Here is a 56,035-nt window from a genome sequence, read left to right as displayed (position 1 = left end):
GTGCTCAATGGCCCCGCCGATGGCAGCCTGCTCTACATGGGCGGCACCGACACGGTGGTCGTGCCCATGGTCAACGCCAAGGTCAAGCTCGACTGGGACAACGACCTGGTGCCCGTGGGCCGCATGAGCACCGTGCCTATGGTCTTCGCCGTGCCCAAGGCCGCGCCGTATGCCAGCCTGGCCGACCTGGTGGCCGCATTGCGCAAGGGCGGCAAGGACAGCATCAACTTCGCCACGCCGGGCATCGGCACCATGCAGCACCTGTACGGCGCGCTCATCAACAAGCAGGCCAAGGTCGCCATGCTGCACGTGCCCTACCGCGGCGGCACGCACATCACCAACGACCTGGTGGGCGGCCAGGTGGACAGCGCCATGCTGGTGCTCTCCACCGCCATGCCCTTCCTCAAGGACGGCAAGATCAAGGCCCTGTCGGTCTCCGACACGGTGCGCGTGCCGCAGTTGCCTGACGTGAAGCGCATCGGCGAAGAAGACGGCTTCACCGGCATGGCCCTGCCCCTGTGGCAAGGCCTGTTCCTCAAGGCCGGCACGCCCGCCGCCACCGTGGCCGCGTACGACAAGGCCCTGAAGGAAACGCTGGCCCAGCCCGAGCTGCGCCAGAAGCTGGCGGACGCGGGCATCACCGTGGCGCCCATGGCCGGGCCCGAGTTCAAGGCCTTCATCAAGCCGCAGGCCGCGCTGTACCGGGACATCGTGACCAGCTCCAAGATCACAATGGAGTGACGGCACCAAGGTTTGCGCAAGGCACCGCCCTCTCCTGGTGGCTTTGGCGGTGACTTGGTCGCGATGGCGGGCTGTGCCAGGTTCCGATGGGGCCCCTGCACCATGCCCGCCAGTTTTTTCCCAGCGACTGGCCACAGCAGCCGGGCTTTGCAGGGCCAGTGCTTACTGGCAAAGCCGCGCGTTGTTTTGTTCAGGCCACCAGGCCAACCTGAGTCGGCGGCGCAATCAACTTGCACCGGCGCGGCCAATCCCGTACGCTGGCTCCACATCCACACGCAACGCGTGAGCCCCCTTCAGGCCGCCGGGTCGGTCTTGCGGGCGCGCAAAGGAGTCCAGCCATGCCAAACCGCTCGAACGGCCTCGCGGCCGAAATGCAATCCGTGCGAACGCTGGCGCTCGTGGGCGCTGCGGCCGCGGGCAAGAGCTCGCTCGCCGAGGCCCTGCTGTACCAGGCGGGGGCCATCGGAGCGTGCGGCAGCATCGAGCGTGGCAGCACCGTGAGCGACCACGACCCGCTGGAGCGCCGCATGCAGCACTCGCTCAATGCTTCGGTGATGCACCTCACGCATGCCAACACGCGCATCCACCTGATCGACACGCCCGGCGGCCCCGACTTCCTCGGCCAGAGCATGCCGGCGCTGGAGGCGGTCGAGACGGCAGCGGTGGTCATCAATGCCGCCACCGGCATCGAACCGATGGCGGTGCGCATGATGGCATACGCCGCCTCGCGCCGCCTCGCCCGCATGGTCATCGTCACCAAGACCGACGCGCAGGGCGTCTCGCTGGCGGGCCTGTTGGCCGACATCCAGGCGACCTTTGGCCGCGAATGCCTGCCGCTGAACCTGCCCGACAGGGTCGGCAGGCGGGTCGTGGACTGCTTCTTCAACCGTTTCGGGCAGTCTGACTTCGGCCCCGTCGAAGCGGCGCACCGCGCGCTGGTGGAGCAGGTCGTCGAGGTCGACGCGGCCTTCGTCGACCGCTACCTCGAAGACGGCGACATGGATCCGGCCGAACTGCACGCGCCGCTCGAGCAGGCACTGCGCGAAGGTCACCTGATCCCGGTGTGCTTTGTCTCGTCGCGCAGCGGCGCCGGCGTGGCCGAGCTGCTGGATGTGATCGTCAAGCTCCTGCCCGATCCCACCGAAGCCAACCCGCCGAGCTTCATCGCTGGCGAGGGCGCAGAGGCCATGCCCATGGAGGCCAAGCCTGACCCGACGCTGCACGTGCTGGCGCATGTGTTCAAGGTCACCATCGACCCCTTTGTCGGCAAGATGGGCATCTTCCGCGTGCACCAGGGCACGGTCACGCGCGACAGCCAGCTCTACATCGGCGACGGCCGCAAGCCCTTCAAGGTGGGGCATTTGTTCATGCTCCAGGGCAAGGACCATGTCGAGGTGTCGCATGCGGTGCCGGGCGACATCGTGGCGGTGGCCAAGGTCGACGAGATCCATTTCGATGCCGTGCTGCACGATGCGCAGGAAGACAGCCATGTGCATCTCGCGCCGCTGGCGTTTCCGGTACCGGTGTACGGCCTGGCCGTGGAGCCCAAGCGCCATGGCGACGAGCAGCGCGCCTGGGAGATCCTCGGCAAGCTCGCGGCCGAAGACCCGTGCCTGCGCATCGAGCACGTGGCCGCGACCAATGAGACGGTTCTTTACGGGCTTGGCGAGCTGCACCTGCGCATCGTGCTCGAACGCCTGCGCGAGGTGTACCGCTTCGAGGTCCAGACGCGGCCACCGCGCATCGCCTACCGCGAGACCGTGACCGCACCGGCCGAGGGCCACCACCGCCACAAGAAGCAGAGCGGCGGCGCCGGCCAGTTCGCCGAAGTCTTCCTGCGCATCGAGCCGCTCGCGCGCGGCGCGGGCTTCGAGTTCGCCGACGAAGTCAGGGGCGGCACGATCCCGGGCCAGTTCATCCCCGCCGTCGAGAAAGGCGTGCGCGAGGTGCTGGCGAGCGGCGCGATCGCCGGCTACCCCGTGGTCGATGTGCGCGTTGTGGTGTACGACGGCAAGCACCACAGCGTGGACAGCAAGGACATCGCCTTTGCGACCGCCGGCCGCAAGGCCTTCATGGCGGCGATCCGCGAAGCCCGGCCGGCCGTGCTCGAGCCCATCGTCCAGGTCGAGATCTCCGTGCCCGAGCATTCCGTTGGCGACGTCACCAGTGACCTGTCGTTGCGGCGCGGGCTGGTCACCGGCACATCGGGCCGGGAGGCCGGCACGGTGGCCATCGGCGGGCAGGTGCCCGAGGCTGAGATGGCCAACTACCAGTCGCGGCTCAATGCGATGACCAGCGGCCAGGGCCGCTACACCACCGCGTTGTCGCACTACGAGGCCGTGCCGCCGGCCGTCCAGCAGACACTGACGGGGCAGTACCGGGTGCGCGAAGAGGACTAGGGCCATTCAGAGCGGGAAGCGCAGAATGCATCGGCGCAGCCGCCCCGGGGATCACCAACCAGTTCCCTGCACGCCACGCCCGCGCACTGCACAATCCCCCGCATGCCACCGTCGCCTTCCTCTCCCACGATCCCCCCCTCACCACGCACCCAACCCCTCTGGCTCATGCTCCTGGCCCTGCTGTCAGGCTTCGCACTCAGCCAGGCCTACCGCACCACCGCCTCCATCGTGGCCCAGGGGCTGCAGGCGGACTTTGGCCTGGGTGCCTCGTCGCTGGGTGCCTTTGCCGGGCTGTTCGGCCTGTCGTTCGGCATCGCGCAGCTGCTCATGGGCATTGGCCTTGACCGCTATGGCCTGCGCCGCACGGTGCTGGCGGCGGCGCCGCTGGGCATTGCCGGCGCGGCCCTGTCGGCGCTGGCGCCCAGCCATGGCTGGCTGATGGCCGGGCAGGTGCTGATCGGGGTCGGCTACTCGCCGGCGTTCGTGGCGTGCACGCTGTTCATTGCACGGTATTTCTCGGTCGAACGCTTTGCCTTCTACTCGGGCATGAGCATGGGCGTGGGCAGCCTGGGCCTGATCTTCACCGGCACGCCGCTGGCCTGGGTGGTGCAGCACTGGGGCTGGCGCACGGGCTTCGGCCTGCTGGCGGTGCTGAGCGTGCTGTCGTGGGTGCTGATCTTCGCGCTGGTGCATGAACCCGCGGCTCCTGATGCAGCGCCCACCCCGCAGGAAAGCTGGGGGCAGTCGCTCGCGCGCTTTGCCGAGCTGCTCACCGTGCCCCACACCTGGGGCATCGTGGTGCTGGGCATGTCGTGCTATGCCGCCTTCCTCACGCTGCGCGGCCTGTGGCTGGGGCCCTTGCTGACCAACCGGTTTGGCTTTTCACTGCTGGACAGCGGCAATGTGGCGCTGGCGCTGTCATTGATCGCGGTCTTCACCCCGGCTGCCTTTGGGCGCATGGACCCGGGCACCCGCCGGCGCCGCGCCTGGATCGGCAACGCCTCACTGCTGATGGCCAGCCTGTTTGCGCTGCTGGCCTTTTTGCACCACGGCGCGGCCACCGTGGCATTGATCTTTCTCATGGGGCTGCTGTCGGGCTATGGCGTGCTGCAGTACAGCGATGCGCGCGCCTCCTACCCGGCCGAGATGACCGGGCGCGCCCTGTCGCTGTACACCATGTCCATGTTCCTGGGCGTGGCGCTGATGCAATCGGTGACCGGCCTGGTGGCGGCCTGGGCCGGGGCGTGGGGCATCGAGCCCTACCGGATGGTGTGCCTGGCCATAGCGGCCTGGCTGGCGCTGGCCTCGTTGGCGTTCAGGCTCCTGCCAGTATCCCCACTGATCACCCAGCCGCGCTGACCACGCCCGCCAGCTTTTTCACCAGCGGCTCCATGGCTTCCACCGGCACCTGCGCATAGCCCAGCAGAAAGCCGCGCCAGGGCTGGGCGCGCAGGCCCACGGCGTGCAGGCTCAGGGCTGGGGCCATGATGCCGTGCTGCGCCATGAGGCGCGCGCTCAGCGCCACGTCGTCGGCCGCGCCGTCGTGCAGGCGCAGCGCCAGGTGCATGCCGGCCGTGCCGCCGTGCACGCTGGCCACATCGCCCAGGTGCTGTGCCAGCGCGGCCACCAGCGCATCGCGGCGCTGGCGGTACAGGCGGCGCATGCGCCGCAGGTGCAAGGCGAACTGGCCGCTCACGATGAACTCGGCCAGCGCGCGCTGCTCGGCCGTGCGCCCGCGCGGCGCGGCGCGGTCCAGCAGCAGGGCCAGCGCGGGCGCCAGGGCCGTGGGCACCACCATGAAGCCGATGCGCAGGCCCGGGAAAAACGTCTTGCTGAAGGTGCCCAGGTAGACCACGGGCGCATCGGGCGCCAGGCCCTGCATGCAGGCCATGGGCGGGCCGTCGTGGCGGAACTCGCTGTCGTAGTCGTCCTCGATCACCAGCGCGCCGGCCTGGCGCGCGCCGTCGATCAGTGCCAGACGCCGCGCCAGGCTCAGCACGCTGCCCACGGGGTACTGGTGCGAGGGCGTGGTGTAGATGAGCCGCGGGCGCTGGCGCAGCCAGTCGCTGGCGGTGGGGGCCATGCCCTCGGCATCGACCACGATGCCCACGGTCTTGAGCTGCGCCGCGCGAAAGGCCGCCACCGCGCCCTGGTAGCCGGGGTTCTCCATCCACACCTTGTCGCCCGCGTCGGCAAACGCGCGGGCGGCCAGGTCCAGGCTGCCTTGCGTGCCGTCGGTGATGAAGACCTGCGCGGCCTCGACCAGCGCGCCGCGCGCCACGCGCAGATGGCCGGCAATGGCCTCGCGCAGCGCGGGCTCGCCCGCCGGGTCGGCATAGTTGAGCTCGGCAGGCCGGAGCGAGGCCCAGGCCTTGTCCAGCGTGCGCCGCCAGCGCAGCACCGGGAACTCGCCCAGCGCCGGCACACCCGGGGCGAACGCGGCCGCGGTTTCGGAGCCCGGCAGCGCCGGCATGTTCTGCGCGCGCCGCGACAGGCTGGCACGCGGTGCAGGTGCATCCTGCCGGGGCTGCTCGGCGGCCGCCAGCCGCCCGGCCAGGGGCGCCACCACGCTGCCGCGCCGGTTGGCGAGGATGAAGCCCTCGCTCGCCAGTTGCTCGTAGGCATAGAGCACGCTGTTGCGCGCCACGCCCAGCTCGGCCGCCAGCGCTCGGCTGGCGGGCAGGCGTGCGCCGCTGGCCAGGGTACCACTGCGTATGCCCTGGCGCAGGCATTCGTGCAGCTGGCGCTGCTGGGGCCAGCGCGCGTGCGCCGCTTGCGCCTGGAAGGCGCTGAACATCAGCTGGAATTCCATCGCCGTTTTCTGTGGCCCTAAAAAATAGTCGTATCGTGGGTCTTATTCTGGCACCACGCAGGTCCTACATTCCGCTCCCTCAGCAACTTCTCTACCGGAACCACGACCCGTGAACGACACCCCTGCCACCGCCCTGCCCCCGACCGACCGCACGCGCGTGCGCCGCGTGGCCGAAAACGCCCGCTACGACCGCGCCACGCTGCACGCCATCATCGACGCGGCCTACCTGTGCCATGTGGCCTTTGCCGACGACAAGGGCACGCACTGCATCCCCACGGCCTGCTGGCGCGAGGGCGAGCACCTGTACATCCACGGCTCCAACGGCGGGCGCCTGATCAAGTGGCTGGGCAAGGGCATCGACGCCTGCGTGACCATCACCCACCTCGACGGCCTGGTGCTGGCGCGCTCGGCCTTCAACCACTCGATGAACTACCGCTCGGCCATGGTGTACGGCCGCTTCGAGCCCGTGGCCGACAAGCACGCCTCGCTGGCGGCTCTCATGGACCACCTGGCCGTGGGCCGCCAGGCCGAGATCCGCGCGGGCAACGACAAGGAATTCGCGGCCACCACGGTGATGCGCATCGCGCTCGATGAAGCCGCCTGCAAGGTGCGCAGCGGCCCGCCGGTGGACGATGAAGAAGACATGCAGCACCCGGTGTGGGCCGGCGTGCTGCCGCTGGTGCAGGTGCGCGGCGCGCCCGTGGTGGACCCGCTGAACACCGCGGCCACGCCGGGCTACGTGCAGGCCTGGGCCGACACCGCACGCGCCGCTTGACGGCAGGGCCGGTGCATCCCCCGATCGGGGGATGGCGTCCCCGTGGGCCCATGGCAAACTGCGCGCCCGCACCGGCGTTGCCGAGACCCACCACCACCTACCCGCAGCCCTGCCACCATATGCAACGGATTCAATCCCCCACCCTCGCCTGCGCCCTTCTTGGATGCGTGCTGTACCTTGCCCCCTTCGCGCTGCAGGCCCAGCCCGGATACAGCCTCAAGGCAGTCGAGGCGAATCCGATTCCCAAGCAGCAGCACTTCGACCTGTGGCGTGAGGTGGCGCTGCAGCAGTGCGACGACGCGCCTTCACGCCACAACATCACGCGCGCGCAATGCGCGAGCCTGGTGAAAGAACGCTCAGACACCTGCGCGGCCCAGCAGTCCGGTTCGGCCCCCCAACTCATCCGCACCACGGCAGTGGCCAAGGACGTGGGCCGCAAGTACCTGCAGTGCGTAACGCCCCACTACTTCTGCAAGGGCATCGAAGTGCGCACCGAGGCCGAAGCCCGCGCACAGTGCAAGTGATGGGTGTTCAGGCCTTGTAGATCAGCGCGGCCGCCCGCGCCTCCATCGCCAGGCCCTGGCCCACGGGCCCCAGGCGCTCGGCCGTCTTGGCCTTCACGTTGACCTGGTCGGGCTCCACCTGCAACGCCTTGGCGATGCATTCGCGCATGCCCGGGATGTGTGCGGCCAGGCGCGGGGCCTGGGCCACCACGGTGCTGTCGACATTGCCGATGGCGTAACCCGCGGCGCGCACGCGACGCGCGGCCTCGGCCAGCAGCACGGCCGAATCGGCCCCGCGGAACTGGGCGTCGGTGTCCGGAAAATGCCGGCCGATGTCGCCCAGGCCCGCCGCACCCAGGATGGCGTCGGTGATGGCGTGCAGCAGCACGTCGGCATCGGAGTGGCCGAGCAGTCCCATGGTGTGGGGAATGGTCACGCCGCCAATCACCAGTGCGCGCCCGGGCACCAAAGCGTGCGTGTCCCAGCCTTCACCAATCCTGAAATTCATGTGTTCCTTTGGTCTCGCCCCTGCGGGGCGGATTAAAAAATGGTCTTGCGCCCGGTCTCGCTGGCGCCCAGCCCGCGCTCGCCGCCAAAGCGCGCCAGCGTGGTGCCATAGCCGCGCTGGGCCAGCACGGCCTCGGCCAGTGCGAAGTCGTCGGGGTAGGTCACCTTGAAGTTCTGCGCGCCGCCGGGCACCAGGCGCGGGTGCAGGCCCATGGCCTCCATGGCGCTGGCCTCATCGGTCACATTGGTGCCCACGCGGGCCAGCGCATCGAGCAGCGGGCCGATGCGGAACATCTGCGGCGTCTGCGCCAGCCACTTGTTGCTGCGGTCCACGGTGGAGGCCACACGCACGCCGCCCGGCCCGTCGAGCGATGTCTTGAGCGTGTCGGCCAGTTGGTGCGCGAGCAGGCCGCCCACCGAATCGTTGGCACAGGCGTCGATGAGCCGGTCGATCTGCTCGGCCGTGACCAGGCAGCGCGCCGCGTCGTGCACCAGCACCCAGTCATCGCGCTGGGCGCCGCGCGCCTGCAGAGCCTGGAGGCCGCCCTGCACCGTGGCGGCGCGTGTGGGGCCACCACAGTCCACCACGAAGTAAGAGGGGTGCGGGTGCTGGTCCAGGTAGCGGTCACCCGGCGCCACGGCCACCAGCGTGCCCGCCAGCCGGGCCACACCCGCAAAGGCGGCCAGCGTGTGCATGACCATGGGGTGGCCTGCCACCAGGTGGTACTGCTTGGGCAGCTGCGGCGTTGATGGCAGCGGCTCGCCCGCCGCCCCGGCCAACGCACCGAAGGCCGAGATGGTGGAGCCCGCCGGTGCCGCCGCAGGTGGCGGCGCCACCGCGCGCGACCCCGTGCCCGCGCACGGCACCAGCGCCCAGAAGCGCCCTGCAGTGGGGGCATGCGGGGCGGCGAGCGAGGGTTGCAGCAGCGGGTCGATGGTCATGAGGCTGACATTTTAGGAGGCTTTGCCCCTCGCTACCGCCAATCCTCAAGGCCGCTCGTGCAGGAACCAGGTTCCATGGCCCACCAACCCCAACGCATGGTGGCGCAGCGCAATGCCAGGCAGGGACAGGGTGCATGGCGCCGCCAGGTCCTGTTCGCGCGCCAACACCAGGGCCGTATCGAAATCCCCGGGCGGGCGGCGCACCGCGAATTCGAGCATGGTGCCGTAGTGCGCCCACAGCTCGGCGCCATGCTGCTCGCGCCAGCGGCGCAACAGCGCGATGAAGCCGTCGGCGGGGCCGCGCTCCATGCCGTACCAGTGCAGGTAGGCCAGCGCTTCTTCGCTGTGGGGCGTGGGCAGCAGCACCAGCCAGGCGTTGTCGGGGTCGAAGCGCTCCTGCCGGCCGCGCCCGGGGTCGGCCACGCCCTGGGCGGCTTCGAGCGCGGCCAGCCAGCGCTCAAAGCGCAGGCGGTCGCCTGCGCACTCGGCCCAGGCGGCTTCGAAACCGGCGTCATCGGCGGAGATACCGGCTGCCTCCAGCTCGCTGCGCCAGGCGTCCAACTGGTCCTCTTCATCCAGGGGATACGAGCCTTCCACCAACTCGGCCAGCAGGTCTTCGGGGTCAAAGGCGCGCGCGGTCGAGACAAAGGAGCGCGGCGACACGTCATCGCGCGCCGCCCCCTGCTCGTAGGGGAAGCGCATGAACAGGTCTTCGGCCAGCGCCTGCGCATCCGGAGCCTCGGTGCTCCCGGTCCACAGCGTGGTCACCACAGGCCAGCGGCCACTGCCCTGGTCGACCAACGCGCGCGCCGCCTGCCACAGGGCCTGGCGTTCCGGCACCGGCACCTGGGCCGCCCAGGCGATCTCGCCGCTGTCCGTGCCGGCGTGGCCGGGCACGGGCAGCACCAGCCAGTCCAGCCCCGCCAGGGGCGTGCCCTGCAGGCGGGCCAGCCAGGCTTCGCGCGACTCGGTAGGGGTGCCTGCGACCTCTGCGGGGGGTGCGGGCTCCACAGGCCCGGGCACGGTGCGCGTGCCCAGGGCGGCCAGCCAGTCGGCCGCGGCCATTTCATCCACGCCCACAGCCTGTGCCAGGCGGCCCGCGCGCAGCAGGCGCGTGGCGGCAGGCACCACCGCCAGGTCGAGCAGCCCGCTGGCGGCAGCCGGCGCATCGTGGGCCAACCAGGCGGCGGCCACTTCGGTGGCATCGCCGTCACGCCCCTCGTGCGCCAGCAGCAGCCAGGCGGCCTGCCAGATGTTGTGCACCAGGTAACCACCGGCGAAGCCAGTAGCCTGCAGGTAGGCGGCCATGGCACGCGCAATGTCCAGGGTGTCCGTGGCCTCGGCCGCAGGCGCCACCTCGATCTGGCCAGCCGACTGCAGCTGCGCCAGCATGGCGGCCACCTCCCCCTCGGGCAGGCCCAGAGCGATCAGGTCCTCGGCCGTGGGCACCTCCTCGCCCAGGGCCTGGGAGGCACCCCGCTGCCGGGCAATGCGCGCCTTGAGCACCAGTTCCGCATCCATGCAGAAGGCCCCAAAGGCCACATGCGGCCGCGGGTCCCCGGACGCGCCCTGGCGCTCCACCAGGGTGGCGAGGAAGCCGGGCGACCAGCCCTCGCCCGCAGGCGCCAGTTGCAAGCGGCCCGGCAGGGCCAGGGACTGCAGCAATTGCCCGGTCTGCTCCCCGGCCCAGTCGGACAGTGGCGCGGCATCCATCGCCTGCTGCTCGCCCACCGCAGGGCAGCCCTGCCCGGCGAGCAGGGCCACCAGGGACAGCAGGCGCTGCACCTGCGTGACCAGCGCACCGTGCGCCGGCAGGCGCCATGCCCCTTGCGGCTGCAGCAACAGGCGCAGCGCGGCCAGGGCCTCGCCCGCGTGGCCCGCCACGGCAGCCAGCCGCGCGTTGGCCAGCAGTTCGTCCAGGGCGCTGTCCAGGCGCGGGGCGTGCACATGTCGGGTGGTCAGCGGGGTCAAGGCGATTCCTCCTGTTGGCGCGCGAGTGTACGGCGGCAACTTGTCACAGCCTGTACGCCCCAGCAGACTTGGCCTGCACGACCTAAAATGCCCTGTTGCCCCCATCCAGCCCGTGCGCGCCTCGCGCCCCTGGGGATGCGGTGGCCCCGACGACCGACTCCGTCCGCATGGAACTGCCCAAACTCTCCCCTGGAAAACGCTTCACCCTGCCCCGCCCCGTGGGCAGCGCCGATTCGCTGCTGCTGGCCCGCCTGGCCGAGCGTGACAAGGCGGCAGGCCGCACCACCGCCATCGTCACGGCCGACGCCACCGATGCGCAGCGCCTCATCGAGGAGATGGCGTTCTTTGCGCCCAACCTGCGCTGCGCGCTGTTCCCCGACTGGGAGACGCTGCCCTACGACACCTTCTCCCCACACCAGGACCTGATCAGCGAGCGCCTGGCCACGCTGTGGCGCATCAGCCAGAAGGACAAGGACACCGGCGCCGACGTGGTGCTGGTGCCCGCCACCACGGCGCTGTACCGGCTGGCGCCGCCATCGTTTCTGGCAGGCTATACCTTCCACTTCAAGGTCAAGCAAAAGCTTGACGAGGCGAAGTTCAAGGCCCAGCTCACGCTGGCTGGCTACAGCCATGTCTCGCAGGTGGTGAGCCCGGGCGAGTACGCGGTGCGCGGCGGGCTGATCGACCTGTTCCCCATGGGCTCGCTGGTGCCCTACCGCGTGGACCTGTTCGACAACGAGATCGACAGCATCCGCACTTTCGACCCCGACAGCCAGCGCAGCCTGTACCCCGTGCCCGAGGTGCGCCTCTTGCCCGGCCGCGAGTTCCCCATGGACGACGAGGCGCGCGCCAAGTTCCGCAGCCGCTGGCGCGAGATGCTCGAGGGCGACCCCACCAAGAGCCGCATCTACAAGGACATGGGCAACGGCGTGGCCACCGCCGGCATCGAGTACTACCTGCCGCTGTTCTTCGACGACACGGCCACCGTGTTCGACTACCTGGGCGGCGAGGCCACCGTGGTGCTGCACGGCGACCTGGAGCCCGCCTTCCAGCGCTTCTGGCAGGACACGAAGGACCGTTTCCGCCTGGTGCAGGGCGACCCCGAACGCCCGGCCCTGCCGCCCGAGTCGCTGTTCCTCTCGGCCGACCAGTTCTACACGCGCGCCAAGGAGCATGCCCAGCTGTCCATCCGCCCCGGCGTGGAGGACGTGGACGACAACCCCCATTTCCACAAGCTCGGCGACCTGTCGGTGGTGCGCGGTGCCGAGGACCCGCTGGCCCGCCTGCACGCCCACATCCGCAACACCCAGCACCGCGTGCTGCTGCTGGCTGAGAGCGATGGCCGGCGCGAGAGCCTGCTCGACTTTCTGCGCGCCAGCGGGGTGAACCCGCCGGCCTTCGACTCGCTGGCCGAGTTCCAGGGCACGGCCGACGAAAAGGTGGGCATTGCCACCGCCGGCCTCACCGTGGGCTTCAGCTGGATCGAGGACGGCATTGACTTCGTCACCGAGACCGAGCTGTTTGCCGCCGGCCCCACCACGCGCCGGCGCAAGAAGCAGGAGCAGGTGAGCGATGTCGAGGCGCTGATCAAGGACCTGGCCGAACTCAACGTGGGCGACCCGGTGGTGCACAGCGCGCATGGCATCGGCCGCTACCGCGGCCTGGTCAACATGGACGTGGGCAACAAGAACCCCGACGGCACGCCCGCCATGCAGGAGTTCTTGCACCTGGAATACGCCGACAAGGCCGTGCTGTATGTGCCCGTGAGCCAGCTGCAGCTGATCAGCCGCTACACCGGCGTGAGCGCCGACGAGGCGCCGCTGCACAAGCTCGGCAGCGGCCAGTGGGAAAAGGCCAAGCGCAAGGCCGCCGAGCAGGTGCGCGACAGCGCGGCCGAGCTGCTCAACATCTACGCCCGCCGCGCCGCGCGCGAAGGCCATGCCTTCCGCTACAGCCCGCAGGACTACGAGACCTTTGCCAACGACTTCGGCTTTGACGAAACGGCCGACCAGAACGCCGCCATCCACGCGGTGATCCAGGACATGATCAGCCCCCGCCCCATGGACCGCCTGGTCTGCGGCGACGTGGGCTTCGGCAAGACCGAGGTCGCCCTGCGCGCGGCCTTCGTGGCCGTCACGGGCGGCAAGCAGGTCGCCTTTCTCGCGCCCACCACGCTGCTGGCCGAGCAGCACTACCAGACCCTGGTGGACCGCTTCAGCAAATGGCCCGTGAAGGTGGCCGAGGTCTCGCGCTTTCGCTCGGGCAAGGAGATCACCGCGGCCATCAAGGGCATCGGCGACGGCACGGTGGACATCGTGGTGGGCACGCACAAGCTGCTTTCCGAATCCACCAAGTTCCACAACCTGGGCCTGCTCATCATCGACGAGGAGCACCGCTTCGGCGTGCGCCACAAGGAGCAGATGAAGGCCCTGCGCGCCGAGGTGGACGTGCTCACCCTCACAGCCACGCCCATCCCGCGCACGCTGGGCATGGCGCTCGAAGGCCTGCGCGACCTGTCGGTCATCGCCACCGCACCGCAGCGGCGCCTGGCGATCAAGACCTTTGTGCGCAACGAGGGCACGGGCGTGATCCGCGAAGCGGTGCTGCGTGAACTCAAGCGCGGCGGGCAGGTCTACTTCCTGCACAACGAGGTGGAGACCATCGAGAACCGCCGCCAGAAGCTCGAAGAGATCCTGCCCGAGGCGCGCATCGCCGTGGCCCACGGCCAGATGCCCGAGCGCGAGCTCGAACGCGTGATGCGCGACTTCGTGGCCCAGCGCTTCAACATCCTCTTGTGCTCGACCATCATCGAGACCGGCATCGACGTGCCCACGGCCAACACCATCATCATGAGCCGCGCCGACAAGTTCGGCCTGGCGCAGCTGCACCAGTTGCGCGGCCGCGTGGGCCGCAGCCACCACCAGGCGTATGCCTACCTCATGGTGCCCGATACCGAGGGCCTGACCAAGCAGGCCGCCCAGCGCCTGGACGCCATCCAGCAGATGGAAGAACTGGGCAGCGGCTTCTACCTGGCCATGCACGACCTGGAGATCCGCGGCGCCGGCGAGGTGCTGGGCGAGAACCAGAGCGGCAACATGCTGGAGGTGGGCTTCCAGCTCTACAACGAAATGCTGAGCGAGGCCGTCAAGGCGCTCAAGGCCGGCAAGGAGCCGGACCTGCTCTCGCCCCTGTCGGTCACCACCGACATCAACCTGCACGCCCCCGCCCTGCTGCCCGACGACTACTGCGGCGACGTGCACCTGCGCCTGTCGTTCTACAAGAAGCTGGCCACGGCCAAGAACCCCGACCAGATCGACGGCCTGCTCGAAGAGATCGTGGACCGCTTCGGCAAGCTGCCGCCCCAGGCCCAGACCCTGATCGACGTGCACCGCCTGCGCGTGCTGAGCCAGCCTTATGGCGTGGTGAAGGTCGATGCCGCCCCGGGCGTCATCAACATCACCTTCAAGCCCCAGCCGCCCATCGACCCGATGCGCATCATCGAGCTGATCCAGAAGAACAAGCACATCAAGCTGGCAGGCAACGAAAAGCTGCGCATCGAGCGCGAGCTCAAGGACCCCAAAGACCGCGCCCAGATGGTGAGGGACATCCTCAGGTCGCTGGGGCAGCCGCAGACGGTCAGCGCCTGAGATTGCGCGCGGCTGGCGCATCTGGCACGATCCCTGCAAAGGTTTTGCCAACATGACCAGCCCCGCCGCCCCGCACCCGCCCCAGCTCTCGCCCAAGCTGCCCCAGCTGGCGGCCCAGGGCTTTGCGCTGCGCCACAGCCGGCAGCCGCACTACGAGTTCGACTGGCATGTGCACGACTGCGCCATGCTGCTGTGGCCGCGCAAGGGGGCGCTGCACAGCGCCTGGCGGCCCGAGGGCGTGGGGGTGGTACCAGGCGAGCAGATGCGCCTGGCACGCAGCCAGGCCATCCTGCTGCCCGTGGCCACCGCCCACCGCACCCAGTCGGCCACGCAGCAGCAGGAGCATGGCGAGCTGTACCTGGCACCCGAGATCGCGCGCGCCCTCACCGGGCACGGCGCCATCCGGCTCGATGCGGCGGCGCTGTCCATGCTGGATGCGCTGCTGGCCCCGGCCCTCGACCCACGCGCTGCCGAGCCCCTGGTGCTGGCCGTGGTGCGCCAGATCGCACGCGCCCAGCCGCTGCAGCCGGCGCGCCCCCCATCACCCGCGCGGCAGATGGCGGCGCGCTTCGCCCAGGCACTGGACTGGAACGAGCCCCTGCCCAGCATCGATGCCATCGCCTGCGAGCTGGGCACCTCCACCCGCCAATTGCAGCGCGCCTGCCAGGAGGAATGGGGCCAAAGCCCCGTGGCCCTGCGCCGGCACATGCTGGCCGCCCACGCACGCCAGCTGCTGGCCACGGGCCTGCCGCTGGCGCAGGTGAGCCTGCAGCTGGGGTTTGCGACCAGCGGGCACCTCACGCGGCTGTTGAAGTCGGTAGCGCACTGATTTTTCTGCGGCGCATGTCGCCAGTGTCGTGTTTGGGATCGCGGCCTGTCGCATCCTGGTTGTCCGGATTCCTTGCCGATTCCTAGCATGGAAGCTCCTTCGTGATGGAGTTCCCCATGCCCGCCTCGCCCCCTGTTTCCCACCTTCGCAGGGCTGCCCTGCTCGCCCTGGCCAGCGCCTGCACCTCGGTGCTCGCGCAGGCGCCGGCTTGGCCCGCCAAGCCCATCACCCTGGTCGTGCCCTTCCCGGCCGGCGGCGGCACCGACCTGGTGGCCCGCGCCCTGCAACCCCGGCTGCAAAAGGAGCTGGGCCAACCCCTGGTGATCGACAACCGCGCCGGTGCCGGCGGCACCGTGGGCTCGGCCGCCGTGGCGCGCGCCGCGGCCGACGGCTACACCGCCGGCGTGGCCACCACCAGCACCCACGCGGTCAGCGTGAGCGTGTACCCCAAGCTGCCGTTCGACCCCGCCAAGGACTTCAGCTACGCCGGCTTCATCGGCACCTCGCCGTATGTGCTGGCCACCACGGGCACCCTGGGCAAGCCCGACACCCGGGCCTTGCTGGCCGCGCTCAAGGCCAGGCCCGAGGGCTTCAGTTTTGCCTCGGTGGGTGCGGGCACGGTCTCGCACCTGCTGGGCGAGCAGTTCAAAGGCGTGGCAGGCACGGCGCTGGTGCACGTGCCCTACCGCGGCGCCGCACCGGCGTACACCGACCTGATCGCAGGCCAGGTGCAGCTGATGTTCGACAACCCTGCCGGCCTGGCGCCCTACATCCGTGCCGGGCGCGTCCACGCGGTGGCCACCACCGCGCCCAACGCGCTGCTCACGGGCGTTCCCACCTTCCAGCAACAGGGCTTGCCGGGGTTCGACCAATCGCTGTGGTACGGCATCGTCTTCCCCGCGCAAACGCCCAAGGCCGTGGTGGAGCGCTTCAACCACGCGCTCAACACCGTGCTGGCCGACCGCGCCGTGTCCGCCGAGCTGGCCGCCCTGGGCGTGAATGCAGCGCCCGGCACGCCCGGTGCGCTGCAAGCCGCCGTGGTGCGCGATACCGCCTACTGGGGACGCATCGCCAAAGCCGTAGGAGCGCGCGTTGACTGATTTCGCCCCCTTCCCCAAAACGCGGCCCGCCGCCGGCCAGGTGGTCTTGATCAATGTGTTCGTCAACGGGCCCGGCGGCGGCAACCCCGTGCCGCTGGTGGCCGATGCGCGCGGAATGGATGCTGCGCAGATGCAGGAGGTGGCGCGCACCCACGGGCATGAATCGGCCTTTGTGCTGCCGGCCGAAGTGCCCGGTGCCGACTGGCGCCTGCGCTTTTTCGTGCCCCACCACGAGATGGAGATGTGCGGCCACGCCACCGTGGGCACGCTGTGGGCGCTGCGCCGCTGGGGCGTGTGGACCACGCCCACGGCCTGCGTGCAGACCCTGAGCGGCCTGGTGGACGTGGAGTGGGACGCAGCGCACCAGCGCGTATGGATCTCCCAGCCCGCCGTGCGCGAAGAGATGCTGTCCCCCACGGACGCCAGCCTGGTGGCCCGCACCCTGGGGCTGGCCGACAGCGCCCCCATGACCAATGCCGCCACCAGCCGTGTGAAGACCCTGGTGCCCCTGCCCGATGCGGCCGCACTGCATGCCCTGGCACCCGACTTCGCGGCCATGGAAGCCACCTGCGAGGCCATTGGCTCCACCGGCCTGTACCCCTATGCATTGCAGCAAGGTGCAGCAGGCGCAGAACCCACCGTGTTTGCGCGCCAGTTCCCGCGCAAATCCGGCTACCCCGAGGATGCCGCCACCGGCATCGCCGCCGCCGCCCTGTGGGGGCACCTGGCTGCGGCCGGCACCATTGCCACGGGCAGCGCAGCAGCCCCCGTGGTGTGCACCGTGCGCCAGGGTGACGCCATGGGCAGCCCCTCGGCCATCGCCGTGCGCCCGCGCTTCGATGCCAAGGGCTCGGTCGTGGGCTGCTGGCTCAGCGGCGAGGTGGTGGAGGGCATGGCATGAGCCCCGGCGCCTCGACCTCACCCGAGCAGCGCCTGGCCGCCGCCGGCCTGCCGCTGCCACCCGCGCCCCAGCCGCGCGGCAGCTACGCGCCCTGCCATGTGCACGATGCGGCGCCGGGCCAGCGCTGGGTGGCCGTGAGCGGCCAGACCAGCCGCATCGACGGCAAACCGCTTGCGGGCCTCTGCGAGGCCGACGCCGACCTGGAGCCCGCGCGCCACGCCGCGCGCGTGGCCATGCTCAACGCCCTGGCGGCGCTGCGCACGGCCTGTGGTGGCGGCGGGCTGGCCCAGGTGCAGCACGTGGTGCGCCTGCGTGGCTTTGTGCGCTCAGGCGCCGGCTTTGGCGCGCACCCGCGCGTGCTCGATGCGGCCTCCGAGGTGCTGGCCATCGCCTTTCCGCAGCATGCGCTGCCGGCACGCAGCGCCGTGGGCGTGGCCAGCCTGCCCGACGGGGTGTGGGTGGAACTGGAGATCGACGCCGTGCTGAAGCAGCCCTGAGCGCCTTTCTCTTTCTACGTAGCGAGCACGGCACGGTCCTTGCCTTGCTGCTTGGCCTGGCGCATGGCCCGCTCGGCGCTTTGCAGCAGCCCGTCCACCGTGGCCGAGCCATCGCCCAGCAAGGCGATGCCGATGGAAGCATGCACGATGCAGGCCCCGCCCTGCAGCATGCAGGGCTCGCGCAGCGCGGCCAGTGCGGCCTCGGCCACCACCTGGGCGCGTTCGCGGCCCGTGGCGGGCGAGGGGTCCAGCTCTTCGGTCAGCAGCAGGAACTTGTCGCCACCGGCGCGGGCCACCACGGCGCCCATGCCCTCCAGGCGGCGCAGCCGCGCCGCCTGGAGGATGAGGACCTGGTCCCCCGCCTCCTGCCCCCGGTCCTGGTTGAGCTGGCCGAAGTTGTCCAGATCGACCAGCAGCAGCGCGGCGCCGGCACTGCCGGTCTGTGCCCGCGCAAGGGCCTGCTGCAGGTGCACCAGCAGCTTGCCCCGGTTCGGCAAGCCCGTGAGCCGGTCGGTCTGGGCCATGCGGTCCAGTTCAGCACCGGACCATGCCGGAGCCATCGGTGCGGCGCCCACCAAAGCGCGTGGCGATGCCGCACGGCCCACCACCCACCAGGCCAGCAGCGCCACCAGGCCTGCCAGCAGCGCGGCAAAGACCAGCAGCAGCCGGCGCATCTGGTGCAACGGGGCATGGGCCTGGGCATGGGGCTCGCGCACCACGACCGTCCAGCCCAGGTTGTCGGCTGGCGGGGCCGTGGCCAGCTTCTGCACGGCCACCACGTAGCCGGACTCGGCACGCAGCGCCTGCAAGGGCACCGTGGGCAGCTTTTGCGGGCTGTCCAGGTCCAGCAGCCAGTCGCCCTTGCGGTTGGCGACAAAGACCTCCACCGGCCGGTCGCCCCGGTGCCGGGTCACCGTCTCGGTGATGATGCGGTGCACCCAGTCCCAGTGCAGGTGCCCGGCCATCACCCCGGTAACGGCGCCCTTGTCATCGCGCAGCGGGGCCGCCACGTCCAGAAAGCGCAGGGGCTCGCCATTGGGCCGGGGTGCCAGGTAGCGCGCCAGCAGCACCGCATCGTGCGGATCGCCCACGAAGCCGCCGCGCAGGCCGGCCGCGAACCAAGGGCGCTTGGAGACATCGGCGCCCTCCAGCAAGCCGTCGAGCGCCGCCACCACGCGGCCCTGGGCATCGGTCAGGCCGATCCAGGCGTACTCGGCCTGCTGGCCGCGCAGGCCGTCCATGGCCTTGCGCAGCACCCGCCCGTCGGGGGCTGCGTGCGAGCACACCATCTCCGACATCAGCACCATCTCGCGCTGGCGGCTGGTCAGGTCCTCGACCAGCTGGCGTGCCACATCGTCGGCCAGCACATTGACGGACTGCTGGGCCGACGCACGCAGCCCTTGCTCCAGCCGCAGGTACAGCGGCGCCAGCCATGCCATGCCCAGCACGATGCACAGGCCCGCAAGCCCGGCGGCGATGCGCGCCCGGGCCCCTTGCAGCAACGGCACGCGCTCATGCATGTGCTTGGTGGTCATGGTGGCAGATCCTCCCCCTGGGCCATTCTGTAGCCCAGGCACCGGATCGGGGAAGCCCTTTTTTGCAACAACCCTTGCCTGCCGCTCTCTGCATGCACCCAAGAAAATGATCCACCGAACCCGTCGTAAAGTCTCAACGCCTCGGCAAGACAGGTTCGGCGCTACCTCAGCGCGGGTTAAGACAAAAATCCCAAATCTGTCGCCGTATAGGATCGGATGCTGGGAAACACGGTGCCCATGTCGCTGCTCGAAACCCCCATCCACTTCGCCAACGTGGCACCGTATTGGTCGACACTCACGTTGGGAAGAAGCCGCCCCTGGCCTACGTCGTGCTGGCCTCCCACGGTCACGTCCGGCAACTGCCCGACCCAGGTCCTTGGCTTGACGGCACCGCCGACAACGAAGTGGTGGCCGCCCCAGCCATGGTCCGATCCGTCGCCATTGCTGGAGAGTGTGCGACCGAAATCCGATGCGGTGAAGGTGGTGACGCTCTCAGCCACGCCCATGGCCACCGTCGCGTCGTAGAAGGCCTTGAGCGCATCCGCCAGCGTCTTGTGCAGGCCGGGTTGCTTGTCGTTGGTCATGGCGTGCAGGTCGAAGGTCCCGAACGACACAAAGAACACCTGGCGCTTCACCCCGAGCGCTCCGCGGGCGGCAATCATGCGCGCCACCAGGTTGAGCTGCGCGGACAGGCTGTTGCCCGCCACAAGGGCCTTGTCGCCCACCCCGCTCAGCGCCTGGGTCACCACCCCCTCGGTTGCGATGGAGCGCCTGGCGATGGCCGCATGACTCTCCTCCAGCGCATGCCCACTTGGGCGGACCAGCATGCCATTGACGGCCGCGATGACCTGGGCATCCAGGCCCGCTCCCGCACCATTGGACGGCAAGACCTTCACGGCGCCACCCGCAGTCGGGCTGATCTGGTACTGCGAGACGGACTTGCCCGACATGAAGACGGCATTCCCCGTCGCCGAGATGCTGGTCAGCATCGCGCCATTGGCGCCGTTCCCCGCCAGGAGCAGATCGGCCATGCGGCCGCCCCAGCCGGTCGTCACGCCTTCCGTGCCCCCCGCTTGCCATGTCGACTGCTGGTCGTTGTGCGAGAACAGCTTGGGCGGCACCCCGATGCCTTGCCTGTACTGCGCCAGGGTCAGTGGCCCCACCAGCGGTCCCACGTTCATGACCAGAGCCATCTTGCCGCTGTCGAACAAGCCTTTCATCGGCGCCAGGCTGGGACTCAGCGACATCCGACGCCCGTTGGTCCAGGGATTGTTCGGCGTGAGTTCCGTCGCCGTGATGCTGGATTGGGGAATGGCCAGGCCGCTGCGCAGCTTCGCGTAGCTTGCGTAGTTCGCGCCGTCCAGCGGAATCACGGTGTTGTGGCAATCATTGCCGCCGGCAAGAAAGACGCACACGAGCGCCTTGTAGTCGTCCGCTGCAGCATTGGCGGACGCGCTCGCCGCCAGGCCTCCCAGGGTCATGGCCCAGGGCGCCGCGGTGATGCCGGAGCTGCCCAGCACGCTGCTGCGCAGCAGGAACTCGCGTCGAGAAACAGTAGCAGTCATGTTGCGCTCTTACTTTTGGATCAGGTATTCAGGGGCCGAGGTCACCATCAGCATGGCGGCGCGAACGCGTGCTCTCTGTGCGGACGCGCCATTCGCAGAGGATCCGCCCAGCGCGGCGGCAATCGCGGCCTGCGTGGTGCCCGACAGCGCCCCGTTGGCCAGCTTCAGGTTGAGATCCGATACCAGCTCGGCCGCGTCCGCCTTCGCGGCAAGGCCGAGCCAGGGGGTGAAATCGATGGCGACGGAGCCCGACGTCTTGGGAGCCCCACCCGCCATGAAGGCCTGCAGGTAGTTGAGCGCACCAGGCACCGAGGTCTCCGTCGCGATCTGCAGCTCGGGTGCCACCAGCCCCAGCTCCGCCGCCTTGGAGTTCGGTGCCACGTACCCGGGGCGGTAGCAGTTGAAGACCGACGGTGAGCGCAAGGGACTCTGGCCCAGCTGGGTGGCAGGGTCGCTCATGTTCATCGTCCTGGTGGCGTTCCAGGCCAGGGCCTCCTGGTTCAACCCCAGCAGGCGTGCCAGTCCGGTCATGCGGAGCACGGGCTCACGCACCTTGCCCGCGGTGGCCGACGGGGCGGTGATGTTCAGCGGCGAGCGCGCCTCGGGGTCGCGCAGCACCTGGTCGATGACCGCCTTCATGTCGCCGCGCACACCAGCGCCGTTGTTGTTGAAGCGCTGTGCCACCCGCGCCACGTAGGCGGGGCTGGGGTTGCTGGTCACCAAACGCTGGATCAACTGGCGGCCGATGAAGGGCCCCACGTTCGGGTGGTTGAACAGCACGTCGATGGCCGCCTCCAGCGACGCCTCGCCCTTGGTGCCCGCGGCCAGGGTCGTGCCCAGGAACGTCTTGGCCTCTGGCGAGTGGTCTGCATCGACCATCACCATCGCATTGCGGTAGCACTCGCAAAACACCGAGTTGATGCCGCGCGATGCGCCGTCCACCGACGTAGCGCCAGGATTGCCGGCCTGCCTGCCCGAACCGTCCCGGGTATCGAACTGCCAGTTCCAGCCCGTGAAGACGCGGGCCAGGCCCATCACGTCGTCGGTCGAATAGGTTTCGATCTCCTTGCCGTTGGGTCCCAGTTTTCGGGTGCCGTCCACGTTGAGCTGCACCAGGCCGATGGAAAACAGCTGCATGACCTCCCGCGCGAAGTTCTCGTCGGGTTGGCGCAGTACCGTCACGCCGTCTGCGTCGTACTGCGCCTTCTGATTGCCACGGTGCGACAGGTACATGCCCATTGCCGGGCTGAGCGCGATGTCCTTGAGCAGGCTGCGGAAGTTGCCGAACGCGTTCCGTTCCAGCACATCGAAGTACGCTGCCGCAAGCAAGGGGTTCTGGTAGCCGTTGCCGGCAAGGCCCTCCATCGACACCACCATAAGCTGCGACAGCACGTAAGCCACACGCTTGCGCAACTGGTCGGGGCTGGCGATGAAGGACTGCCACAACGCGGCGTCGAGCAACTCGTAGGGCAGACCGATCGGAGAGACCGACGCGGGATTGGGCTGCGCGTTGAACCAGGCGGTTTGCAGCGCACGCACACGGTCCCAGTTGGTCTGCGTGATCGGCATGACCATCTGCTCCTGAATCCAGCCATCTCTCCAGCGGCTGCTCACACTGGCAATGTCTGACGGCGTTGCGCCGAATGTGGCCTGATTCAGAAAGCGGACCGCAGATCGCTCGGGCATCGAGACGGGGAGACCGTTTGCGTCAACCGCCGTGCCGGCAGGCAGCGCGACCAGCTTTTCGTCCTGCCTCTCCGCAGCGACCGTCATGGTGGGGTCCACCGGCGCGCCTGCAACGCTGTAGGCGCTGACGGTGGCCCTGGAGCCCGTGCCGCCTGAATTGACCGACACGTTTTGCGAGTCGGTGCTTCCCGAGCCTCCGCAACCTGCCAGCAAGGCGCACGCTACCGCCAGCGCCTTGCAGCGCAGTCCATTGTGTGTACTCATCCCGATCCCCTTGCAGTTGCACCAGCGTGTAGCCTGGTTTGTTATGGTTTCTTGTTCGACAACAACCACTGAAAGGCGTTCATGCCCGGCGTGATCAGGGTGTTGACGTTGTAGGTGGTCGTCCAGCCCTCGTGGGTGTTGCCCTGGTAGATGGTCAGGCGGGCCGCCGGGTTGCCTGGCTGGGCGCAGGTGTATCCGTCGGCGGACGTCGCCAGGTTCACCTTGTCCACCCAGCCACGCTCGTTGGCCAGGGCCGCAATCGGGTCGCCACTGTTGTGGAACGCCCATACCGGGGTGCTGTTGCCGACGATGCCCGCGCAGATGCCCGTGTTGTACGTGCTGGACTTCGCACCCGTGGCGATGGGCATGGCCGCGGCGATCTTGCTGGCCCAGCGAACGGATTGGCCGTTCTCGGTGTAGGAGCTTGCAAGCAGCGTCCAGGTGCCGCCGCCGCCCATCGACACGCCGGTGACATAGATCCGTGAAGGGTCGACACGGTAAGACTTTTGCGCCCGCAGCAGCATGCCCCCTGCATCGTTCAGGTTCCACACGCCGGTCGTGCGGGGGCTTTGCGGCGACACCACGATGAAGCACTGCGAGACGCCTGCCTGGTCGGCAAAACACATCTCGTTGTTGGCCGCGATCATGGCCGGAATGGGGTAACCCAGCAGCTTGGAGATCTCGGAACCGTTGCTCTTGCCCGCGCCGCTTCCGCCGTGCAGGAACATCAGCAGAGGGTAGGTCTTGGTACCGCTGGTGGCATAGTCCGACGGCAGGTACTCCAGGTAGGGAACCTGCGTGCCGTCGCTGGACGCGAAGGACTTGGCGACCTGGCGCTCAGCCGGCGTCAATGCCTGCAACTGCGCTGCGGAGCGGCTTTGAAATTGGCCGGATGGTGTGGCGGAGTCCGTGTCCGATCCGCCGCCACAGGCCACGAGGGCCGTGGCTGCCGCAGCCGCGGCAAGGGTTGTCTTCATGGGGAGCCTTGTCGTTGTACGAGCGCACTGAGCGAGCGGACGACCTGCTCGTTGAATGGTCGTCCGTCGATCCGGAATTTAGGCCGGCTCCCGCCAGCCACCAAACGACATTTGCTAAATCACTTTTCAGGTTTCCTGAAGGATCGGGGGCCGTCCGCAGGGCCGGTGGCGCCACGCACGTCGCGAACGCATCGCAGAGCGCTGCGCCGTGGATGCCATGGATGTTGGAACATCGCAACGCGCTACCGGCCAAGGGCCATCGGAGCGTGCCGACCTGGCCGCTCTGTGCCAGGCATGGGCATCGCATGCGCTTACCGCGCAGGCCCTGACAAGGCTGCGATGACGTGCGCACCAAAGCCGGCGGCAGCGGGCGACAGGGTGCGGTCCGCGGGCCTGAACAAGGACATCTCGCGTTGCACCGTCGGGTCGGTGATCTCCCGCATCACCAGACCCAGCGGCAATGCCAATGCCTGGACGTAGGCGGGAGTGATCGTGTAGCACAGGCCCGCGGCGGCCAGGCCCAAGGCACTGGAAACGTTGTCCACCACCTGCGAAGGCGCAACGCGCAGCGGCGACGGCAGTTGGCGAAAAATGGTGCTCAGATGGATCTCATGGTCCCGCCCCGCCGCCACCAGGCGCGCGGAAGCCAGATCGTTCCACGTGAGCGATTTCTTGCGCGCAAACGGGTGCTGGGGAGCACACCAGACCACCCAGGGGCTGGGATACAGCACGACGCGCTCCACCTCCGGCCCCACCGGGCGGTCCGGGCCGATGGCCAGATCGACATCGCGCGTCGCGACGCGATCGACCAGCGCTTCGACAGGGCAGTCGATGAGGCGCATGACCACCTTGGGCCGCTTCTTCGCATAGTCCGCCATCAGCCTGGGCAGCATCACGCTCGCCACGACCAATGGTGCTGCGACCCGCACCACCCCCGCCGCCTGATCGCGGATGTCGAGCGCTGCGGTCTTGGTGAGTGCGAACTGCCGGCTCAGCGCTTCCACTGCCGGAATCAGGGCCCGGCCTGCTGCAGACAGCACGACCTTGCGCGTATTGCGATCGAGCACCGTGTACCCGAGCGCCCCCTCCAGCTCCGTCACCAGCTGGCTCACGGCGGACGGGGAAAGGTGCAGCAATTCTGCTGCGCGCGTGAAGCTGCCGGTGTCGGCAACCGCCAGAAATGCCTCGGCTTGTCGGAAGGTGAAGTGCATGCCTTGGGTTTTAAGGTGACCTGAAAAGTGGTTCAGAAAATGTGGCGATTCTCTTCGCCAATCTCTCTCAGAATCCGCTGCCGCTGTGACTCGTTCAAGCCGGTTTTTCGAAAACTACCACGGAGACAATGATGTCGATATCCAATGCAGGGAGCGTACGCTCCTTGATGCCACGCCGCAACTTCCTCAAGACCGCGGGTGCTGCCGCAGCAGCTGCGTTGCCCGCCACCAGGCTCTTCGCCCAAGGCCCGCAACTGGACATGGCCCGCCTCATCACCGGCTTCGCCGCGGGGGGTACCTCGGACACCCTGTGCCGCCGCCTGGCATCGCGCATGACCGGCGGCTACGCGCGCTCGGTGATCGTCGAGAACCGCACCGGTGCGGGCGGCCAGATTGCCATCCAGGCGATGAAGAGCCTGGCCGCTGACGGCACCTCGATTCTGCAAACGCCGATGTCCATGCTGGGCATCTACCCCCACATCTACAAGAAGCTGCCCTACGAGCCGCTCAAGGACCTCACGCCCGTCTCCATCGGCTGTGTGTTCGATTTCGGCTTTGCGGTGGGGCCGGCCGTGCCGGCTTCCGTGACCACCGTGCCCCAGTACCTGGCCTGGGCCAAGTCGAGCAACAACGTCGCGTTCGGCTCGCCTGCGGCCGGCTCGGTTCCGCATTTCATCGGGGTACTGCTGGGCAGGCAAGGCGGTATCGAACTCACGCACATCCCCTACCGTGGCACGCAACCTGCCATCCTGGACATGATCGGCGGCCAACTGCCTGCGGTGTCCGGCCCCATCGGTGACTTCCTGCCCCACCTGGCCGGCGGCAAGTGCCGCATCCTCGCAACCAGCGGCGCCGCCCGCAACCAGTTCGTGGGCAACGTCCCGACCTTCACCGAGCAAGGTCTCAAGGACATGGCGTTTTCCGAATGGTTCGGTCTCTTCATGCCAGCGGGCGCGTCCGCCGAGGTGGTCCAGCGCGCCAGTGCGGCACTGCGCCCAGCGCTCGCCAGCCCCGAGATCGTGGAAGGCCTGGCCGCCATGGGCCTGAAAGCCGAGTCCTCCACCCCGGCAGAGCTTGCGGCGCGCTTGAAGGCGGACCACGACCGCTGGGGTCCCATCGTCAAATCCATTGGCTTCACCGCTGAATCATGAACCCACAAGGCCTCATTGACCGCCTGACCGAGGCACTCGGTCCATCCTCCGTGCTCACGGGCGAGCGCCTGCAACTGCGGCAGACCCAGGACTGGAGCGGCGCTCAGGCGGCACAGCCGCAGGCACTGCTTCTTCCGCGGGACACCGCGGAAGTGGCTGTTGCACTGCGCATCTGCCACGAGCACGGTTGCCCGGTGGCGGTGCAAGGAGGCCTGACCGGCCTGGCCGGCGGGGCGAACCCCATGGAGGGCGAAATCGCCCTCTCGCTCGCGCGCCTGGACCGCATCGAGGATGTGGATGCCGTGGCGGGAACGGCCATCGTCCAGGCCGGTGTCACGCTGGAGCGGCTGCAGCAGCATTGCGTGGAGCTGGGATGGGCGTTCCCGCTCGATCTGGGCGCCCGCGGCTCGTGCCAGCTGGGCGGCAATGCCGCCACCAATGCCGGCGGCAGCCGCGTGCTGCGCTACGGCATGATGCGCAACCTCGTCCTCGGCCTGGAGGTGGTGATGCCCGACGGCAATGTGCTCACCATGCTCGACCGCGTGATCAAGAACAACGCCGGGTTCGATCTCAAGCACCTGTTCATCGGCAGCGAAGGCACCCTGGGCGTGATCACACGCCTGTCCCTGGCTTTGGTGCCGCGGCAGAACCAGCAGTGCACGGCGCTGTGCGGTGTGCCCGACTTCGACGCTGCGCTGGGTCTGCTGCGCCATGCCAAGGCATCGCTGCAGGGGCTGAGTGCGTTCGAGGTGATGTGGAACAGCTACTTTGACGCGAGCCTCCGTGCCCATGGCAAGAGCGCTCCTCTTGCAGACCCCTACCCCGTGTACGTTCTCGTGGAGTCGGTTTCGGGCGACGGTGCCAATGCAGACCAGGCGATGGAAGCCTTCCTCGAAAAAGCCATCGAAGAAGCATTCGTGGCCGACGCCGTGCTCGCCCAGACTGGCGCGCAACAGGAAGAACTCTGGAGCATCCGCGAAGGTGTGAGCGAGCTGCTGGCCCTGGCCAAGCCCTGCGCGGCTTTTGACGTGAGCGTTGCCATCACGCGGATGGACGAGATGGTCCAGCGCCTGGAGGAAACGCTGCGCAGCGCCTACCCGCAGCAGCAGCACCTGTTCTTCGGGCACCTGGGCGATGGCAACCTGCACCTCATCAGCGGCCCCTACCCCGATCCCGCCGACCTGGAGCACGCCGAGGAACTGGTCTACAGCTGCGTCGGTGCGTTCGAGGGCAGCATTTCTGCAGAGCACGGCATCGGCGTCGTGAAACGCGACTTCATGCACCACAGCAGGGGCGCGGCGGAGATCGAACTCATGCGCAAGCTCAAGTCCCTGCTGGACCCCAAGGGCATTCTCAACCCGGGCCGCGTCTTCAACACCCCGCACGAGCAGCTGCCCGCCCTGTGACCCAACCGCGACCCAACCAACCACTCCCGCCAGAAGCCATGTCCGCTCACGATCCCCACCAAGACCACTCTTTCAACCCCATGGGCCTGTGCGGCTTCGAGTTCGTGGAATTCGCCTCGCCCAAGCCCGGCGTGCTGGAGCCGATGTTCGAGAAGATGGGTTTCACCCTGGTGGCCAAGCACCGCTCCAAGAACGTGCTGCTGTACCGCCAGGGCGGCATCAACTTCATCGTGAACAACGAGCCGGGCAATGCGGCCTACTTCGCGGGCGAGCATGGTGCCTCGGCCTGCGGCCTGGCGTTCCGTGTGCGCGATGCGCACAAGGCCTACAAGCGCGCCCTGGAGCTGGGCGCCCAGCCCATCGAGATCCCGACCGGCCCGATGGAGCTGCGCCTGCCCGCGATCAAGGGCATCGGCGGTGCGCCGCTGTACCTGATCGACCGTTTCGAAGACGGCAAGTCCATCTACGACATCGATTTCGAGTTCCTGCCCGGCGTGGACCTGCACCCCAAGGGCCATGGCTTCCAAGTGGTGGACCATCTCACGCACAACGTGTACCGCGGCCGCATGGCCTACTGGGCCGACTTCTATACCAAGCTGTTCAACTTCCGCGAGATCCGCTACTTCGACATCTCGGGTGAGTACACGGGCCTGACCTCCAAGGCCATGACGGCACCCGACGGCCTGATCCGCATCCCGCTGAACGAGGAATCGCGCCAGGGCGGCGGCCAGATCGAAGAATTTTTGATGCAGTTCAACGGCGAAGGCATCCAGCACATCGCCCTGCTGACCGACAACCTGCTCGAATCGATCGACCAGCTGCAGATGGCCGGCATTCCCCTGTTGACCGCGCCCAACGAGATCTATTACGAGAACCTGGCCAAGCGCCTGCCCGGCCACGGCCAGCCCGTGGGCGAGCTGCAGGCCCGCGGCATTCTGCTGGACGGCACGACCGAAGGCGGCCAGCCGCGCCTCTTGCTGCAGATCTTCTCGCAGCCCATGCTGGGCCCGGTGTTCTTCGAGTTCATCGAGCGCAAGGGCAACTACCGCGAAGGCTTTGGCGAAGGCAACTTCAAGGCGCTGTTCGAGTCGCTGGAGAAGGACCAGATCCGCCGCGGCGTGCTGGACGTTGCACAGTCGCCTGCCTGACGATCTTGGCCCTTGTGCGCCATCTACAGCCACCTGCATCCGACGCGATCCAGCCATGCACCCTGGAGCCCGCAAGCGCGACACGGCCGGTGAAGACACGGTGGGTGGCGGTCAACGGATGCGAGGTGCTTTCCGCGTTGGAAGGCGCGCCATCGGGCCCATCCTCCACCATGGAGCAGCTTCAGCAAATGGCGCGCAACAGCCTGGCGCGGGGCCATTGGCGCGTCGCATTGCGACGCATCCTGATGGCCAGAGCGACGGGAGGCGCGCTGGCCACCGACATGGATGAGGCACTGGAACACTATCTTCCGATGGTTTCTGTCGAAGAGATGTGGAGGATGCAGGATTCGGCAAGCCAATGGATGCTGATGACCCGGGGAATTTCGATCGGGTTCAACTGCTGAACACAGGCGGACAGCCGTTTGCCCGTACCATTGATTGGCACAGGACTTGCATGGAATCCACCAAGGAGACCCGCACCATGATGCTACGCCGACACCTGCTTCCAACCCTCGCCTGCGCACTGCTCGCACCGGCCGCCACCACCACCGCCTGGGCCCAGGCCACGACACCCTACCCCGACCGCCCCGTCAAGGTCATCGTGGCCCTGCCCGCGGGCGGCAGCGCCGACATGATTGCACGCGTGGTCACGCAGAAGATGGCGGCCGAGCTGGGCCAGCCCTTCGTGGTGGACAACAAGGCCGGCGCCTCCGGGCAGATCGGCACGCCCCTGGTCTCGCGCGCCGCACCCGACGGCTACACGCTCATGGTCTCGCCGGCCTCGTTCCTGACCACCAACAAGAGCATCTTCAAGACCCTGCCCTACGACCCTGAAGCCGACTTCGTGCCTGTCACCAAGTTCGTCAACCAGCCCATGGTGCGAGTCCAGTGAACCATGGAAATAGCACCCCCCGTGAGCGCCACACAGGCCGCAGGCAAGGCGCCAACCACAGCCAGGTTGCACACCTGGCGAGGATTGGCAACGCCGCCTGCGGCCTGTGTGGCGCTCACCCGAAGGGCCGGGGCGAGAAGGGGGGTGCTATTTCCATGGTTCACTGGACCAGGTCAAGGACAAGCAGAAATTCCCCACTGTCGCCGCCGTGATGGCCGCGGCCAAGGCCGCGCCCGGCAAGCTGACCTATGCCTCCTCAGGCGACGGCAGCCCGCAGCACCTGGCGGGGCTGATGTTCACCACCCGCACAAAAACCGATCTGCTGCATGTGCCCTACAAGGGCGGCGCCCCGGCCATCAACGACGCCCTGGCCGGCACAGTGGACATGCTATTCGCCGTGCTGCCCGAGGCGCTGCCGCACATCCAGTCGGGCAAGCTGCACGCCCTGGGCCTGATGGCATCGCAGCGCACCACCACGCTGCCGCAGACCCCGACCATGGCCGAAGCCGGCGCACCCGAGATGAATCTTTCTGCCTGGGTCGGCCTGCTGGCCCCGGCCAAGACGCCCCAGCCCGTCATCGACCGCCTGCAGCGCGCCGCACACGCCGCCCTGGCCGACCCCGACACCAAGGCCAAGCTGGCCGCCAGCGGCATGGAGGTGGCGCCCGGCACCAGCCAGCAGCTCAAGGATGCGATCACGCAGGAGATCAAGGTGCATGCGGAGCTGGTGAAGGCGGCCGGGCTGGTGCCGCAATAGGTCAGAGCGGCCAGGGCCTGCTAACTCTAATTTCGGGGTCGCGAATTTGGCGTTCGCAGGCCCTAAAACAGCTCCTGCTGCGACGAGGTCAAGGCTGCAAAGCTGTCGCCCAGCGGCTGCAAGATGGCGTCGGCAATCGGCTGCAGCTGCTTGTCGAGGTAGTGCGCGTAGTCGATGGGCGACTGGCGGCTTTCCAGCGGCTCGGGGCCGTTCAGGGCCATCACGTAGCGGATCCAGCCGCCCGTCTGGTACTGCGGGGGGCGGCCCATGCGCAGGTTGTAGTCGTCGGCCATGCGCGCCGCGCGCACCTGGGGTGGCACATTGGCCACGTAGGCGTCCAGGCGGTGGCGCAGGCGCTTGCGGTAGATGAGCAGCTCGTCCTTCTCGCCAGCCAGCGTGGCGCTTGCGTATCCGGCCACGAAGTCGCGGTACGGCGTGCCCTGGAACACGCGCGACAGCAGCCCTTCCTGGAACTGCCGCGCCAGCGGCGTCCAGTCGCTGCGGGCCATCTCCAGGCCGCGGTAGACCATGGCCTCGCGGCCCTCTGCGTCTACGCTCAGGCCGGCGTAGCGCTTCTTGCTGCCCACGTCCGAGCCGCGGATGGTGGGCATGAAGAACTTCTTGTAGTGCGTGTCGAACTCGATCTCGAGGTGGTTCTCCAGGTCCTGCTCCTCGCGCAGGGTGCGCGTCCACCAGGCGTTGATGTCGTGCACCAGGGCGGCCGCCACGGCGTGGGCCTCTTCGTTGGTATGGGTGCGCTTGAGCCAGATGAAGATCGAGTCCGTGTCGCCATAGATGGCCTGGTAGCCGCGCTGCTCCACGAAGTCGCGCGTCGCCTTCACCATGGCGTGGCCGCGCAGGGTGATGGCCGAGATCACCTGGGGATTGAAGAAACGGCATTCCGACGCCCCCAGCACCCCGGCAAAGGAGTTCATCACCAGCTTGAGCGCCTGCGACAGCGGTTCGTTCTTCGCGCGCTTGGCCTCGTCGCGCGCGCGCCAGAGGGTGGTGACGATCTCGGGCAGGCAGTGCCGCTCGCGCGAGAAGCGCGTGCCCAGCGGGCCCAGGATGGGCGCCGCGGCACCGATGCCATGCTGGCCCTCGGCAAAGCCCACCGGGTCCACCAGAAAGGTGCGGATGATCGAGGGGTACAGGCTCTTGTAGTCGAGCACCACCACCGAGTCGTAGAAGCCGGGCTTCGAATCCATCACATAGCCGCCGGGCGATGACTTGCCCTCCACATCGCCCACATTGGGCGCCACATAGCCCTGGCGGTGCATGCGCGGCAGGTAGTGGTGGCTGAAGGCCGCGATGGAGCCGCCGAAATGGTCCATCTGCAGGCCGGTGGTGTGGGCGCGCTCCATCGCGAACTGCAGCAGCCGGGCCTTGTCGAAGATGCGCAGCACCAGCTCGCAGTCGCGGATGTTGTACAGCGCCAGGGCGGGCTTGTCGTGCTGGTAGCGCCGCTCGATCTCGGCCATCTTGTCGTACTCGTCGCCGATGTCCTTGCCCTCGCCCAGGAGCTCCTGCGACACGTTCTCCAGGCTGAAGGACGGAAAGCTCCACACCGCCGCCCTGAGCGCCTCGATGCCATCGATGACCACCCGGCCCGGCATGGGCGCAAACAGGTAGCCCTGCTTGCCCGGGTGCGTGCGCCAGGCAATGGGCTTGGCGCCGCGCCCCAGCAGCAGGGGCGTGGCGCAGTCGTCTGCCGTCTTCTGCAGCACGTGCAGGTCGAACTGGATGACGTTCCAGCCGATGATGGCGTCGGGGTCGTTGCGCACGAACCAGCCGTTGAGCTGCTCGATCATGGCCTTGCGCGTGTGGCAATAGATGAGCGCAAAGCCGGGGGTCTCGGCAGGCACATCGGGCGCCTCGCCGAGCATGAACACCACGCGCTCGGGAAGGCCGTCGAGCGCGATCGAATACAGGTCCTGGTGCTGGCTGGTCTCGATGTCCAGCGACACCACCTTGAGCGCCGGGCGGTAATCGGGCGCGGGCAGCAGCTTGCAGTCCAGGCGCACGCCGTCCTCCAGCCGCCCGCCCTCCACCACCACCCCGGCGGTGATGAAGCGCTCCATCAGGTAGCGCTCGTGCGGGCGCACATCGGCCTCCAGCAGCGGGATGCCCAGCTGCTGCAGCGAGCGCGCCAGCCGCCCCAGCTGCTTGAACTGTCTGGCATAGACGCCCAGCACGGGCTGCTGCTGGAAGGTCTTGAGCCCCAGCTCGCGCAGTTGCACATCGGGCAGGGCCAGCAGCTGTGCATCCACCGTGCCCCGGTGCCGGGCCTCGACAAAGGCCACCGAGGTCTGCGCCGTCAGCAACACCTTGAGCGGGCCGCCATCGGTCGCCAGCCAGTACTCGATCTCGGTACCTGTCGGGGTGTCGCGCCAGTGGCGGGTGAGGATGAACCCCTGGGTGGAAATGGGCGCCACAAAAGCTTGGGAAAAGAGAGGTGCAGTCGGACCGATTTTCGCCGATCTGCGCGGCGGCGAGACCCTACCCGCGCTGCAGCAGTTGCGAATAGCGCCACAGCCCCCAGGCCACGCCCACTGCGATGCCGATGGCCACGCTCCAGCCCACGGGCACGCCAAAGACAAAGGCCAGCACCAGCATGAGCCCCGCGCTCACAGCGGATATGAGCACCAGCGTGACGAAGTCGAAGTGCGCCACGTCGGCGGCGTCCTCGGCCAAGCTGCGCTCCCTGCGGCCGTGGTGGCGGCGCTGCCGGCGAAACAGAACGACGTCCATCACGAATTCGAAGAAGCCAACGACGATGTCGGTCAGAAAGCTGAGCATGGGAACACTCCGTTCACGGTGGCGGCCATCGTAGTGCACAGGCCCGGGCTGCATAGCCCCACTGCTTGCAGGACATGCAAGCCGTCCATCAATGCCCGCCAAACCGCCCCACCTGCCGCAGCCCACCGCCCGCAAGGCTCCACAGCGAGATGCACCAGCCGTCGCAGCCCTCGCTGACCACCAGCCCCGGAAGGTCCGCGCCATCGATATCGACAAAGCTGGCCGGTTGGGCCGGCACCTCGCCCCGGTAGGCATAGCGGCCACCGCTGCGGTCCTGCGTGAACACATGGTGCCTGCGCGCGTGGTAGTGCGCATCGCGGTCCTCGACCCATTGGCCCGGGACCAGAATGGCCAGGCCCTGGCCGCCCGGCCGCTGCACCACGGTCGCGGCGGCCAGCTGCGCGGGCTTTTTCGCGGGGCCTCCCTGGCGCGCACCCGAGCGCAGCAGACCCTCGAGGGCCTGCACCTCGGTGGCCGCAATGCGGCGCGTGGTCCAGCGGGCGGTGTGCGGGGCTTGCGTGGAGAACAGCCGGTACTGCCGGGTCTCGGTGTCCGACCGGGCGGCCCCGCCCTGCACCGTGGCGCTGACGGCATCCCACTGCTCGGCGCCCGAGGAGCTCTTGGACACCTCGATCCGGCACCGGTACTTCGCCCCGCCCTGCAGGGCAAAAACCTCGCGGCCGGCATTGCAGTGCCGGGCCAGGTCGCGCAGCTGGGCCGCGTCGTCGGAGCGGACGACGACAGCGCCATCATCGGGCGCCAGCCAGGCGAAGAACAGACCCGCGCGGCCGACGTGGGACTCGCTGTCCTCCCCGGCCAGCGAAGGCAGGGCCAGCGCCAGGCCGAGCACCATCGCGGCAATGCGTCCATCCAGCAGTTTCATGGTGCAACAACCTCCTTCGGCCCAGCCAGCCGCCCGCGCCAATGCCACTCGCAGGCGGCCAGCCCGCCCACAAAAACAGCCTCGCCCACCAGATGCACCAGCCCGAACCCCGTGGCACTTCCGGCAAACCGCAGCGCCATGGCCAGGCAGGCCACGGCCCAGGCCCCGTTGGCCGCCACCAGCAGCGCAATCAGTGCCAGTGGCCGGCGCCTGCGCAGCGCCAGCGAGAAAGAATAAGCGCCATACAGCAGATTCACGGCGCCAATGCCTTGCAGCACCCCCTGCGGCAGCCCGTACAGCCCCGCCAGCCAGGGCGTGAACAGCAAGACCAGCACCCCCGCCAGCGCGGCGGCGCCGCAGTCGATCCACAGCAGCTGCGGGGCCAGGCGGTCCATGCGCGGCCGCTCCGTCACCGGGGCACACCCGCCCCGGCCGCGGGCTTCCACGCTGCGTGAAAGCCGAACGGCACCACCTGCGGCAGGTGCAGCGTGGCCAGGCACTGCATGCGCGCCGGGTCGATCACGCCGACCACCGTGCCCGCGTCGCCCTCGGCCAGCGTGGGCACCAGCAGCACGCCATCGTCCTCGGCGGTCGAGCCCGGGCGCTCCACGAACAGCGGCTCCATCTGCACGGCGGCCTCGCGCTGCCAGGTGCCGGCAATGCAGCCTGCGTCGAGGTCGAGCTTCACCGTGCGGTCGAACATGGGGGCCCGGCCATCGGGGTCGAAGCCTGCGAACCAGGCATGGCGCGAACGCTGCTTGCCCCAGTAGGCGCCATGCACCGAGGGCAGTTCCACGCTGGCGCCCTGCACCAGCGTCTGGGGCTGCGTCTCGCTGCGGCCGGGCTCCAGCCGGTAGCGCTGCACGCGGTGCGGCACGCCCACCGGCTGGCCGGCGCGCAGGCGCTCCATCTGCAGCGCGGCAAAGATCTCGGGGCCGTCGTTGGTGCACAGGTCCAGCACCAGGGTGCCGCCCTCGCCCTCATCAAACGCCTGCACCGCATGAAAGCCGGTCATCGCCGGCACGGCCCAGCTGCGCACACTGCCGTCGGCGAGCGAGACCGCATCGATCTGCGAGCCCAGGGCCGCATTCCAGGCAAAGCTGTCGATGAAACCCTTGCCCGACAGTGCCAGCTTGATCGCGTTGAGCCGCATCGCCGGCTGCCACACGATGGCGTGCGTGGGCGTCATGGCGAACGCATGCAGGTAACCCGCCTGGCGCACGGACCAGCGTGCCAGCACCTCGCGCGTGCGGCGGCCCGGGGCGATGCGGAACAGCTTGTAGGTGCACCTGGGCCCGATCTCCAGGCCCACGTTCCAGTAGCAGCCCTGCGCATCGGTCATGCCGTGGGCCGAGGCCACGTGGATTACCTCGTCATCGTCGTACACGATGCGCCCCGTGGTGGTCAGCGTGTCGGGGTCGAAGCTGGTGAGCAGCGGCGTCTCGGTCTGCGCCACCCACTGCGAGCCGATGCGCGCCATCACCACGGCCCCGTTGTCCGTCACCTTGGGGTGGCGCAGCTGGCGCAGCCGCGTGAAGAAGCCCGCCGGGTCCGGCGTGCCAAAGGCCGCGCGCGCCGGCTTGCGCGCCGCCAGGCTCTCGCGCAAATCCTCGGTCTGCAGGTAGCGGCTGCGGTAGCTGGCACTGGCCCCGCCCGCACCGCCTTGCCCGCCGCCCATCAGCCGCACCCGGTGCAGCATGGCCAGGCCATCGAACCAGTGCCCATAGCTGCCATGCGGCAGGTCCCACAGCGCCGGGCCATTGAGCAGCAGGCTGCCGCCCAGCAGCCACGGGGGAAGCTGGCCCCGGATTTCGACCGGGGTGTCGGGGAGTTCGCGGGCGGTGGATTGGAGGCCGCGCAGGCGGTCCATGGGGTGCGCTGGCGCGGGTGCTGCGAAGGGGGCGGCGAGGGTCATGGGTTTCTGGTTGAACGGGTTGTGCAGGCTGCTCGGCACGCATGTGCCTCCATCATGTGCCAAGCCAGGCACAGGCAGCAGCGGAAATGTGCCCGGGCGGGCTGCGATGGGCCACCGCTACTCCGCCACCTTTCCCCGCACCTGCCCCCGGAACCCCCAGTTGTTCTCCACCCCCACATTCACCGCCGTGCCCCCGCCCTCAAACTTCAGCGTGAGCACATTCACCTCGCCATCGGCCACGGAGCGCGAGATGAACTGGAAGGTCTGCGCATCAAGCCAATGGCCCTTGACGGCGACAACCGCGTTGGGGCCCTGGGGGGCGGTGCGGTACTTGCCGTCCAGGCCCAGGGGGCCGGCCACCGGCTCGCGCGGCAGGTCGGGGCGGCCGGGGTCGAAGCGCACCTCGTAGCGCGGGTTGGCCGGCGTGAGGTCCAGCACCAGGCGCTGCAGGCCCAGGGGGTTGCGCTCCAGCAGCCAGGCCTTGCGCGAGACGGTGGCAGCCAGCTCGGGCGTGGCGCCCAAGGGCTGGGGGCCGGGCTTTTCCACCCCGGCGTCGCGGATGCGGGCGGCCAGCAGGTCTTGCTCACCCGTGTCGGCCGGCAGGGGCTCGCGCGAGCGCACGGCGGCGGTGATGTGGTCGATGAACAGGGGCAGCGGGTAATGGCGCCGGCCGGTGACGGCGACCACCACGTCGATATCGGGCAGCACCACGATGAGCTGGCGGTTGAAGCCGGCCGTGAAGAATGCGCGTTTCGCAGGGATGCTCCACCAGCCATTGGCGTACTTGAAAGCGGGCGCATTGGCGCCAAAGCCCATGTCCACGGTGGGATGGAACACCTGCTCCACCCAGGCCGCGGGCAGCAGCTGGCGGCCGTTCCACTGGCCCTTGCGCAAATAGAGGTAGCCGATGCGCGCCATGTCGCGCGGGTGCAGGTACAGGCCCCAGCCGCCGATCTCCAGGCCCTGCGGGTCCTTCTTCCAACGCACATCGGTGATGCCCAGGGGGCCGAACAGGCGCTTTTGCGCATACGCCAGGGTGCTGCCGCCGGTCTTGTGCGCGAGGATGGCCGAGAGCAGGTGCGTGTTGCCGCTGTTGTAGTTGAAGCCCGCGCCGGGCGCCTGGGCCATGGGCCGGTCGAGCACAAAGCCCTGCCAGTCGCGCGCGCGGCCCAGCTGCAGCATGGTCTCGGGCACGGCGTCGCTGAGCGGTTCGATCCAGTCCAGGCCCGAGGTCATGTCCAGCAGGTGCCCCAAGGTCATGGCCTTCTTGGCGGCATCGACGTTGGCGATCTTGCGGCCATCTTCCCCAAAGAAGTCGATCACGGGCGCATCGCGCGAGGCGATCAGCCCGTCCTGGATGGCCATGCCGGTGAGCGTGGCGACCACGCCCTTGGTGGTGGAGTTGACGGCGTGCTTGAGCCCCTCGCGGTAAGGCGCGTAGAAGGCCTCGGCCACCAGGCTGCCGTGGCGGGTGACGAGCAGGCTGTCCATGCCCTGCGCGGCACCAAAGTCGATGAGCTTGGCCAGGGCGGCGGAGTCCATGCCCTGGGCCTCGGGCGTGCTCTCGGCCCAGTCGTCACCGGGCCACAGGGGCGCGGCGGAGGGGGTCGATGCAGCCGCCGCGGGCGCATCGGTCTGCGCCCCGGCCATGAGGGGCGCCGCGGCACCGGCCAGCAGCACGGCCGTGGCCTGCCTGCGGTTGATCGGCATGGCTGCGGCCGCCGCCTCTCCTACCCCATGGTGCGCTTGCATGGCCATCCCCGGACTCCCTGTGTGCATGTTATGCAGGGATGATATGCGGGTGGCTATGCAGTCCCTGGCCCCCTTTTGGGGGACTGTTGCCGTTTGCCCACGGCGGGCGGCAGGGGTGGTGGCGCCAGGTCTGCGCAGGCCGCACGCAGCCAGGCCAGCACGGTGTGGAAAGCATCACCGCCTTCCCCCGGCACGCCCGCGCGCGGCGCCATGAGCTGGTAGCAGCTGCCATCGGCCACAAAGCCGCGCGGTGCCACAAGCACACCGCTGGCCAGGTCGTCGGCCACCAGGGCCAGCGGGCCGATGGCCACGCCCGCGCCGGCCACCGCGGCCTGCAGGCTCTGGTAGAAGTGCTCGAAACGAATGGCGCGCGTGGACTGCTGGGCGGTGTGGGACAAGCGCGCCCAGTCGTCCCACGCGCCCGGCCGGGTGGCGGTGTGCAGCAGCACGCCCTGCAGATCGGCCGCCAGGCCGGGGCGGCACACGGGGCCGATGTGCTCCTGCACGAAGGGCTCGGCCAGCACACCATCGGCCAGCGCAAAGTCGTTGCGGCGGATCGCCAGGTCGATGCCGTCGCGCTCGAAATGCACCACGCCACCGGCCGAAACCAGGCGCAGCTCGCGCTCGCTGCCGATGGCGGCCTGCAACTGCGCCAGGCGCGGGATGAGCCAGCGGATCAGCAAGGTGGGCTCGCACGACAGCACCAGCGGCCGGCCCGGCCCCGCCGTGCGGCGCGCACGCGCCAGCGCCGCGCGCAGACGGTCGAGCGCAGCGGCCACATCCTCGGCCAGCACCTGGGCCGTGGGCGTGGGCAGCACGGCGCGGCTGCTGCGCTGGAACAGGTCAAAGCCCAGCTCGCCCTCCAACTCGCGCACGGCGCGGCTCACAGCCCCATCGGTCAGGTGCAGCTCGCGCGCGGCGCGCGACACGCTGCCATGGCGCACCGTGGCCTCGAAGGCGCGCAGCGCGGACAACGGGGGCAGGCGGGTGTCTGATGGCATGTCTTTTTTGATTGAGTTTGGCTCAATCATGCATGAGATCAAATCGGTTTTCTTCAGCCCTCCGAAAGAGCACAGTCACGGCTTCTGATTGACTGACATGCAAACGACGATGAGAACTGCAGCGAACGGCGCCCTGCCCCTGGCCATCACCATGGGCGACCCGGCCGGCATAGGCCCCGAGATCATTGCCCAATGGGCGATGGCAGCCAGCGTGAACAAGCCGCCCCATGTGGTGGTGGGCGATGAAGGCGCCTTGCAGCGTGCCATTGCCCTGGTGGGTGCACCGCTGCAGGTGCGCCGCGTGGGCGACCAGCTGGAGGGCCTGCACGAGGCCCTTGCCCAAGGCGCCCTGCCCCTGCTGCAGGCCTGCGCACCGCTGCCGGCCGACCTGCCCCTGGGCCGTATCGACGCGCGCGCCGGGGCCGCCGCCCACGCCTGTGTGCAGCGCGCCATCGACCTCGCGCTGGCGGGCCGGGTGGCCGGTATCGTGACCGCGCCGCTGCACAAGGAGGCGCTGCGCGCCGCGGGCGTGCAGCACCCCGGCCACACCGAGATGCTGGCCGAGCGCGCGGGCACAAGCGACTTCGCGATGGTGCTGGCCAATGGCGAGCTGCGCGTGCTGCTGGTGTCCATCCACCTGGCGCTGCGCGATGCCCTTGCCGCCGTGACGATGGAGAACGAACTGCGCGCCATCCGCCTGGCGCACCGCGCCTGCCTGGGCTTTGGCATGGCGCAGCCGCGCGTGGCCGTGGCCGGGCTCAACCCGCATGCGGGCGAGGGCGGGCTGTTTGGCCATGAAGACCGGGACATCATTGCCCCGGCCATTGCCGCAGCGCGGGCCGAGGGCATTGACGCCACGGGCCCCTGGCCCGGGGACACGGTGTTCATGCGCGCGCGCCAGGGCGCCTTCGACATCGTGGTGGCGCAGTACCACGACCAGGGCCTGATCCCCGTGAAGTACCTGGGCGTGGACCAGGGCGTGAACATCACCGTGGGCCTGCCCTTTGTGCGCACCTCGGTGGACCATGGCACGGCCTTCGACATCGCGGGCACGGGCCGGGCCGATGCGGCCAGCCTGGGCCATGCGGTGCAGCAGGCCGCGGCCCTGGTGGCGGCGCAGCCGGCCTTGCCCGACTTCATCTTCATGCTCACACGGCACGACCGGACCATTGCCGACGCGCTGGAGCAATTGCCCGCCGTGCTGGCCGCCGGGGTGCGGCACATCGGCTTCAAGGACATCGGCCTGCCCTGGCCCGATCTGCGGCGCCTGGCCGATGCCATCCATGCAGGCGGCGCACAGAGCTACCTGGAGGTGGTGAGCCAGGACGAAGCCAGCGAGCTTGCATCGGCCCGCGCCGCGCTGGCGCTGGGGGTGGGCGTGCTGATGGGCGGCACCCGGCCCGAGGCAGTGCTGCCACTGCTGCGCGGCAGCCCCCTGCGCTACTACCCGTTTGCCGGCGCCGTGGTGGGCCACCCCAGCGTGCTGCAGGGCACGGTGCAGGACATCGTGGCCAGCGCGCGCCGCATCGCCGCGCTGGACGGCGTGCATGGGCTGGACCTGCTGGCCTACCGCTTTGCGGGCGACGCAGGCGAGGTGCCCGCGCTCATTGCTGCCGTGTGCGCGGCGGTGGACAAGCCCGTCGTGGTGGCCGGCTCCATCGACCGGGCCGAGCGCATCGCAGCCGTGGCGGCGGGTGGGGCCGCCGGGTTCACGGTGGGCACGGCGGCGCTCGATGGCGCCTTTGCGGCCGGTGCGCCGGGGCTGGAGGGGCTGCAGGGACAATTGCGCGCCATCCAGGCGCTGCGGGCAACGGCAGGTCGGCTCGCAGGGCCGCTCACTGCTGCAGTTGCCCCAGCAGCCGCGCCAGCCCGCCCTTGATCGCATCGAGTTCGCCCGCACCCACCAGGGCGGCCCATTGGGCCTCGGTGCGGCTGCCCGCGGCCATGGCGAGTGGGCGGATCTGCTGGCCGCGCGCGGTCAGGAAGACCAGGCGCGAACGCTTGTCGGTGGGGCTGGGGCGGCGCTCCACATAGCCGAGCTTTTCGAGCTCGTCCACCGTCTGCGCCATGGACTGCTTGCGCACGCGCGCTAGCCGCGTGAGCTCGCTCACGGGCATGCCCTCGGGTGGCACAAAGGTGAACACGCTGGCATGGGCCGCGCGCACGTCGCCAAAGCCGGCCTCGGCGAGGGCCTCGTCCACCGCGCCCGCGAACTGCTGGTGCAGCAGGCGCAGCAGCACGCCCAGCGAGCCGGGGGTGGTGGAAGTGATCGATGGGTCCATGGCGGTATTTGACAGGCACCTGTCTATTTCAATAAACTAGACAGGTACCTTACCACTTTCAAAGGACTGCCCCATGCCCACCATTTCCGTTCTCGGCTCGCACATGCACCACCTGGACACCGCAGACACCGGCACCCCGGGCGCCGGCCCGACTTGGGTGTTTCTGCATGGCAACCCCGTCTCGTCGCACCTGTGGCGCAAGGTGCTGCCGGGCGTGCAAGGGCTGGGCCGTTGCCTCGCGCCCGACCTGATCGGCATGGGGCAATCGGGCAAGCCCGAGATCGCCTACGGCTACGACGACCACGCGCGCTACCTGGCCGCCTGGTTCGACGCGATGGACCTGCAGGACGTGGTGCTCGTGGGCATCGACTGGGGCGCATCGCTGGGCTTCGACTGGGCGCGCCGGCAGGCGCACCGGGTGCGCGGTATCGCCTTCATGGAGACCATCGTCAAGCCGATGGGCTGGGCCGACTTTCCCGCCGCGGCGCGGCCGCGCTTCGAGGCGTTTCGCACGCCGGGCCTGGGCGAACAACTGGCGCTGGAACAGAACCAGTTCCTGGCGGGATCTCTCGCGGCCACGGTGCTCACACCCCTGGCTGCCGCCGACCGCGCGGTGTACGAGGCGCCCTACCCCACGCCCGCAAGCCGGCGCCCGCTGCTGGCCTGGCCACGCGCCATGCCCATCGAAGGATCGCCCGCCGACGTGGTGGCACGGGTCGAGGCTTATGGCGACTGGCTGGGCAACTCCGGCCACATTCCCAAGCTGCTGCTCACCTTCACCGGCTCGCCCACGCTGATGATCGGCCCGGCCATGGAGGCCTGGTGCCGCAGCCACGTCGCCAGTCTCACGGTGCAGGCCTGCGGCGAGGCCGGCCACCTGGCGCCCGAGGACCAGCCCGGGCGCATTGCCGATGCGCTGCTCGCCTGGGCCGGCACCGCCCTCGTGCCTACTGTTTCTGGATCCCTGCCTGCTGGATCACGTCAGACCAGCGCTTGATCTCGCGCGCATAGAAGTCGGCCTGCGCCTGGGGCGTGCTGCCCCCGGCCTGCACGCCCAGCTGCAGCAGCCGGGTGCGCACTTCGGGCGCGTTGAGCGCGACCTGGGTGTCCTTGTTCAGGCGCGCCACCACCTCGGGCGGCGTGCCGGACGGTGCGGCAAAGGCATTCCACGACGCCACGTTGAACCCTGGCGCACCGCTTTCGGCCACGGTGGGCACATTCGGCAGCGCGGGCGAGCGCTTCTCGCCCATCACGGCCAGGGCCTGCAGCGCACCGGCGCTGATCTGCGGCAGCACGGGCGCCAGGATCTCGACGGCAGCATCCACCTGCTCGCCCAGCAGCGCGCTGGTCACGGCCGCGCTGCTGTTGAAGGGCACGATGGCCACGTCGATGCCCAGGCTGCGCTTGAGCAGTTCGGCCGCCAGGTGCTGGGTGCTGCCGATGTTGATGCTGCCGATGTTGAGCTGGCCGGGGTGGGCCTTGGCATGGGCGATGAGGGCCGCAATGTCCTTGAAGCGCGACTTGCCACCCGCGATGAGGGCGATGTCGAAACTGCCCAGCAGGGACACGGGCGTGAAGCTCTTGACCGGGTCGAACGGCAGGCTCTTGAACAGGCCCGCGCTCACCGCGTTGCCGTTGGACATGAGCAGCAGCGTGCGGCCGTCGGGCGCGGCCTTGGCCACCGCATCGGCCGCGACGATGCCGCCCGCGCCGGGCTTGTTGTCCACCACGATGGGCTGGCCCGTGGCCTCGGTCATCTTCTGCGCCACGGTGCGCGCCGTGAGGTCGGCCACGCCGCCGGGGCCAAAGGGCACGACCAGGCGGATGGGGCGCTTGTCGGCGGTCTGCGCGGCCACGCCCGTGCAGGCGGCTGCAGCCAGCAACAAGAAGGCACGGCGCTCGGGAATCAAGGAGAAAGTCATGCTTTGTACTATGACAAAAACGGGATTGTGCTGCCACCCAGTCCCGGCACTGGGAGCTATATCCCATCGGCATAGGTACCCAGGCTGCAAGAGGGGCACCGGCACGGGCGATACCATTGCGGCTTCAGACACCCGTATCCGCCATGAAAAACGCCACCGAATTCGCCCCTGGCCTCGTCGTCCAGGGCATTGATGCCCCGCTGTCCCTGTCGAGCTACAAGCTCATCGCCTTCGACATGGACTCCACCCTGATCAACATCGAGTGCGTAGACGAGATCGCCGATGCCGCCGGCCGCAAGGCCGAGGTGGCCGCCATCACCGAGGCGGCCATGCAGGGCATCATCACCGACTACAAGGAAAGCCTGCGCCAGCGCGTGGCCCTGCTCAAGGGCGTGACCGTGGCGCACATGGAGCAGGTGTTCAGCGAGCGCCTGCGCTTCAACCCCGGCGCCAAGGAACTGGTCAGCGCCGCCAAGGCCGCGGGCCTGATCACGCTCCTGGTCTCGGGCGGCTTCACCTTTTTTGCCGACCGCGTGAAGGCGGGCCTGGGCATCGACTTCGCCCGCTCCAACATGCTCGAAGTGGAGAACGGCCTGCTCACCGGCCGCATGGTGGACCAGGCCTGGGGCGACATCTGCGATGGTGCCGAAAAGCGCCGCACCCTGCTCGAAGTGGCCTCGCTCATGGGCATTGCGCCTTCGCAGGCCATTGCCGTGGGCGATGGCGCCAACGACCTGCCCATGATGGGCGCGGCCGGCCTCTCGGTGGCCTACCACGCCAAGCCCACCGTGCGCGCCCAGGCCAAGGTGGCCATCAACGAGGGCGGGCTCGACCGCCTGCTGGAAGTATTGCGCTGACCCTCTCCACCCTGCCCCACCGCGCCTGGCAGTCCCTGCGCCAGGGCTGGCGCCAGCACTTGGCCACCGTGCTGCTGGCCCTGCTCGTGGTGGCCGGCGTGGATGCCTGGCGCACGCGCGACCTGCCCTCGGGCCCCGCGCCCGATGCGGCCATCACCCTGGCCGATGGCAGCACCACCACGTTGGCTGCCTGGCGCGCCCAGCACCCGGGCCGTGCGGTGGCCCTGCATTTCTGGGCCGAATGGTGCCCGGTGTGCAAGATCGAGGAACCCTCGGTAGCCCGCCTGTCTGAGGACTGGCCGGTGCTGGGCATCGCCATGCAGTCGGGCAACCCCGCCCGCGTGGCCCAGGTGCAGCGCCAGCGCGCCATGCCCTGGCCCACGGCGGTGGACCCGCAGGCCGAGCTGTCGCGCGCCTGGGGCGTGCGTGTGGTGCCGGCCCTGGTCGTCGTCGATGCGCAGGGCCAGGTGCGCTTTGCCACCACGGGCTACACGCCCGGCTGGGGCATGCGCTGGCGGCTCTGGTGGGCGCAGGCCGTGCCGAGCCTGCGTACTTGGGTGGGCTGACCGGCACTCACACCGACTCGGCCATCCGTTTCGCCTCCTCCTGCACCCAGTCGATGAAGGCCAGTTGCCCCGGCGTGGCCGGGCGGTCCTTGTCGATGCACAGGAAATAGCCGCGCCCGGTGGACACCGGCAGCGCAAAGGGGATCACCAGCTCGCCCGTCTGCAGCTCGCGCTCGATCAGGCAGGGCTGGGTGATGGCGATGCCCACGCCCTCCTTTGCCGCGAAGATCAGGTTCATGCTCAGGTCGTAGCCCGGGCCCAGCTTCAGCTCGCGCTGCAGGCCGGCAGCGTGGGCCCAGCGCGCCCAGTTGTCGGGGAAGTTGGTGTGGTGCAGCAGCACCTCGCGCGCCAGGTCGGCCGGGCGTTGGAGGCGCGGCGCCACCTGCGGCGCGCACACGGGCACGATGTCGCGCCCCATGAGGTAGGTGGCCTGCAGGCGCGCGGGCCAGCGCCGGCGCGGGCGCTTCACGTCGATCCAGACATCCACGTCGTCGCGGCTGAAGTCCTCGTCGTGGCGGAACTGGCGCATCTCGATATCCAGGCCCGGGTGGCGCGCCTGGAAGCGCGGCAGCCGCGGCAGCAGCCACTTGGTGCCCAGGGTAGGGATGACCGACAGCCGCAGCTTGCCCGGCGCACGCGGCGCCACAAACAGTGCCGTGGCCGATTCGAGCGCCAGCACATGCCGCTCGGTCAACTGGCGCAGCTGGCGCCCGCGCTCGCTGAGCACCACGCCCTGGTGCGAGCGCTCGAACAGGCGGCAATCGCCCAGGTGCTGCTCCAGCCGCTGCACGGCGCGGCTCACCGCCGCCTGGGTCACGCACAGGTCCTCGGCCGCCTGGCGGAAGCTGCCCAGCCGGCACACGGCCAGAAAGGCATGGAGTTCGACCAGCGAGGGGGAGCGCAGTTTCATGGACGCATGCAGAACGGTGGGCGATGACATTGTGTCATCACGAACCACGATTTTGTCGTTTGATGCACGGGCTGGCAATGCCTAGCATTCGCCCATTCCCAACCCACTGCCCACCACCATGACCATCGACCGCCGCCAGTTCCTCACTTCCACCGCTGCCGCCGGCCTGGCACTGCCCGCCTTTGCCGCCGATGCGCCCTACCCCACGCGCGCCATCAGCCTCGTGGTGCCGTTCACGCCGGGCGGCTCGGTCGATGTGTCGGGCCGGCTCATCGCCGACCGCCTGGCGCGCAGCCTGGGTCAGCCCGTGGTGGTGGACAACCGCGGCGGCGCGGGCGGCGCCATTGGCTCGACCTATGTGGCCAAGGCCGCACCCGATGGCTACACGCTGATCGTGACCTCGCAGAGCACCCATGTGGTCAACCCCGCGGTGAACCCCAAGCTGCCCTACGACGCGGTCAAGGACTTCGCGCCCATCACCCTCATCAGCCGGCTGGCCAATGTGCTGCTGGTCCACCCCGGGCTGCCCGTGAAGAGCTTCGACGAGCTGGTGAAGTACGCGCGCGCCAACCCCACGGCGCTCAACTACGCGAGTGCGGGCACGGGCTCGGTGTCGCACCTGAGCATGGAGCTGCTGAAGAACCAGGCGAAGTTCCCGATGACGCACATCCCCTACCGCGGCGCGGGCGTGGCGCTCAACGACCTGCTCAGCGGCCAGATCCAGCTGACGTGGAACAACCTCTCGTCCAACCTGACCCACATCCTGAACGGCAAGCTGCGCGCCCTGGCCGTGGCCTCGCCCACGCGCGTGCCGCAGCTGCCCGACGTGCCGACCTTTGCCGAGCTCAAGCTGCCCGACCTGAACCTCACCTCGTGGAACGGCCTGGCCGCACCCGCGGGCACGCCCGATGCCATCGTGCAAAAGCTCTACGCGGCCACGCGCAAGATCGTGACCGACCCGGCCACCCAGGCCGTGTGGGTGGACAAGGGCATGATGGTGCCCCAGGATATCAACCCTGCGGCCTACCGCAAGGAAATCGCGGAGCGCATTGCCTTCTACCAGCGCATCGCACGGGACAACAAGATCGAGTTGGACTCCAATTGACGACGATGATGACGACGACAACGCGCCTGCTGCCCGAACTCACCCGCATCGACGACCTGGCGCCCCGGCAGGACGAGCTCGCCGGCTGGCGCCGCCACATCCACCAGCACCCCGAGCTGGCCTTTGCCGAGCACGGCACGGCCGACTTCGTGGCCGGCAAGCTGCAGGCCTTTGGCTACGAGGTCACGCGCGGCATCGGCCAGACCGGCCTGGTGGCCCAGTTGCGCGTGGGCCAGGGCAGCAAGCGCCTGGGCCTGCGCGCCGACATGGACGCCCTGCCCATCCACGAGGAAACCGGCCTGCCCTACGCCAGCCGCGTGCCCGGTTGCATGCATGCCTGCGGGCACGATGGCCACACCGCCATGCTGCTGGGCGCGGCGCAGCACCTGGCGGCCACGCGGCGCTTTTCCGGCACCTTGAACCTGATCTTCCAGCCGGCCGAGGAGCGCGGCTTCGACAGCGGCGCCAAGGCCATGGTGGCCGACGGGCTGTTCGAGCGCTTTCCCTGCGACATGGTGTTCGCCATGCACAACCACCCGGGGGCGCCGCAGGGCCACTTCCTCATGCGGCCCGGCGCCTTTCTTGCGGCGGGCGACCGGGTGTTCATCACCATCACCGGCGTGGGCGGCCATGCGGCGCGGCCCCACCTCGCGGTGGACCCGCTGGTGGCGGCCGCCGCCACGGTGATGGCGCTGCAGACCGTGGTCTCGCGCAACGTGGACCCGAACGAATCGGCCGTGGTCACGGTGGGCCGCCTGCGCTCGGGCGATGCGCTCAACGTGATTCCGGCCGAGGCCGAGATCGGCGTCAGCGTGCGCTCCTTCAGCGCCGCCGTGCGCGCCCTGCTCAGGGAGCGCATCACCGCCCTGGTGCACGCCACGGCCGAAGGCTATGGCGCCCGGGCCGAGATCCGCTATATCGAGGGCTACCCGGTGCTGGAGAACGACGCCAGCGCCACGGCCCTGGCCGCCAAGGTGGCCGGCGAGCTGGTGGGCACGGACCGGGTGGAGCCGCAGTTCCAGCGCATGATGGGCAGCGAAGATTTCGCCTACATGCTGCAGGCCTGCCCCGGCGCGCTGGTGCGCATCGGCAACGGCCCGTCCGAGGGCGGGCGCGGGCTGCACAACCCGCGCTATGACTTCCACGATGGCAACCTGCCGGTGGGGGCGGCCTTCTGGAGCCGGCTGACGGAACGGTTTCTGGCCTGAGCCAGAGCGCCTCAGGCTGGGCCTTGCTCCGCCACGCGCTTCATGGCCTCGTCCATCGTCGCTGTCAGCGCCAGCGCCGATTCCTTGTTCGCCGTGGCATCGGGCGGCAGCACGATGGGGGGCCCGAAGGTGATGCGGATGCGCGGGCGCGTGAAGAAGTGGCTGGCGCGGATCTCGCCCGGGCCGTCGTAGTGCGCGGGCACGATCTGGCCCTTGGCACGCAGCGCGATGGTGGCGGCGCCGCGCTTGGCCTCGGCATTCTCGGTGTTGCGTGTGCCGCCCGGGAAGATCAGCACCAGCTGGCCCTCGTTGACCAGCGAGACCACCTGGCGGATGGTGGCCGTCGAAGGGCTGCCCCGGTCCACCGGAAAACCGCCGCCCGAGCTCACGAACCAGGCGCCCAGCTTGGTCTCGAACAGCTCCTTCTTGGCCATCTGGTGCAGCTTGCGCGGCAGCGCGGCATAGCCCACCCACAGCGGATCGGCCCAGCCCGTGTGGTTGCACACCACGATCTTGCCGCCCGGCCCGTCCAGGTGCTCGGCCCCGATCACCGTGACCCGGGCCACCCGGGACATGAGCACGCGCAGCACGCGCACGAAAAGGTTGGGTTTTTGTTGGGCGGCGGGTGAGGCAGGGGAGGCGGCAGAGGTCATCAGGGGCGGTTGGACGGCGAAATGGGCAAATAAAGGGTTCTCACAGCATGATAAAGGGTCGGCAACACGGCCCCGGGGAAAACCCTGCCCAGCCGGCTCAGACCGGCGCGTCCAGCTCGTCCAGCTCGTGCAACCGGCGGTAGAAGTCGTCCACATGCGCCTGCGCGTGGGCGGGAAAGGCCCGCATCGCCTCGGCATGGCGCACGGGGTCTTGCTCTGCACCGGCGCGCCCCACGCGGTGCGAGGCCTCCTGCACGAAGCGGCACAGCGGCATGCGGCGCTCGCCAAAGGCGGCCAGCGCGGCGGGCAGCGAGGGCTCTTGCGCCAGCAGCCGGGCCAGCACCACCGCATCCTGCACCGCCAGGGCGCCGCCCTGCCCCATGAAGGGCGTGGACGCGTGCGCGGCATCGCCGATCAGGACCACCCGGCCCTGGTGCCAGGGCAGCGGCATCACCACCTCCTCGACGGCGGTGTACAGCACCTCGCTGTGCGCCGAGAGTTCGTCGAGAAAGGGGCGCGCCGGCCCGCCGAACTCGGCGAACCGGGCGCGCATGGTCTCGGGCCACAGGGCAGGGTCTATCCAGCGGCCCTCGGGCTCGGCCACGGTGCCGAAAAGGTAGAGCTTCTCGTGCGAGATCGGCATGATCCCCAGCCGCTTGCCCAAGCCCATCATCATGACCTTGTCCACCAGTTCGGCCGGGCGCCGGTGCACGCTGCGCCAGACGCCGAAGTCCGAGTAGCGCGGCTGCACGCCAGGCCACAGCAGCGCGCGCACGCCCGAGCGGATGCCGTCCGCCCCGACCACCAGATCGGCGTCGTGCGTGCTGCCGTCGGAGAGCCAGGCCCGCACGCCGCTGCCGTGGTGCTGCAGCGCCTGCACCGTGGAGCCCAATTGCACCGGCACGCCCAGCGCCGTGAGCAGCCCGGAGAGCACGCGGTGCATCTCGGCGCGCTTGATACCGAGGATGGGCGGGGCGGGCGGTGAGCCCAGGGCGGGGTAGGCCACGTCGACGATGGGCCGGCCATCCTGGTCCAGGTAGCGGTTGCGCCCCGATGCAATGGCAAAGCCCGCCTGCACCAGGGGCTCCATCGCGCCGATCTGGCGAAAGTGCTGCAGGCCGTTGCTGTAGACAAAGATGCCCGAGCTCTGAAAGCGCCACTGCGGCTGCTTTTCGATCACGGTGACATGCCAGCCGGCGCGGGCCAGCGCCAGGGCGGCAGAGCAGCCGGCGATGCCGGCACCAACGATCAGGACTTTCTTGTTCATAGGGAAAAAGCGCAGCCAAAACCAACGGGGATGAAGCCGTCGATTCTTGGCCAGCCCCCGCGGCGCTTCAACCTTCAGGGCGCCGGATCTGGGCACCGATCGTCCGCGTCTTGATGCACTGGCTCGGCGTGGACCCCGACCAGCGCTCGAAGGCGCGGGAGAAGGCCTTCTCCGAGCTGTAGCCCACCGCCTGCGCCACGCGCCAGATATCGTCCGCCCCCTGCAGGAATTGCTGGCGCGCGATGCCCATGCGCACCTCGGTAAGGTAGCGCAGCGGCGTGCTGCCCATGAGCTCGACAAAGCGCTCGCTGAACACCGAGCGCGACTGGTTGCTCACGCGCGAGAGGCTGGCCACGGACCAGGGCAGCTCGGGGTGGGCATGCATCTGCGCCAGGGCCTTGCCGATGGCCTTGTCGCGCACGCCATTGAGCCAGCCCTGCGCGCCTGCCGGGCCGCTGTGCAGGTGTTCGCGCAGCACATGCACCAGCAGCAGGTCGGCCATGCGCGCCGTGGCCAGCTGCCAGCCCGGGCGTTGGGCCAGGGTTTCCTCCACCAGCGCGCCGGTGGTCAGCGCCAGGCTGCGCGTGGTGGCGATGTCGGCCGCGCGCAGCACGATCAGAGGCGGCATCCAGGACAGCAGCGAGACCCCCTGGTGCCTGGGCATCCACAGGTGCAGCGAGAAGAGTTCGGTGACACCGCCGCTGCCGTCTGTTTCATCCCCTTCGCCGCCGTGCGCAAAGGTGATGGGATGGTCTCCATGCGCGCCCCGCATGTGCTGTTGCAGCAGGGTGCGAAACGGCACGGCCGGGAGGCCCAGCGCCGAGGCGACCAGGTGCGGCCCGCCCTGCGGCAGCATCACGATGTCGCCCGGCTGCACCTGCACGGCGGCTTGCCCGTCCATCTGGATCCAGTAGGGCTGGCCGGTGCACACGCGCAGCAGCAGGCCCTCGACCCCTTCGGAGCGCAGCGCCCAGGGTGCGGTGAGCGCAAAGCGCGCGGTCACCGCACGGTCGGTGCGCAAGGTGCCCAGGACCAGGCTGATCAGGTCGTCCGGCGTGGTGCTCGTGGGGCGTTGCATGCCCCAGTTTATGCCGTGCGCCCGGACCCAGGGCCGGGCGGGCCGGCGCGCGCCGCACGGCGGACGCTCGGTGCCCAAATCCGGTGTCCCGGAGGTTGAGCCCGGCATGCGCCTGCCGAACAATCGCCAGCCATGGGCCGGCATGGTGCATGGGCCCCAGGAAGCATGAGCATGACGACCCCCCTTCGAAAACGAATCCTGCCCGAGGTGCGCAACCCGGCGCTCGAACTGTCGCTGGTGAAACCCATCGCCCGCGGCGACAACGCGCAGCGCGCGTCCACCGTGCAGCAGACCGAGGGCGAGCCCCTGCTCCGCTTCGAGGGCGCGAGCAATCCCTACCTGGAACACCAGCGCAACGACCTGCTGCTGAGCATCCAGCACATGCGCAGCGAGGGCCATGACGAGATGGTCTTCCTGTGCATCACGCACTGCAAGGAGCTGACCTTCAAGGCCCTGCACTACGAGCTGCTGAACATGCAGGCGCGCATCCAGGCCGACGATGTCGCGGGCGCATTGCAGCTGGTACCGCGCGCGCATGCGCTGCTGGAGTTCCTCGGCAAGACCTGGGACGTGCTCTCCACCATCACGCCGCACGGCTTCAACCAGTTCCGCAACACCCTGGGCATTGCCTCGGGCCAGCAGTCCTACATGTACCGGCATGTCGAGTTCATCCTGGGCAACAAGTCCGAGCGGCTGGCGCGCGCGCATGAGAACAACCCCGATGTCTGGCCCTACATGGAGCGCGCGCTGCACGCGCCCAGCCTCTACGACGCCGTGCTCGCGCTGCTGCACCGGCGCGGCATCGCCATGCCGCCCGAGGCGCTGGAGCGCGACTGGTCCGAGCCCTACGTGGCCAGACCCGGCGTCGAGGCAGCCTGGCTCCAGGTCTATGCCGACCCCACGCCGGAGAACGACCTGTACCTGCTCGGCGAAGCGCTCACCGACCTCGCCGACGCCTTCTCGCAGTACCGCTGGCGGCATTTCGTCTCGGTGGAGCGCATCCTGGGCTTCAAGGCCGGCACGGGCGGCTCGGCCGGCGTGGGCTGGCTGCGCAGCGTCGTCGACCACCGCTTCTTCCCCGAGCTGTGGTCCATGCGGACCCAGCTCTGAACCTACCGGCCGGCACGCCGCGCACGCACCTACGCACGCATTTACCCACGCACCATGTTCGATCAACTCCCCCCTCCCGTTGACGACCCCATCCTGGGGCTGTTCGAGGCCTACCAGGCCGATCCCCGCCCCGCCAAGGTCAACCTGGGCATCGGCATCTACTGCGATGACGCGGGGCGTGTGCCGCAGCTCGGCGCGGTGCGGGCGGCACGCGCCACGCTGGCGCAGGCCGGCGCACCCAGCGTCTACCCGCCCACCGAGGGCGATGGCGCCTTCCGCGCCGCCGTGCTCGACCTGGTGTTTGGCGAGGCCGGCCGGGCCGCGACCGCGGCCCTCACCGTGGTGCAGGCGGTGGCCGGCACCGGGGCGCTGAAGCTCGGCGCCGACTTCCTCAAGGATGCGCTGCCCGATGCCACCATCTGGATGCCCGACCCGACCTGGGCCAACCATGCGGCGATCTTCGAAGGCGCGGGCTTTGGGGTGCACCACTACCCCTACTACGCGCCCGAAAGCGGCCGCTTCGATGCCGAGGGCGCAGTGCGCGCACTCCAGGGCCTGAAGGCGGGCAGCGTGGTGCTGCTGCACCCCTGCTGCCACAACCCCACGGGGGTCGACCCGACGCGGGCGCAGTGGAGCCTGCTGCTGGACACCATCGCAGAGCGCGGGCTGCTGCCCTTCTTCGACATGGCCTACCAGGGCTTCGCCCAGGGCGTGGACGAAGACGCCTGGGCCGTGCGCGAATGCGTGCGCCGCGGTATCGGCTGCCTGGTGGCGAGCTCGTTCTCGAAGATCTTCTCGCTCTATGGCGAGCGGGTGGGGGCGCTCAGCGTGTACGCGCCGGCCGGCGATGCGGCCCACGTCCTCGGGCAGCTCAAGCAGGCCATCCGGCGCTCCTACTCCTGCCCGCCCGCCCCGGGCGCGGCGATCGTGCGCACCATCCTGGGCGATGCGGCCCTGAACGCGCAGTGGCGTGCCGAACTCGGAGCCATGCGCGAGCGCATGCGCCAGGTGCGCAGCGCCCTGCACGGCATGCTGCGCGAGGCGCTGCCCGCGCAGGGCTTCGACTACCTGCTCGAGCAGCGCGGCATGTTCAGCTACACGGGCCTCTCCCCGGCGCAGATTGACGCGCTGCGCACGCACTCGGGCGTGTACGCCGTGTCTTCCGGCCGCATCTGCGTGGCCGGCATCAACACCTCGAACATCGCGCATGTCTGCGCATCCCTGGTCGCCATCCACCGGAGCCACCCCGCATGAACTTCTTCCACCCCCTGCGTTCGCTGGCCTGCGGGCTGCTGCTCTTGCTGGCCGCCACGGCGGCCCTGGCCCAGGGCACGCCCCTGCGCCTGCTGGTGGGCTTTCCGCCCGGCGGCTCCACCGATGTGATCGCGCGCCAGCTGGCGCTAGGCCTGCAGCAGGAGCTGGGCCGCAGCGTGGTGGTGGAGAACCGCGCCGGTGCGGGCGGCCAGATCGCGGCCCAGGCGCTCAAGGCGGCCCGGCCCGATGGCAATACGCTGTTCCTGTCGAACGCCCACACCGTGGCCATCGTTCCCGTGACGGTGCTGAACCCGGGCTTCGACGTGGCGAAGGACTTCGCGCCCATTGGGCTGGTGACCGTGAACCCCGATGCGTTGGCCGTGAACCCCGCCGTGACCGGCCCCCTGGCCGGCGGTCTGAAGGACTTCACGGCCTGGACGCAGGCCGGCCCGGGCCGCGCCAGCATCGGCGTGCCCGCACCGGGCAGCGCGCCCGAGTTCGCGGTCAGCGTGATCGGGCGCGCGGCGGGTGCCCGCCTCACCGCCGTGCCCTACCGCGGCGATGCGCCCCTGGTGCAGGACGTGGTGGCCGGCCAGGTGCCCGCGGGCATCGGCGGCGTGGGCGCATTGCTGCCCTATGTGGAGGCAGGCAAGCTGCGCCTGCTGGCCGTCAACGGGCCCGCGCGCCTGCCGCGCTTTCCCGACGTGCCCACCTACGCCGAACTGGGCATCAAGGGCCTGGAGGAAGTCATGTTCACCGCCCTGTTCGCGCCGGCTGGCACGCCGGCCGCGCTGCTGCGGCAGTACCACGCCGCGCTCGCCAAGGTGGCGGCCTCGGCCGCGTTCTCGGAGCGCATTGCCAGCCTGGGGGTCAGCGCCAGCGTGGGCACACCCGAAGAGCTCGGCCAGCGCGTGGAACGCAGCCGGCTGGTCTACGAGCGGCTGGCCCGCGAGGCCGGCTTCCAGCCCCAGTGAACAACCGCCCCCACAGAGAAAGACCGCAACACGCCATGAACCCCTCCCGCACGCTCGACGAACACGATGTGGCCGCCTGCCTGGCCAGCGCCAGTGCCCATGCGCGCCAGCAGCAATGGAGGCTGTCGATCGCGGTGGCAGACGCCGGCGGGCACCTGCTCGGCTTTGTGCGCCAGGACGGCGCCAGCCCGCTGTCGGCGCAGATCGCGCTGGCCAAGGCACGCACGGCAGCCCTGTCGCGGCGCGAGACCCGCTTCTTCGAAGAGCTGCTGGCCGCAGGGCGCAGCGGCTTCCTGTCCGTCAGTGGCATGAGCCTGCTGGAGGGTGGCATCCCCATCGTGCTCGGCGGGGAGTGCGTGGGCGGCATCGGGGTGTCCGGCGCAACCTCGCCGCAGGATGCCGAGGCCGCCACCGCTGGCCTGGCGGCCCTGCTGGAGCGGCAGCGCTGAACTGCCGCGGACTGCACGCGCATCACACGGCACCCGCCAGCGCCTCGGCACAGCCGGCCCCTGCGGGGGCACCTGCCGGCGCCTCCGCACCCCAGGCCCGCAGCCGCGCCGCATAGCGCGCCGCCTCGCCGGCCAGTTGGGCCGCATCCATCTTGCCGGCCCGGTAGACCAGGAAAGGCTCGGCCCAGGGCAGGCCGCAGCGGTGCGCCGTGGCCTGCAGCGGGCGCAGCAGCTCGGCCAGCGAGAACAGGTTCTGGCCCGTGGGGGTGTAGGCCTCGGGCACGTTGCCGGCCGTGGCGGCCACCAGCAAGGGCGTGCCTTCGAGGTGCCGGCCTTCGCTGGCATAGGCCATGTAGAACATGCGGGTCAGCACCGCATCCTGCCAGGCCTTGAGCAGCGGCGGGGAGGAATACCACTGCACGGGGAACTGCAGCACCACGCGGCGTGCGCTGAGCAGGCGGCGCACTTCGGCATCGCCATCGATGGCGCGGCCCTCGGGGTAGAGCGCCGCCATGTCCACCACCTGCACGCCCGGCACGGCCGCCGCCGCATCGGCCAGCGCCCGGTTGGTGGCGGATTGCGCGAAGCGCGGGTGGAACAGCAGCACCAGGGTGTCGATGGTGCGGACGGGGGCGTTGGTGGTGGTGGGTGTCGTATCGGTCATCAGGAACTCCGGTTGGTTGGCTGGATGCCCCGAGGATGCGATCCGGGCGATAATTAATCCAACGGATAATTCATATATCCATTCATTGATTCCATGAATTTACGAAGCATCGACCTCAACCTGCTGGTGGTGCTGCAGGCCCTGCTCGACGAGGCCCATGTGACGCGCGCGGCCGAGCGGCTGGGCCTGTCGCAGCCGGCCATGTCCAATGCGCTGGAGCGCTGCCGCCACCTGTTCGGCGACCCGCTGCTGGAGCGCGCCCGGGGTGGCATGCGCCTCACGCCCAAGGCCGAGGCCCTGCGCGAGCCTCTGACCCGCCTGCTGGCCGACGCCGCGCGCGTGATCGACCCGCACCCCCAGGTGGATGTCGCCACCCTGCGCCAGACCGTGCGCATCGTCATGGCCGACTACCCGGCCGTCATGGTGGTGGGCCCGCTGCATGCACGCCTGGCCGCAAGCGCGCCGGGCATCGCCCTGGTGGTGGAACCCTGGCACGGCGCGGCCGACGCGCTGGACGCCATGGCGCGCGGCCGGCTGGACCTGGCGGTATCGGTCTTCCCCGTGGTGGACGCGAGCTTTCACCGCGAGGAGCTGCTGCGCGAGGAGTACGCCGTGTGCATGCGCGCCGGCCACCCAGCCGCGCAGGACTTCAACCTGGACCGCTGGCTGCAGTACCCGCACGTGCTGGTCTCGGGCCGGGGCGAGACGCGCGGCGCGCTGGACCAGGCGCTGCTGGCCCTGCAGCGCACGCGGCGGGTGGGCGTGGTCGTGCCCAGCTTTCTGCTGGTGCCGCCGCTGCTGGCCAGCTCCGACCTGATCGCCATGGTGCCGCGCCGGTGCCTGCCTGTTGCCGCAGGCGGCGACGACGGTGCGTTTGCCGGCCTGGCGGTGTTCGAGCCGCCGGTGGCGGTGGAGGGGTTTGCGTTGCATGTGGCGTGGCATGCGCGCAGGCAGCAGGATGCGGGGGTGAGGTTTGTGGCGGGGGTGGTGGCGGAGTTGTTGCGGGGGTGATCCTGCCCCGTAGCCGAATGCGCCGCTCCGATGGTTGGTGCTTTGTGGTGGCTGCATGCCTTGATTGAGGGCGGAGGCCGGGATGTGCGCCCGGCGGCGCACCTACCTTCTTTTGCTTCGTCAAAAGAAGGTAGGCCAAGAAAAGACGACCCCGCTGCC

At 69.4% G+C, this 56,035-nt stretch carries 50 protein-coding genes (1 of these 50 cut by a window edge); 27 read left to right on the top strand and 23 right to left on the bottom strand.

Translation table 11 applies throughout. From position 1 onward, the window contains the following. From HNP48_RS32775 to HNP48_RS32765, 3 genes are all read left to right on the top strand, one after another. Positions 1-741: the 3' portion of a tripartite tricarboxylate transporter substrate binding protein gene (locus HNP48_RS32775; RefSeq protein WP_184865343.1), read on the top strand. Its footprint begins 246 nt before the window's first position; only the last 741 of its 987 coding nucleotides appear in the window; the start codon falls outside the window, past its left edge; it ends in the stop codon at positions 739-741. A gap of 338 nt (positions 742-1,079) precedes the next feature. After that, positions 1,080-3,140: an elongation factor G gene (gene fusA, locus HNP48_RS32770; protein WP_184865341.1), complete on the top strand. Its 2,061-nt coding sequence runs from the start codon at positions 1,080-1,082 to the stop codon at positions 3,138-3,140. Positions 3,141-3,305: 165 nt separating this feature from the next. Beyond that, the gene (locus HNP48_RS32765) at positions 3,306-4,499 is read left to right on the top strand and encodes an MFS transporter (protein ID WP_311773885.1); all 1,194 of its coding nucleotides are present in this window, start codon (positions 3,306-3,308) and stop codon (positions 4,497-4,499) included. Here HNP48_RS32765 and HNP48_RS32760 read toward each other — a convergent pair. Beyond that, positions 4,483-5,952, bottom strand: a complete 1,470-nt coding sequence (locus tag HNP48_RS32760) for a PLP-dependent aminotransferase family protein (RefSeq protein ID WP_184865337.1) — start codon at positions 5,950-5,952, stop codon at positions 4,483-4,485. The two genes, HNP48_RS32765 and HNP48_RS32760, sit on opposite strands and share 17 nt — an antisense overlap. Positions 5,953-6,061: 109 nt before the next feature. Between HNP48_RS32760 and HNP48_RS32755 the strand changes: the two genes are divergently transcribed. Continuing rightward, positions 6,062-6,727: a pyridoxamine 5'-phosphate oxidase family protein gene (locus tag HNP48_RS32755; protein ID WP_184865335.1), complete on the top strand. Its 666-nt coding sequence runs from the start codon at positions 6,062-6,064 to the stop codon at positions 6,725-6,727. A 167-nt stretch (positions 6,728-6,894) separates the two neighbouring features. Beyond that, complete coding sequence (locus HNP48_RS32750) at positions 6,895-7,251, top strand: hypothetical protein (protein ID WP_184865333.1); 357 nt, start codon at positions 6,895-6,897, stop codon at positions 7,249-7,251. Between the two features lie 7 nt (positions 7,252-7,258). On the opposite strand, the gene ispF is transcribed toward HNP48_RS32750, so the two are convergent. Genes ispF through HNP48_RS35740 form a run of 3 tightly spaced genes read right to left on the bottom strand, consistent with a single transcriptional unit; the run spans position 7,259 to position 10,650 of the window. After that, positions 7,259-7,738 (bottom strand): 2-C-methyl-D-erythritol 2,4-cyclodiphosphate synthase, encoded by a 480-nt coding sequence (gene ispF / locus HNP48_RS32745; protein ID WP_184865331.1) that lies wholly within the window; start codon positions 7,736-7,738, stop codon positions 7,259-7,261. Positions 7,739-7,770: 32 nt separating this feature from the next. Then, positions 7,771-8,679: a 2-C-methyl-D-erythritol 4-phosphate cytidylyltransferase gene (locus HNP48_RS32740; RefSeq protein WP_184865329.1), complete on the bottom strand. Its 909-nt coding sequence runs from the start codon at positions 8,677-8,679 to the stop codon at positions 7,771-7,773. 45 nt (positions 8,680-8,724) lie between these two features. Beyond that, the gene (locus HNP48_RS35740; protein ID WP_184865328.1) at positions 8,725-10,650 is read right to left on the bottom strand and encodes a DUF4253 domain-containing protein; all 1,926 of its coding nucleotides are present in this window, start codon (positions 10,648-10,650) and stop codon (positions 8,725-8,727) included. A gap of 167 nt (positions 10,651-10,817) precedes the next feature. Here HNP48_RS35740 and mfd point away from each other — a divergent pair, with 167 nt between their 5' ends. The 5 genes from mfd (at position 10,818) to HNP48_RS32710 (ending at position 17,624) form a co-directional block, all read left to right on the top strand. Beyond that, positions 10,818-14,297 (top strand): transcription-repair coupling factor, encoded by a 3,480-nt coding sequence (gene mfd / locus HNP48_RS32730; protein ID WP_184865326.1) that lies wholly within the window; start codon positions 10,818-10,820, stop codon positions 14,295-14,297. 52 nt (positions 14,298-14,349) lie between these two features. Further along, the gene (locus HNP48_RS32725) at positions 14,350-15,126 is read left to right on the top strand and encodes a helix-turn-helix domain-containing protein (RefSeq protein ID WP_184865324.1); all 777 of its coding nucleotides are present in this window, start codon (positions 14,350-14,352) and stop codon (positions 15,124-15,126) included. Positions 15,127-15,242: 116 nt separating this feature from the next. Further along, positions 15,243-16,226 (top strand): tripartite tricarboxylate transporter substrate binding protein, encoded by a 984-nt coding sequence (locus HNP48_RS32720; protein ID WP_184865322.1) that lies wholly within the window; start codon positions 15,243-15,245, stop codon positions 16,224-16,226. Further along, complete coding sequence (locus HNP48_RS32715) at positions 16,219-17,127, top strand: PhzF family phenazine biosynthesis protein (protein WP_184865320.1); 909 nt, start codon at positions 16,219-16,221, stop codon at positions 17,125-17,127. The genes HNP48_RS32720 and HNP48_RS32715 overlap by 8 nt, the downstream gene beginning before the upstream one ends. After that, a complete protein-coding gene (locus HNP48_RS32710; RefSeq protein ID WP_184865318.1) occupies positions 17,124-17,624 on the top strand; it encodes a RidA family protein in 501 nt (166 codons plus the stop codon). The genes HNP48_RS32715 and HNP48_RS32710 overlap by 4 nt, the downstream gene beginning before the upstream one ends. Before the next feature lie 14 nt (positions 17,625-17,638). On the opposite strand, the gene HNP48_RS32705 is transcribed toward HNP48_RS32710, so the two are convergent. The 5 genes from HNP48_RS32705 to HNP48_RS32685 form a co-directional block, all read right to left on the bottom strand. Next, on the bottom strand, positions 17,639-19,159 hold the full coding sequence (locus HNP48_RS32705; RefSeq protein WP_184865316.1) for a sensor domain-containing diguanylate cyclase: 1,521 nt from the start codon (positions 19,157-19,159) through the stop codon (positions 17,639-17,641). Positions 19,160-19,335: 176 nt separating this feature from the next. Further along, the gene (locus HNP48_RS32700) at positions 19,336-20,724 is read right to left on the bottom strand and encodes a DUF1501 domain-containing protein (RefSeq protein WP_184865314.1); all 1,389 of its coding nucleotides are present in this window, start codon (positions 20,722-20,724) and stop codon (positions 19,336-19,338) included. Positions 20,725-20,733: 9 nt separating this feature from the next. Further along, positions 20,734-22,497 (bottom strand): DUF1800 family protein, encoded by a 1,764-nt coding sequence (locus tag HNP48_RS32695; protein ID WP_221480434.1) that lies wholly within the window; start codon positions 22,495-22,497, stop codon positions 20,734-20,736. A 218-nt stretch (positions 22,498-22,715) separates the two neighbouring features. Beyond that, the gene (locus HNP48_RS32690; RefSeq protein ID WP_184865309.1) at positions 22,716-23,651 is read right to left on the bottom strand and encodes a hypothetical protein; all 936 of its coding nucleotides are present in this window, start codon (positions 23,649-23,651) and stop codon (positions 22,716-22,718) included. Between the two features lie 311 nt (positions 23,652-23,962). Continuing rightward, positions 23,963-24,862 carry a LysR family transcriptional regulator gene (locus tag HNP48_RS32685; protein WP_184865307.1) on the bottom strand — a complete coding sequence of 300 codons (900 nt, stop codon included), beginning with the start codon at positions 24,860-24,862 and terminating at the stop codon, positions 23,963-23,965. A 167-nt stretch (positions 24,863-25,029) separates the two neighbouring features. On the opposite strand from HNP48_RS32685, the gene HNP48_RS32680 reads away from it, so the two are divergent. The 6 genes from HNP48_RS32680 (at position 25,030) to HNP48_RS32655 (ending at position 30,216) form a co-directional block, all read left to right on the top strand. Then, complete coding sequence (locus HNP48_RS32680) at positions 25,030-26,013, top strand: Bug family tripartite tricarboxylate transporter substrate binding protein (protein WP_260420470.1); 984 nt, start codon at positions 25,030-25,032, stop codon at positions 26,011-26,013. After that, positions 26,010-27,419: an FAD-binding oxidoreductase gene (locus tag HNP48_RS32675; RefSeq protein ID WP_184865303.1), complete on the top strand. Its 1,410-nt coding sequence runs from the start codon at positions 26,010-26,012 to the stop codon at positions 27,417-27,419. Before HNP48_RS32680 ends, HNP48_RS32675 begins: the two co-directional genes overlap by 4 nt. Positions 27,420-27,457: 38 nt before the next feature. After that, entirely contained in the window at positions 27,458-28,567 is a 1,110-nt protein-coding gene (hppD, locus tag HNP48_RS32670) for a 4-hydroxyphenylpyruvate dioxygenase (protein ID WP_184865301.1), read from the top strand. A gap of 170 nt (positions 28,568-28,737) precedes the next feature. After that, entirely contained in the window at positions 28,738-28,971 is a 234-nt protein-coding gene (locus HNP48_RS32665) for a hypothetical protein (RefSeq protein ID WP_184865299.1), read from the top strand. A 77-nt stretch (positions 28,972-29,048) separates the two neighbouring features. Then, complete coding sequence (locus HNP48_RS32660) at positions 29,049-29,459, top strand: tripartite tricarboxylate transporter substrate binding protein (RefSeq protein WP_260420469.1); 411 nt, start codon at positions 29,049-29,051, stop codon at positions 29,457-29,459. A 208-nt stretch (positions 29,460-29,667) separates the two neighbouring features. Beyond that, positions 29,668-30,216, top strand: a complete 549-nt coding sequence (locus HNP48_RS32655) for a tripartite tricarboxylate transporter substrate-binding protein (RefSeq protein WP_409362595.1) — start codon at positions 29,668-29,670, stop codon at positions 30,214-30,216. 62 nt (positions 30,217-30,278) lie between these two features. On the opposite strand, the gene HNP48_RS32650 is transcribed toward HNP48_RS32655, so the two are convergent. The 7 genes from HNP48_RS32650 to HNP48_RS32620 all read right to left on the bottom strand — a co-directional run bounded on the left by HNP48_RS32650 (position 30,279) and on the right by HNP48_RS32620 (position 38,566). Further along, positions 30,279-32,651, bottom strand: coding sequence for a DNA polymerase II (locus tag HNP48_RS32650; protein WP_311773883.1), 2,373 nt, complete (start codon positions 32,649-32,651; stop codon positions 30,279-30,281). A 64-nt stretch (positions 32,652-32,715) separates the two neighbouring features. Next, the gene (locus tag HNP48_RS32645; RefSeq protein WP_184865298.1) at positions 32,716-33,015 is read right to left on the bottom strand and encodes a hypothetical protein; all 300 of its coding nucleotides are present in this window, start codon (positions 33,013-33,015) and stop codon (positions 32,716-32,718) included. Between the two features lie 88 nt (positions 33,016-33,103). Further along, entirely contained in the window at positions 33,104-33,898 is a 795-nt protein-coding gene (locus HNP48_RS32640) for a hypothetical protein (RefSeq protein WP_184865296.1), read from the bottom strand. Continuing rightward, entirely contained in the window at positions 33,895-34,293 is a 399-nt protein-coding gene (locus HNP48_RS32635; RefSeq protein WP_184865293.1) for a hypothetical protein, read from the bottom strand. Before HNP48_RS32635 ends, HNP48_RS32640 begins: the two co-directional genes overlap by 4 nt. Positions 34,294-34,307: 14 nt before the next feature. Continuing rightward, positions 34,308-35,813, bottom strand: a complete 1,506-nt coding sequence (locus tag HNP48_RS32630) for a carotenoid oxygenase family protein (protein ID WP_184865291.1) — start codon at positions 35,811-35,813, stop codon at positions 34,308-34,310. A gap of 117 nt (positions 35,814-35,930) precedes the next feature. Continuing rightward, entirely contained in the window at positions 35,931-37,571 is a 1,641-nt protein-coding gene (locus HNP48_RS32625) for a serine hydrolase (protein WP_184865289.1), read from the bottom strand. Positions 37,572-37,618: 47 nt separating this feature from the next. Next, on the bottom strand, positions 37,619-38,566 hold the full coding sequence (locus HNP48_RS32620) for a LysR family transcriptional regulator (protein WP_184865287.1): 948 nt from the start codon (positions 38,564-38,566) through the stop codon (positions 37,619-37,621). A gap of 109 nt (positions 38,567-38,675) precedes the next feature. Between HNP48_RS32620 and pdxA the strand changes: the two genes are divergently transcribed. Beyond that, on the top strand, positions 38,676-40,445 hold the full coding sequence (pdxA, locus tag HNP48_RS32615) for a 4-hydroxythreonine-4-phosphate dehydrogenase PdxA (protein WP_221480433.1): 1,770 nt from the start codon (positions 38,676-38,678) through the stop codon (positions 40,443-40,445). Here the strand turns inward: pdxA and HNP48_RS32610 are convergent. Then, positions 40,402-40,848: a MarR family winged helix-turn-helix transcriptional regulator gene (locus HNP48_RS32610; RefSeq protein WP_184865285.1), complete on the bottom strand. Its 447-nt coding sequence runs from the start codon at positions 40,846-40,848 to the stop codon at positions 40,402-40,404. The two genes, pdxA and HNP48_RS32610, sit on opposite strands and share 44 nt — an antisense overlap. A gap of 73 nt (positions 40,849-40,921) precedes the next feature. Here HNP48_RS32610 and HNP48_RS32605 point away from each other — a divergent pair, with 73 nt between their 5' ends. Next, the gene (locus HNP48_RS32605; RefSeq protein ID WP_184865283.1) at positions 40,922-41,845 is read left to right on the top strand and encodes a haloalkane dehalogenase; all 924 of its coding nucleotides are present in this window, start codon (positions 40,922-40,924) and stop codon (positions 41,843-41,845) included. Here the strand turns inward: HNP48_RS32605 and HNP48_RS32600 are convergent. Next, positions 41,796-42,770 (bottom strand): tripartite tricarboxylate transporter substrate binding protein, encoded by a 975-nt coding sequence (locus tag HNP48_RS32600; protein WP_184865281.1) that lies wholly within the window; start codon positions 42,768-42,770, stop codon positions 41,796-41,798. The two genes, HNP48_RS32605 and HNP48_RS32600, sit on opposite strands and share 50 nt — an antisense overlap. A gap of 143 nt (positions 42,771-42,913) precedes the next feature. Between HNP48_RS32600 and serB the strand changes: the two genes are divergently transcribed. After that, a complete protein-coding gene (serB, locus tag HNP48_RS32595) occupies positions 42,914-43,627 on the top strand; it encodes a phosphoserine phosphatase SerB (protein WP_184865279.1) in 714 nt (237 codons plus the stop codon). A 68-nt stretch (positions 43,628-43,695) separates the two neighbouring features. Further along, positions 43,696-44,193: a redoxin domain-containing protein gene (locus HNP48_RS32590; RefSeq protein WP_184865379.1), complete on the top strand. Its 498-nt coding sequence runs from the start codon at positions 43,696-43,698 to the stop codon at positions 44,191-44,193. 7 nt (positions 44,194-44,200) lie between these two features. Here HNP48_RS32590 and HNP48_RS32585 read toward each other — a convergent pair whose 3' ends face one another. Then, positions 44,201-45,103 (bottom strand): LysR substrate-binding domain-containing protein, encoded by a 903-nt coding sequence (locus HNP48_RS32585; RefSeq protein ID WP_184865277.1) that lies wholly within the window; start codon positions 45,101-45,103, stop codon positions 44,201-44,203. Positions 45,104-45,221: 118 nt separating this feature from the next. Here HNP48_RS32585 and HNP48_RS32580 point away from each other — a divergent pair, with 118 nt between their 5' ends. After that, positions 45,222-46,208 carry a tripartite tricarboxylate transporter substrate binding protein gene (locus HNP48_RS32580; RefSeq protein WP_184865275.1) on the top strand — a complete coding sequence of 329 codons (987 nt, stop codon included), beginning with the start codon at positions 45,222-45,224 and terminating at the stop codon, positions 46,206-46,208. A gap of 8 nt (positions 46,209-46,216) precedes the next feature. Next, a complete protein-coding gene (locus HNP48_RS32575) occupies positions 46,217-47,416 on the top strand; it encodes a M20 aminoacylase family protein (RefSeq protein WP_184865377.1) in 1,200 nt (399 codons plus the stop codon). A gap of 11 nt (positions 47,417-47,427) precedes the next feature. Here HNP48_RS32575 and HNP48_RS32570 read toward each other — a convergent pair whose 3' ends face one another. The 3 genes from HNP48_RS32570 to HNP48_RS32560 form a co-directional block, all read right to left on the bottom strand. Continuing rightward, a complete protein-coding gene (locus HNP48_RS32570) occupies positions 47,428-48,069 on the bottom strand; it encodes a 1-acyl-sn-glycerol-3-phosphate acyltransferase (protein ID WP_184865273.1) in 642 nt (213 codons plus the stop codon). Positions 48,070-48,166: 97 nt separating this feature from the next. Then, on the bottom strand, positions 48,167-49,336 hold the full coding sequence (locus tag HNP48_RS32565; protein ID WP_184865271.1) for an FAD-dependent oxidoreductase: 1,170 nt from the start codon (positions 49,334-49,336) through the stop codon (positions 48,167-48,169). 67 nt (positions 49,337-49,403) lie between these two features. Beyond that, positions 49,404-50,414, bottom strand: a complete 1,011-nt coding sequence (locus tag HNP48_RS32560; protein ID WP_184865269.1) for an AraC family transcriptional regulator — start codon at positions 50,412-50,414, stop codon at positions 49,404-49,406. Between the two features lie 171 nt (positions 50,415-50,585). Between HNP48_RS32560 and HNP48_RS32555 the strand changes: the two genes are divergently transcribed. Genes HNP48_RS32555 through HNP48_RS32540 form a run of 4 tightly spaced genes read left to right on the top strand, consistent with a single transcriptional unit; the run spans position 50,586 to position 54,201 of the window. After that, positions 50,586-51,524, top strand: coding sequence for a tryptophan 2,3-dioxygenase (locus HNP48_RS32555; RefSeq protein ID WP_184865267.1), 939 nt, complete (start codon positions 50,586-50,588; stop codon positions 51,522-51,524). Between the two features lie 54 nt (positions 51,525-51,578). Further along, positions 51,579-52,778 carry an amino acid aminotransferase gene (locus HNP48_RS32550; protein WP_184865265.1) on the top strand — a complete coding sequence of 400 codons (1,200 nt, stop codon included), beginning with the start codon at positions 51,579-51,581 and terminating at the stop codon, positions 52,776-52,778. Then, the gene (locus HNP48_RS32545; protein ID WP_260420467.1) at positions 52,775-53,752 is read left to right on the top strand and encodes a tripartite tricarboxylate transporter substrate-binding protein; all 978 of its coding nucleotides are present in this window, start codon (positions 52,775-52,777) and stop codon (positions 53,750-53,752) included. The genes HNP48_RS32550 and HNP48_RS32545 overlap by 4 nt, the downstream gene beginning before the upstream one ends. Before the next feature lie 35 nt (positions 53,753-53,787). Then, complete coding sequence (locus tag HNP48_RS32540; RefSeq protein ID WP_184865262.1) at positions 53,788-54,201, top strand: heme-binding protein; 414 nt, start codon at positions 53,788-53,790, stop codon at positions 54,199-54,201. Between the two features lie 22 nt (positions 54,202-54,223). On the opposite strand, the gene HNP48_RS32535 is transcribed toward HNP48_RS32540, so the two are convergent. Next, the gene (locus HNP48_RS32535; RefSeq protein WP_184865260.1) at positions 54,224-54,865 is read right to left on the bottom strand and encodes an NAD(P)H-dependent oxidoreductase; all 642 of its coding nucleotides are present in this window, start codon (positions 54,863-54,865) and stop codon (positions 54,224-54,226) included. Positions 54,866-54,958: 93 nt separating this feature from the next. Here HNP48_RS32535 and HNP48_RS32530 point away from each other — a divergent pair, with 93 nt between their 5' ends. Next, entirely contained in the window at positions 54,959-55,876 is a 918-nt protein-coding gene (locus HNP48_RS32530; protein WP_184865258.1) for a LysR family transcriptional regulator, read from the top strand. Positions 55,877-56,035 lie beyond the last annotated feature (159 nt).

Origin of the sequence: Acidovorax soli (assembly GCF_014207955.1) — a bacterium.
GTDB lineage: Bacteria > Pseudomonadota > Gammaproteobacteria > Burkholderiales > Burkholderiaceae_C > Acidovorax > Acidovorax soli_A.
Note: the sequence above shows the minus strand (reverse complement) of the source record. Positions and strands in the feature narration are given on the sequence as shown.

Excerpts from the sequence above, each read along its gene's own strand:
- HNP48_RS32565 (WP_184865271.1), bottom strand. The coding sequence starts at position 49,336 with ATGAACAAGAAAGTCCTGATCGTTGGTGCCGGCATCGCCGGCTGCTCT.
- pdxA (WP_221480433.1), top strand. The coding sequence starts at position 38,676 with ATGAGAACTGCAGCGAACGGCGCCCTGCCCCTGGCCATCACCATGGGC.
- HNP48_RS32720 (WP_184865322.1), top strand. The coding sequence starts at position 15,243 with ATGCCCGCCTCGCCCCCTGTTTCCCACCTTCGCAGGGCTGCCCTGCTC.
- HNP48_RS32690 (WP_184865309.1), bottom strand. The coding sequence starts at position 23,651 with ATGAAGACAACCCTTGCCGCGGCTGCGGCAGCCACGGCCCTCGTGGCC.
- HNP48_RS32705 (WP_184865316.1), bottom strand. The coding sequence starts at position 19,159 with ATGACCACCAAGCACATGCATGAGCGCGTGCCGTTGCTGCAAGGGGCC.
- HNP48_RS32585 (WP_184865277.1), bottom strand. The coding sequence starts at position 45,103 with ATGAAACTGCGCTCCCCCTCGCTGGTCGAACTCCATGCCTTTCTGGCC.
- HNP48_RS32540 (WP_184865262.1), top strand. The coding sequence starts at position 53,788 with ATGAACCCCTCCCGCACGCTCGACGAACACGATGTGGCCGCCTGCCTG.
- HNP48_RS32700 (WP_184865314.1), bottom strand. The coding sequence starts at position 20,724 with ATGACTGCTACTGTTTCTCGACGCGAGTTCCTGCTGCGCAGCAGCGTG.
- hppD (WP_184865301.1), top strand. The coding sequence starts at position 27,458 with ATGTCCGCTCACGATCCCCACCAAGACCACTCTTTCAACCCCATGGGC.
- HNP48_RS32635 (WP_184865293.1), bottom strand. The coding sequence starts at position 34,293 with ATGGACCGCCTGGCCCCGCAGCTGCTGTGGATCGACTGCGGCGCCGCC.
- HNP48_RS32765 (WP_311773885.1), top strand. The coding sequence starts at position 3,306 with ATGCTCCTGGCCCTGCTGTCAGGCTTCGCACTCAGCCAGGCCTACCGC.
- HNP48_RS32550 (WP_184865265.1), top strand. The coding sequence starts at position 51,579 with ATGTTCGATCAACTCCCCCCTCCCGTTGACGACCCCATCCTGGGGCTG.
- ispF (WP_184865331.1), bottom strand. The coding sequence starts at position 7,738 with ATGAATTTCAGGATTGGTGAAGGCTGGGACACGCACGCTTTGGTGCCC.
- fusA (WP_184865341.1), top strand. The coding sequence starts at position 1,080 with ATGCCAAACCGCTCGAACGGCCTCGCGGCCGAAATGCAATCCGTGCGA.
- HNP48_RS32725 (WP_184865324.1), top strand. The coding sequence starts at position 14,350 with ATGACCAGCCCCGCCGCCCCGCACCCGCCCCAGCTCTCGCCCAAGCTG.
- HNP48_RS32530 (WP_184865258.1), top strand. The coding sequence starts at position 54,959 with ATGAATTTACGAAGCATCGACCTCAACCTGCTGGTGGTGCTGCAGGCC.
- HNP48_RS32605 (WP_184865283.1), top strand. The coding sequence starts at position 40,922 with ATGCCCACCATTTCCGTTCTCGGCTCGCACATGCACCACCTGGACACC.
- HNP48_RS32600 (WP_184865281.1), bottom strand. The coding sequence starts at position 42,770 with ATGACTTTCTCCTTGATTCCCGAGCGCCGTGCCTTCTTGTTGCTGGCT.
- HNP48_RS32665 (WP_184865299.1), top strand. The coding sequence starts at position 28,738 with ATGGAGCAGCTTCAGCAAATGGCGCGCAACAGCCTGGCGCGGGGCCAT.
- mfd (WP_184865326.1), top strand. The coding sequence starts at position 10,818 with ATGGAACTGCCCAAACTCTCCCCTGGAAAACGCTTCACCCTGCCCCGC.
- HNP48_RS32760 (WP_184865337.1), bottom strand. The coding sequence starts at position 5,952 with ATGGAATTCCAGCTGATGTTCAGCGCCTTCCAGGCGCAAGCGGCGCAC.
- HNP48_RS32535 (WP_184865260.1), bottom strand. The coding sequence starts at position 54,865 with ATGACCGATACGACACCCACCACCACCAACGCCCCCGTCCGCACCATC.
- HNP48_RS32645 (WP_184865298.1), bottom strand. The coding sequence starts at position 33,015 with ATGCTCAGCTTTCTGACCGACATCGTCGTTGGCTTCTTCGAATTCGTG.
- HNP48_RS32570 (WP_184865273.1), bottom strand. The coding sequence starts at position 48,069 with ATGACCTCTGCCGCCTCCCCTGCCTCACCCGCCGCCCAACAAAAACCC.
- HNP48_RS32710 (WP_184865318.1), top strand. The coding sequence starts at position 17,124 with ATGAGCCCCGGCGCCTCGACCTCACCCGAGCAGCGCCTGGCCGCCGCC.
- HNP48_RS32620 (WP_184865287.1), bottom strand. The coding sequence starts at position 38,566 with ATGCCATCAGACACCCGCCTGCCCCCGTTGTCCGCGCTGCGCGCCTTC.
- HNP48_RS32610 (WP_184865285.1), bottom strand. The coding sequence starts at position 40,848 with ATGGACCCATCGATCACTTCCACCACCCCCGGCTCGCTGGGCGTGCTG.
- HNP48_RS32625 (WP_184865289.1), bottom strand. The coding sequence starts at position 37,571 with ATGGCCATGCAAGCGCACCATGGGGTAGGAGAGGCGGCGGCCGCAGCC.
- HNP48_RS32740 (WP_184865329.1), bottom strand. The coding sequence starts at position 8,679 with ATGACCATCGACCCGCTGCTGCAACCCTCGCTCGCCGCCCCGCATGCC.
- HNP48_RS32630 (WP_184865291.1), bottom strand. The coding sequence starts at position 35,813 with ATGACCCTCGCCGCCCCCTTCGCAGCACCCGCGCCAGCGCACCCCATG.
- HNP48_RS32680 (WP_260420470.1), top strand. The coding sequence starts at position 25,030 with ATGCCACGCCGCAACTTCCTCAAGACCGCGGGTGCTGCCGCAGCAGCT.
- HNP48_RS32545 (WP_260420467.1), top strand. The coding sequence starts at position 52,775 with ATGAACTTCTTCCACCCCCTGCGTTCGCTGGCCTGCGGGCTGCTGCTC.
- HNP48_RS32685 (WP_184865307.1), bottom strand. The coding sequence starts at position 24,862 with ATGCACTTCACCTTCCGACAAGCCGAGGCATTTCTGGCGGTTGCCGAC.
- HNP48_RS32640 (WP_184865296.1), bottom strand. The coding sequence starts at position 33,898 with ATGAAACTGCTGGATGGACGCATTGCCGCGATGGTGCTCGGCCTGGCG.
- HNP48_RS32555 (WP_184865267.1), top strand. The coding sequence starts at position 50,586 with ATGACGACCCCCCTTCGAAAACGAATCCTGCCCGAGGTGCGCAACCCG.
- HNP48_RS32580 (WP_184865275.1), top strand. The coding sequence starts at position 45,222 with ATGACCATCGACCGCCGCCAGTTCCTCACTTCCACCGCTGCCGCCGGC.
- HNP48_RS32575 (WP_184865377.1), top strand. The coding sequence starts at position 46,217 with ATGACGACGACAACGCGCCTGCTGCCCGAACTCACCCGCATCGACGAC.
- HNP48_RS32560 (WP_184865269.1), bottom strand. The coding sequence starts at position 50,414 with ATGCAACGCCCCACGAGCACCACGCCGGACGACCTGATCAGCCTGGTC.
- HNP48_RS32660 (WP_260420469.1), top strand. The coding sequence starts at position 29,049 with ATGATGCTACGCCGACACCTGCTTCCAACCCTCGCCTGCGCACTGCTC.
- HNP48_RS32695 (WP_221480434.1), bottom strand. The coding sequence starts at position 22,497 with ATGACGGTCGCTGCGGAGAGGCAGGACGAAAAGCTGGTCGCGCTGCCT.
- serB (WP_184865279.1), top strand. The coding sequence starts at position 42,914 with ATGAAAAACGCCACCGAATTCGCCCCTGGCCTCGTCGTCCAGGGCATT.
- HNP48_RS32675 (WP_184865303.1), top strand. The coding sequence starts at position 26,010 with ATGAACCCACAAGGCCTCATTGACCGCCTGACCGAGGCACTCGGTCCA.